We start from the raw sequence: 57,357 nt of genomic DNA on the forward strand, positions 1-57,357 counted from the left end.
GTGATCTCGCGGGGGAGGATCGCGAACTTCTTGATCTGCTCCCACCGTGCGAACCCGGCGTTCGTCCGGTCAACGGCGGCCTGGACCTCGGCGCGGACCTCGGGAGTCGCGATGAGCTCCTCGTACGTGCCGCTGAGCCCCTTGGTCTTCGCCCACCCGACGAGCTCCTCGGAGTCGACGCTGACGAGCGCCACGCAGAACGACCGTCCGGCCCCGACGACGACCGCCTGGCCGATCAGTCCGCTGTTCGACGACAGCGACACCTCGACGAGCCCTGGCGCGACGTACTTGCCGTTCGACGTCTTGAAGAGGTCCTTCTTGCGGTCGACGATCTTGAGGTACCGGTCCTCGACGATCTCGCCGATGTCTCCGGTGTGGAACCAGCCGTCCTCGATGGCCTCGGCGGTCGCCTCCGGGTTGTTGAAGTACCCGGGCGTGACGGCGGGGCCGCGGGCGAGGATCTCGCCGTCGGACGCGAGCTTGATCTCGTGGCCGGGCAGGACGGGGCCGACGGTCCCGAACCGCGACTCGCCGGGGAGGTTCACGGTGATCGCGGCGGACGTCTCGGTGAGGCCGTAGCCCTCGAGGATCGGCAGGCCGGCGGCCTCGAAGAACTCGAGGATCTCGCGCGACAGGGGCGCGGAGCCGGAGATGAAGTACTGCAGCTGGCCGCCGAAGCGCTTGCGGACCTTGGAGAACACGAGCGCGCTGCCGAGCGCGGCCTGCGTGCGGACCCACCAGGACGCCGTCTCGCCGGCCTGCTGGGCGCGGACCTTCTGCTCGCCCGTGCGCACGGCCCAGCGGAACAGGGCGAGCGTGATCCCGCCCTTGGCCTCGACCTGCGCGGTGATGCCGGCGTGGACCTTCTCGAAGATGCGGGGGGCAGCGGCCATGAACACGGGACGCGCGGTCGCGAGGTTCCCGACGAGGTTCGGGATCGACCCGTCGACGGCCGTCGGGTAGCCGATGAGGAGCTGCGCGACGACGAAGGTCTTCGCGAACACGTGCGCGAGCGGGAGCCACAGCATCTGCGTGTGCTGGTCCGAGAGGATCCCCAGGGCGTCGATGCCCGCGGCCTCGCCCGTCCAGTTGTGGTGCGTGAGGCGCACGCCCTTCGGGAGGCCCGTGGTGCCGGACGTGTAGATGAGCGTGGCGAGGTCGTCGGGGCCGAGCTCGGCGTGGGCGTCGTCGGCGGCCGTGGGGTGGGCGGCGTCGTACGCGCGACCGGAGTCCGTGAGGTCGTCGAGCGAGCGCTCGCCGTCGCCCAACGTGGCACCGGTCGCGTCCACGACGACGACGAGCTCGAGCGCGGGCGCCTTCGCGCGCACCGCGCGCACCTGCTCGAGGAGCTCCGCGTTGTCGACGACGACGATCCGCGAGCCCGAGTCCGAGAGGATCCACTCGAGCACGTCGGGCGTGGCGATGGGGTAGATCGAGGTGGTCGCCGCGCCAGCCTGCTGGATCGCCTGGTCGACGACGATCCAGTCGTAGCTCGTGGCCGCCATGAGCGCGATCCGGTCGCCACGGGCGATGCCGTGCTCGACGAACGCCGCGGCCAGCGGGCGGACCCGGCTGTCGACGTCGCGCCACGTGTGGTCGACCCAGCCTCCCTTGCCGTCGGGCGAGCGGTAGGCGAGCTCGTCGCCGTGCTCGCGGACCCGCGCGTCGTAGAGCGCTGTGACCGAGCGCGCGATCCGCAGGGAGGAGTCGCTCAGGTCGAGGTGGGTGGCGGGTCGGTCCGCGGGAGTGGTGGCCGGTGCAGTCATGCGTTGTACCTCGTCGTCCGCTGCATGGGAAGGCCCGCTCCGACGCGGGCTCGTGATACATGGTACCCCGGGTACCAACTTCCTCCGTCCGCCCCTACCTCAGGCCACGGACGGCCACCTCAGACCCGCGTCTGAGGTACCTCAGGCCGCAGGACTGGGCGACCGCCCGATCCGGGCCACCCCGCCTTACCCGGAACGTAGGGGACGTCGCACGGACCAGGGCGCGGCACCCGCCGCCACCGACCTGCGCACACCGAAGGGGACATCATGTTGGAACAGCTCGGACCCGCCGTGGACGCCCAGGTCGAGTACCTGCGGGAGCAGGCTCGCGCGTCCTACCACCAGCCGACCAGTCAGCAGGCCTCGGGGTGGCACTGGCTCGGCCGTCGGCTGCACCGTCAGCCGCGCCGCGTCGCGTGACCTCGTGACGGGTGTCGCGGAAAGGCAGCGCCCGTGACGGTGGACGCTGCCACACTGGGGACCATGCCCGCACCCGTGTCCGTGCCGTTCGTCGCGCGGTCCCACGAGCTCGACCGTCTCACCGGCGCCGTCCGGAGCGCCGCCGAGGGCGAGCCCGGTCTCGTGCTCGTCGGTGGCGACGCGGGCGTCGGCAAGACCCGGCTCCTGACCCGTGCGGCCGAGCTCGCCCAGGAGGCGGGCGCGGCCGTCGTCGTGAGCCACTGCGTGGACCTCGGTGCGGTGGGCGTGCCGTTCCTGCCGTTCGTCGAGGCCCTCACCGACCTCCGGCGCCGTTGTTCGATCGTCGACGACGTCGCCGCCCAGCGCCCGGCGTTGGCGCGCCTCCTCGACGCCGACCCGGGGGCGGCCCCCACCTCCGAGCCCGCCGGCCGGCTGCAGCTCCTCGACGGGCTGGCCGCGGTGCTCGGGGGTGCGGGGGAGCCGTCGTCGCCGTTGGTGCTCGTCATCGAGGACCTCCACTGGGCGGACGCGTCGACCCTCGACGTGCTGCGCTACCTCGTCGCCCGGCTCCGCGACGAGCACCTCCTCGTGATCGCGTCCTACCGCGCCGACGACCTCCACCGCCGTCACCCCCTCCGCCCTGTTCTGGCCGAGCTCGGCCGGCACCCGCGCGTCGAGCGGATCGAGCTCGAGCCCTTCACGCGCGACGAGCTGCGCGAGTTCACGACGGCGGTCGCCGGGCGCCCTCTCGACGCCGCGGCTCTCGACTCCGTGGGCCGACGCTCCGAGGGCAACGCCTACTTCGCGGAGGAGCTCGTCGAGTCCGGGGTCCGGCCCGGCGAGCTCCCGTGGACGCTCGCGGACGTGCTCCACGCGCGGCTCGAGCGCCTCGCGCCGGAGGTGCAGCGGCTCGTGCGGGTCGCGTCCGCGGCGGGCCGCCAGGTCTCGGAGCCGCTCCTGCGTGCGGTCGCCGCCGGGCCCGTGCTCGACGGCGGCGCGACCGGCGGCGCCGAGACCGACGCCGCGCTCCGGGAGGCCGTCGCCCAGCAGGTGCTGCACCCCGAGGGCGACCGCATCGTCTTCCGCCACGCCCTCCTCGCCGAGGCCGTGTACGGCGACCTGCTGCCGGGCGACCAGGCCGCCGTGCACCGCGCCTACCTCGACGCCCTCCTCGCCGACCCCGGCCTCGGCTCGGCGGCCGTGCGGGCCTTCCACGCGTTCCGCGCCCACGACCTGCCGACGACGCTCGTCGCAAGCAGGGACGCCGCCCGGCAGGCCGCGCGCGTGCTCGCGCCCGCGGAGAAACGGCGCCACCTCGAGCAGGTGCTCGCGCTGTGGGACGCCGTCCCCGACGCTGCCGAGCTCCTCGGCGAGACGCACGACCAGGTCGCGCTCGCGGCCGCCTCCGCCGCCTCCTGGTCGGGCGCGCCCGAGCGGGCCGTCCACCTGGCGCGCGCCGTCGTCGACGCGCACGTCGGTGACCCGCTCCGCCACGCCTCGCTGCAGCACGTCCTCGCGGGCTACCTGCTCGCCGCGGACGAGCTCGACGAGATGCTCGACCGCACCGCGTCCGCGCTCGAGGTCCTGCCCGTCGACCCGCCGTCGCGCGACCGCGCCTGGACGCTCGCGATGCATGCGCGCGCCGCCCTCAACCTCAACCTCGACGACATCGCCCGCCAGGGCGCCGTCCGCGCCGTCGCGGAGGCGCAGGCCGTCGACGCCCCCGACGTCGAGGCCGACGCGCTCGGCACGCTGGCCGTGCTCGAGGTCGACGACGCCGAACGGTCGGCGGAGCTCCTCGTCGAGGCGCGGCAGCGCGCCCACGCCGCAGGCGACCTCGAGACCGAGCTCCGGTGCATGTCGAACCTCGTCGCGAACCGGTACTACGCGGGCAACCTCGACGAGGCGGCCCGGCTCGCGGACGAGGCGTCGCGGTACGCCCAGGACACCGGCATGACGTGGAGCGTCTACGGGATGACGATCCGCATGTTCGTCCTCCTCGGGGGCTACCTCCGCGGCGAGCTCGCGGCGGCGGACCCCGGGCCCGTCCCCGAGAGCTGGGCCGCGGGGTACCAGGCGCTGCAGCTCTACCCGGCCGTCGCGCGGGGCGACGCGGACGCCGTCGAGCGGGGCCGTGCCCTGCACCCCTCCTGGGTCGTGGACGGACAGATCGCCCTCGTCGCCGGTGGCTGCACGGTCGACGCGCTCGTCTGGCGCGGCGACGACGAGGAGGCGGTCGCGCTCGCCGAGGAGGTCATCCTCTTCCTCGGTCGCGAGTGGTCCGACTCGTTCCTCGGCCGGATCTGGCTCTCCGCGCTCGCGCTCTCGGCGCTCGCCGACCAGGCCGAGCGGGACGCGCTCCTCGGACAGGACGTCGCGCCTCTCGTCGCGCACGGGGACGAGTTCCTCGACGCCGCGGTCCGCACCGCCGAGCGCGGGCGCCCGCGCGGCGGGGTCCTCGGCCCGGAGGGCCGCGGCTGGCTCGCGCGGGTCCACGCCGAGCACTCCCGCCTCCAGGCGGCGGGCGGCGTGGGTGCCAACGACCCCGAGCTCTGGGCCGCGGCGGCGCACGAGTTCGACTTCGGGTACCGGTACGAGGTCGCCCGGTCGCGGTGGCGCTGGGCCGAGGCCCTCGTGGCGGCGGGGGACCGGGACGCGGGGGGCAAGCAGCTCGCGGCGGCCCTCGCGGACGCCGACGCGATGGGTGCGCGTCCCCTGGCGGACGCGTGCCGCGCCCTCGCGCGCCGCGCCCGGCTGGACGTCGTCGGCGGCGGGGCGCGGGCGGCGTCGTCGGACACGCTGACCGAGCGGGAGTCCGAGGTCATGGCGCTCGTGGCGCAGGGCCTGTCGAACCGCCAGATCGGCGAGCGCCTGTTCATCTCCGGCAAGACGGTGAGCGTGCACGTGTCGAACGTGCTCGCGAAGCTGGGCGCCGCGACGCGCGCGGAAGCGGTGTCCGTCGCCCACCAGCGCGGGCTGCTCACGGTCCCGTCGCCGGGCCGCCCGGCCTGAGCCGCTGCCGCGCGCCGCCTCGGCGCGCGGGGCCGAGCCGTCGCGGACGGCTCGCTCCTCGGCATCTTCCCGGCCTTCTCGCACGTCACGACGTCAACGTTGACATCGCCGCGTCAACGTTGTCATACTGACGCGCAGCACGCGATGAGGCGTGGAGGCTCGACGAGGAGTGAGACGAATGAAACTGCTTCGACGCTCGGTCACAGGACTGTCCCTCGCGGCGGCGCTCGCCGTCACCGGCGCCGGCGTGGCCTCGGCGGCCGGGCCGGCACAGGCCGACGCCGGGACGCCCGCCCCCTCCGCGGGCAGCCTCGAGGTGAAGGACTACACCGTCCTCGGCCCCGTCGACCAGAACACGCACGTCTTCGGGCGCGACAACGGGCAGAGCGTCTTCTACCAGGGCCGGTCGTACTGGTTCTTCGACGACACGATGCTGCAGAACCCCGACGGGTTCCTGTCCAGCACGTCGGCGTCCACGGCGGACCTCGATGCCTCCGACGGCATCACCCTGCGCTCCACGACCATCTTCGACCGCACCGAGACGACGGCCCCGACGGAGTTCGTCCCCTACTCGGACGTGGAGAACGCGTTCCAGCAGGAGCACGCGTCGGACGACTGCACCGGCTCCACCGACGAGAACTGCGGGACGCAGTTCGCGTTCTGGCCCGGCGCGGTCGTCGCCGACCCCAGCCACCACCGGATCCTCGTCTTCTACGGGAAGCTGTGCCGCGGCGGCCTCGACACCGGCCCCTGCGCGTCGGGCTTCGTCGGCCAGGCCCTCGGCTCCGGCATCGTCTCGGTGGACATGCGGACGCACGCGATCAGCCGGCTCGACGTCGAGCACCAGGACCCGTCGCTGTCCTCCCCGGAAGGCCACGACCCGACCCTCCTGTTCGCCCCGGACGAGAACTGGGGGAACGGCGGCGCCGTCGTCGTCGGGCAGGAGCTGTACGCGTACGGGAAGTGCACGAGCGCGAACGACTGCGCGGTGGCGCGCGTCCGCCTCGGCGACGTCCAGGACCACGACGCCTGGACCTACTACACGGGCGACGACGCACAGGGTCGGCCGCAGTGGTCGCACGACCCGAGCGCCGCGGTCGCCGTCATGAAGGGCGGCGCGGCCGGCGAGACCGTCCAGTACGACCCCACGACCGGCTCGTACATGAACACGTTCATGCCCTCGCCGTTCCTCGACAAGAACGTCTACTACCAGACCGCGCCGCACCCGTGGGGGCCGTGGAGCGCGCAGCAGACGCTCTTCACCACGCAGTCCACGGACGGCGTCGACTACGCCGCGTTCGCCCACCCCGAGTACACGACCGACCACGGCCTGACCCGCTACTACACGTACTACGCGTCCTCGACCGGGCACCAGATGCTCGTCAAGGTCGACTTCAAGGAGTCCTGACCGATGCACCTCGACCCTCAGCGCGTGATCGACCGCACGCGCCGCGTCCTCACCGAGCGCGTCTGGCCCGCGGCGGAGGTGGCCACCGCGCCGCTCACCGTCACGGCCCGGTCGCTGCCCGGTGAGCCCGAGCCCTTCGACCGCGCCACCGACGGGGAGTTCGCGCCCACCCGGGTGGGTGACCCGTGGGGTCCCGCGTGGACGACGACGTGGTTCCGGGTGCGCGGCGAGGCGCCCGCGAACTGGGCGGACCGCGTGGGCGCTGAGGGCGGGGTGCTCCGCACCGTCGCCGCGCTCGACATCGGCTTCGACGCCGACGCCGGGCCCGGCTTCCAGTGCGAGGGGCTCGTCTTCGACACCGACGGCCAGATCCTCAAGGGCATCCACCCCCGCAACAAGGCGGTGGCGGTCCGCGGGCCGTCGGTGGACCTGTTCGTCGAGGCGGCCGCCAACCCCGACGTCGCGGCGGCCGCCTTCCGTCCGACGCACCTGGGCGACGGCATCGCCCCGGACGGGCCGCCCCTCTACACGCTCAAGCGGGCCGACCTCGCGCTCGTCGACCCCGGCGTCGAGGCGCTCGCCTACGACCTGGACGTGCTCCTCGGGTGGGCCGAGCGGCTGCCCGCCGACCGCCCGCGCCGGGGACGGGTGCTCACGGCGCTCGCCGGCGCGCTCGACGCCCTCGACCTCGACGACGTCGCCGGGACCGCCGCCGCGGCGCGCGCCGAGCTCGCGGACGTCCTCGCGCAAGGCGCCGAGCCGAGCGCGCACCGCGTGGCCGCCGTCGGGCACGCGCACATCGACTCGGCCTGGCTGTGGCCGACGCGCGAGACCGTCCGCAAGTGCACGCGCACGTTCTCGAACGTGATCGCGCTCATGGACGACTACCCGGAGCTGCGCTTCGCGTGCTCGCAGGCCCAGCAGTACGCCTGGATCGAGCAGAGCCAGCCCGACCTGTTCGCGTCGATCACCAAGGCCGTCGACCGCGGCGCGTGGATCCCCGCGGGCGGCATGTGGGTCGAGTCCGACACCAACATGCCGGGCGGCGAGGCGCTCGTGCGCCAGTTCGTGCACGGCAAGCGGTACTTCGCGGAGCGGTTCGGGGTCGAGCCCGAGGAGGTCTGGCTGCCGGACTCCTTCGGGTACACCGCGGCGCTGCCGCAGATCGCCAAGCTCGCCGGCTACCGGTGGTTCGTCACCCAGAAGCTCTCCTGGGGCGCGCCGAACAACAAGTTCCCGCACCACACCTTCTGGTGGCAGGGCATCGACGGGACCCGGCTGTTCAGCCACCTGCCGCCCGTCGACACGTACCTGTCGGAGCTGTCCGCGGCCGAGCTCGACCACGCGGTCACGAACTTCGCCGACCACCCGGCGGCGTCGACGTCGCTCGTCCCGTTCGGGCACGGCGACGGCGGCGGCGGTCCCACCGCGCTCATGATGGAGCGCGCGCGGCGCCAGGCGGACCTCGAGGGCTCGCCCCGGATCGAGCACGCGACGCCGGAGGAGTTCTTCCGGACCGCCGAGGCCGAGTACCCCGACGCCCCGACCTGGGTCGGCGAGCTCTACCTCGAGGCGCACCGCGGGACGTACACCTCGCAGGCGGCGACCAAGCGCGGCAACCGCCGCAGCGAGCACCTGCTGCGCGAGGCGGAGCTGTGGAGCGCGGTCGCGACCGTCCGGTACGGCGTCCCGTACCCGTACGAGGCGCTCGACCGGATCTGGAAGACCGTGCTGCTGCACCAGTTCCACGACATCCTGCCGGGGTCGTCGATCGCGTGGGTGCACCGCGAGGCCGTGGCCGCCTACGAGGAGGTCCGCCAGGAGCTCGAGGGGATCGTCGGCGCCGCGCTCGACGTCCTCGCGGGCGAGGGGAGCACGCCGCTCGCGTTCAACGCCGCGCCCACGACGGCTTCGGGCGTCCCCGCGCTCGGTGCCGCCTCCCCGGCCGCTGCCGCCGCGCAGGCGGTCGCCGTCACGCAGGACGGCGGCGCCGTCGTCCTCGACAACGGCGTCCTCCGCGTCGCGATCGACGCGCACGGCGTCGCGTCGAGCGTCGTCGACCTGCGGCACGGGCGGGAGCTCGTGCTCCCGGGCCGCCGCCTCGGCGAGCTCGTGCTCCACCAGGACCTCCCCAACGCGTTCGACGCGTGGGACCTCGACGAGCACTACCGCGGCTCCGGCCGCGTCCTCGACGACCTCGACGAGCTGCGGGTGGAGCGTGACGACGACGGCGGGGCCACCGTGGTCGTCACCCGTACCTTCGGCCGGTCGACCGCCACCCAGCGGACCACCCTGCGCGCCGGCGCCGCCACGCTCGACTACGAGACCGAGGTCGACTGGCACGAGGCCGAGCGCATCCTCAAGGTCGCGTTCCCCGTCGACGTCCGCACCGACGCCGCGGCGTCCGAGATCCAGTTCGGGCACGTCGTGCGGCCCACGCACTCCAACACCACCTGGGACGCCGCGAAGTTCGAGACGTGCGCCCACCGCTGGGTGCACGTCGGCGAGCCCGGCTTCGGCGTCGCCGTCGCGAACGACGCCACCTACGGGCACGACATCCACCGGGTCGAGCCCGACGACGGCGCGCGCCCCGGCACCGAGGTCCGCCTCTCCCTGCTCCGGGCGCCGCGCTACCCGGACCCCGAGGCCGACCAGGGCACCCACCGGTTCGCGTACCAGCTCGTCAGCGGCGCCGAGATCGGCGACGCCGTCGACGCCGGGTACCGGCTCAACCTCCCGCTCCGGGAGCGCGCAGGGGCCGCGCCCGTGGCACCGCTGGTCACCGTCTCGGGGCTCGGCCCCGCGGGCGACCGGCACGGGGTCGTCGTCGAGAGCGTCAAGCTCGCCGAGGACCGGTCGGGCGACCTCGTCGTCCGGCTCTACGAGTCGCTCGGAGCCCGCACGCGGGCACGCGTCGCCTGGGACCACGAGTCCCTGGGCGCGACCGGCGCCACGGTCGTCGACCTGCTCGAGCGCGAGCTCGAGCCGCTGGCCGACGCCCGCACTGGGACGGAGCTCGAGCTCCGCCCCTTCCAGATCGTCACGCTCCGGATCCACCGGAGCCCGGGTCTCGAGGAGGAGATCGGATGACGCAGACGTCCGTCGGGGTCGCGACCGCGCCGCTGGCGCAGGCCGCCACCTCTCGCACGCGACCACGCGGATCGAGGCGCTCAGCGAAGAGGCGCCGCGACACGCTGATCGGCTACCTGTTCATCTCGCCGGCGATCATCGGGCTGTTCCTGTTCGTGGGCTACCCCATGGTCACGTCCCTGTACCACTCGTTCACCGACTGGAACGGGCTCACCCCGGCCACCTGGGTCGGGTTCGACAACTACGTCGAGATGTTCACCAAGGACCCGACGTTCTGGCCGTCGGTCGCCGTCACGTTCCTGTGGGTCGTCCTCTCCGTGCCGATCACCATCGTCGCGGGGCTGGCGCTCGCGGTCCTCGTGAACCGGGGACTGCGCGGGGTCAAGATCTTCCGGACGATCTTCTACCTGCCGGTCGTCCTGCCGGCGGTCGCCGTCCTGACGCTGTGGAAGTACATCTACGACCCGACGTACGGGCTCGCGAACCAGGTGCTCCGCTTCCTGCACCTGCCGACGAGCGCCTGGCTGGGCGACGCGCACATCGCGCTCCCCGCGATCCTCCTCGTGGGGGTGTGGGGCGTCGGCGGGACGATGATCATCTTCCTCGCGGGGCTCCAGGCGGTGCCGGACGAGCTCCTCGAAGCCGCCAAGGTCGACGGCGCCGGGGCGTTCCGCAGCTTCGTCAAGATCACGCTGCCGATGATCGGCCCGATCCTCCTGCTCCAGCTCGTGCTGCAGCTCAACATGGCGTTCCAGACGTTCAACCAGGTCGCGATCCTCACCAAGGGCGGCCCCGGCACGTCGACGAACCTGCTCATGTACAAGATCTACAACGACGGGTTCGCGAACTTCATCACCGCGCCGCAGCTCGGCTACGCCACCGCCGAGGTCTGGGTGCTGTTCGTGATCGTCATGCTCGTCACCCTGCTCATGCTCCGGCTCACCCGAGGCCGCTTCTCCGCCGGAGGTGAGGCATGACCGCCACCCTGACCGCGCCGTCGTCCGCCACGCACGCCGGGACCACCGAGCGGAACGTCCCGCTCTCGCACCGGGTGCCCCGCACCCTGTCGAAGGTCGCCTGGTACGCGCTGTGCGGGCTGCTCGCCCTGTCGATGCTCCTCCCTCTCGTGTGGATGGTGAGCATCGCGCTGAAGTCGAACGGCGACATCAACCAGATCCCGCCGACCTTCTTCCCGAAGGAGTTCCAGCTCTCGAACTTCGTGAACGGACCCGCGGAGATCCACTTCTACCGCCTGCTCGTGAACACGCTGATCGTCACCGTGTTCTCGGTGTTCGGGGCGGTCGCGAGCTCGATGATCGTCGGCTACGGGATCTCGCGCATCGATTTCCCCGGCCGGAACTTCTGGTTCGCGCTCATCGCCGGGAGCCTGTTCGTGCCGGGGATCGTCGGGCTCATCCCGCTGCAGCACCTCTACATCAACGTCGGGCTGATCGACACCTGGGTGCCGCTGATCCTGCCCGCGTTCTTCGGGAGCCCCGTCTTCATCTTCCTGGCCCGGCAGTACTACCAGTCGATCCCGCGGTACCTCGACGAGTCCGCCCTGATCGACGGCGCCGGCCACTGGACGATCTTCACGCGGATCATGCTGCCGATCACCAAGCCGGTGTGGATCACGGTCGCGATCATGTCCTCCCAGCTCGCCTGGAACGACTACCTCAACCCGCTGGTCTACCTGCAGAGCCAGTCGAAGTTCACGCTCCCGCTGGGCATGGCCTCGTTCCTCAGCGACACCGCGGGTTCCGAATACAACTACTACATGGCGACGAACGTCCTGTTCATGCTGCCGCCGCTGCTCCTGTTCTTCCTCGCCCAGCGCTACTTCATGGAGGGCATCGGCTCTCTCGGGACCATCTCGAAGTAGCCCGCTCTGCCACGTCCCATTCCTTTTCACGCGCTCGAAGGAGAGTGTCATGTCCCGCAAGAACCTCGCCGCCGTCGGTGCGGTCGCCGTCGTCGCGGCCACCTGCCTCACGGCCTGCAGCTCGTCGTCGTCCGACGGGAGCTCCGACTCGTCGGGCGGAGGCACCGTCACCTACATGACGTGGGAGTCGAACCCCACCAACGCCGCGTTCGACAAGACGATGGCGTCGTTCACGTCGACGTCCGGCGTGAGCGTCAAGCGCGAGGCGGCGCCCAACGCCGACTACGCCCAGAAGCTCGCCAGCATGATCCTGTCGAAGAAGGCGCCCGACTTCTTCTGGTGCACCCCCGCGCAGGCACAGAACCTCGCGGCCGAGGGGCTCCTGTACGACTGGTCGAAGAAGCTCGGCGCCGGGACCGAGCTCAAGGCCGAGGACTTCTCCCCGGGCTCGCTCGACCTGTGGAAGACGCCGAAGGGCGCGCTCTCCGGCATCCCCACGCTCGCGAACACGTACGGCTTCTTCTACAACGCGGACACCTTCAAGAAGGCCGGCATCGCGGTGCCGAAGATCGGCTGGACGTGGGACGACCTGTTCTCCGACCTCAAGAAGCTCAAGGAGAAGGACCCCGCGACGATGCCGCTGGTCGCCCAGTGGCCGCTCCTCGACGCCACCGAGGGCGTGTCCGCGTACTCGGTCGCCAACGGCGGCGAGCCGCTCGTCGACTCGTTCGTCACGACGACGAAGGTCAGCGCCGACGCGACCATCCACGAGGGGGCGCAGCGCTTCGTCGACGCGATCGCCGCGAAGCAGATGACCAACCCCGACTACGACGCCACGAACGCGATGGCGGCCTTCTCCAACGGGAAGATCCCGCTCATGTTCGGCGGCCAGTGGCTCAACCAGATGATCAGCCCGAACAAGCCGAAGTTCGACTGGGGCTACGCGCCGTGGCCGACGGGCACCGCGAAGAACGTCCAGCCGATCGAGACGAACGGCGTGTGCTCGCCCGCGTCGCTCAAGGACCCCGACGCCACCTGGAAGGCGATCGCCTACCTCGAGACCACGGGGTTCAACGAGTCGATGGAGGAGGTGCCCGTCGCGCCCATCGCGTACACGCCCGGCACCGAGGGCTACTACAAGGGTCTCGAGGCGCAGGGCGGTGCGGCCGCCGCGAGCATCGAGGCCACGGCGAAGTACGAGCTCGCCGCGACCGACAAGTTCAACACGTCGTTCCTCGACCCGTGGGCCGTCAAGGAGACCGACATCGAGAAGACGTCCTGGAACCCGATGCTCCTGGGCAAGAAGTCGGTCGATCAGGGCATCGACGAGACCGTCGCCGGCATCCAGGGGCTGATCGGCAAGTGACTCGCACCCCTCCGATCGACTACCCGTTCGGGCCGTTCGTCCCCTGGGCGCAGAACCCCGTCCTGCGCCCGGGGCGGCACGACTGGGAGTCGGCCAACGTCTACAACCCCGCGGCCGTCGTCGTCGGCGACCGTGTCGCGCTCCTGTACCGCGCCCACGCGGACGACATCGTGTCGTCCCTCGGGCTCGCCTGGAGCGACGACGGCTACACGTTCGAGACCGAGCCCGAGCCCGTCCTGGTGCCCGAGCACGACTGGGAGCGGTACGGCTGCGAGGACCCGCGCGTCGTACTGATCGACGGCACGTACTACTGCACGTACACCGGCTGGGACCGGCACACCGCCCGGCTCTGCCTCGCGACGTCGTCGGACCTGCGCACGTGGGAGAAGCACGGCCCGATCGTCCCCGGCGTCAACACGTTCGCGGGCGTCCGCGAGACGCCCGGCGCCGACTGGAGCAAGGGCGGGGTCATCTTGCCCGAGCAGGTCGACGGGCGGTGGCTCATGTGGTTCGGCGAGGGCAACGTGCACCTCGCGACGTCCACGGACCTGCTGCACTGGGACGCCTCACCCGAGCCCGTGCTCCGGCCCGAGCCCGGGACCTTCATGGGCGACCTCGTCGAGACGGGCCCGCAGCCCGTCGTCACGCGGACCGGGCACGTGCTGCTCATGCACAACAGCGCGATCGAGCTCTCGCCCGAGGACGGCGGCGGCGTGCGGTACGCGTGCGGGCAGGTGCTCATCGACCCGCACCGGCCCGACCGGGTCGTCGCCAAGATGGTCGAGCCCTGGCTCGAGCCCGCGACGGCCGAAGAGCTGTCCGGTCTCGTGGACAACGTGACGTTCGTCGAGGGTCTCGTCCACTTCCACGGCACGTGGTTCGCCTACTACGGCCAGAGCGACACCACGATCGGCGTCGCGACCTTCACCCCGACCACTCCGAGCGAGGAGCACGCATGACCATCCACCTCGAGCCCGGCAGCACCGTGATGTTCACGGGCGACTCGATCACCGACTGCCAGCACCTGGAGATCGAGCAGCCGCTCGGCTGGGGCTACCCGCTCCGGGTCGCGGGCGAGTGGGGCTTCCGCCACCCCGAGCGGCCCGTCACCTGGCTCAACACCGGCATCGCCGGGAACAAGGTCATGGACCTCGAGACACGCTGGCAGCGGGACGTCCTCGACGCCCGCCCGGACGTCGTGTCGGTGCTCGTCGGGATCAACGACGTCGGCTGGCACACGTACGCCCCCGACGGGTACGTCATCCCCGTCGACGACTACACCGCCGGGTACGACCGGCTGCTCACGCCGCTCGCGGAGGCCGGGACGCAGCTCGTCCTCATCGAGCCGTTCCTGCTTCCGCTCAGCGACGACCAGCGCAAGCAGCGCGAGGACCTCGACCCGAAGATCCAGGCCGTGCGCGAGCTCGCCCGGAAGTTCGGCGCCCACCTCCTCGCCGCCGACGGGCTGTTCGCGCAGCTCGCCGCCACCACCGGCCCCGAGTACTGGGCCGCCGACGGCGTCCACCCGACGCCCGCAGGGCACGCGGCGCTCGCCGACGCCTGGTTGCGGCTCGTCGACTGACGACGTCCGGCCGGCGGCGGGCCTTCGAGCCCGAGAGCGGTCCGCGTGCCCTGGCGCACGCGGACCGCTTCGCTGTGACACCCTTCCTGCGAACCCACGATCGGAGCTCCGATGATCCGCGCCATGCCCCTGCCCGACGCCGTCTTCGTGTGGTCGGGGGGCGAGCACGAACCCCGCCGCGCGACGGCCGGGACGGACGGCTGGGAGTCGGGTGACGTCGTCGTGCGGGCGGCCGGTGGACCCGCAGGCCTCGACCTGAGCGTCGAGGCCGGTGGCATGCTCAGCCGGATCGCGCTGCGCTGGGACGAGCCGCTGCCCGAGGGCTCGCTCGTGCTGGGCGACGCGTGGGAACGCGCGTACGGGGACCTGCGCTGGGAGCCTCCGCGGCCCGAGCGCGTGCTGCCCTGGTACTGGCTCGCCACCACGCCCGGCGGCGGGGTCCGCGGGGCCGGGGTGCGGGTGCGTCCCGGGGCGTTCTGCGGCTGGACCGCCGACCTCGCGGGCGTCACGCTGTGGCTGGACGTCCGGTCGGGCGCCGATCCCGTGCGGCTCGCTGGGCGGCGCCTCGAGCTCGCGACCCTCGTCGCGCTCGACGACGACGCCGTCGCCTCGCCGTTCACCGCGCTCGGCGACCTCTGCTCCGCGCTCTGCTCGGACCCGCTCCTGCCGTCCGCTCCCGTGTTCGGGAGCAACAACTGGTACTACGCCTACGGCGAGGGGTTCGACGCCTCGGCCGTGCTGCGTGACGCCGACGTCGTCCGACGGGCGATGCGGCCCGACGACGGGTCGCCGTTCTGCGTCATCGACGCCGGGTGGAGCGAAGGTGGGACGGCGCCCGGAGGGCCGTGGGACCGCGGCTGGCGCACGTTCTCGGACATGGCGTCGGTCGCGGAGTCGATCCGCGACGCGGGGTGCCGGCCGGGCCTGTGGTTCCGTCCGCTGCTGTCCCGCCAGCGGGTTCTCGGTGCCCGGCCCGAGCCGCTCCCCGATGCCGGTCCGGACGGCGCGTGGCTGCTCGACCCGAGCACGCCGGAAGCGCTCGCGGTGGTGGCCGAGAGCATCCGCACCTTCCGTGCGTGGGGCTACGAGCTCATCAAGCACGACTTCTCGACCTTCGATGCGGTCGGAGCGTTCCTCGGCCGCTCCGACCTACCGGCCCCGGCCGCCCGCTGGGGCTTCGCCGACACCAGCCGGACGACGGCCGAGATCCTCGTCGACCTCTACCGGACCGTCCGCGAGGCCGCAGGGGACGCGACCGTCCTCGGTTGCAACACCGTCGGTCACCTGGCCGCAGGGCTCGAGCACGTGCACCGGGCCGGGGACGACACGTCGGGGGGGCGCTGGGAGCGGACGCGGCGCATGGGCGTGAACGCCCTCGCGTTCCGCCTGGCGCAGCACGGCCGGTTCTTCGCCGTGGACGCCGACTGCGTGCCTTCGACCCACGCGACGCCGTGGGAGCTGAACCGGCAGTTCCTCGAGCTGGTCGCGGCGTCGGGCACGGCGACGTTCGTGTCGGTCGACCCGGCCACCCTGACTCCCGAGGTGGAGGCCGACCTCCGCCGGGCCGCGGCGCTCGCGGCCTCGGGCGGCGTGGCCGGCGGCGTCGAGCCGCTCGACTGGCAGAGCATCCCGACGCCGCGGCGCTGGCGCGTCGGGGGCGAGGAGCGGACCTACCGCTGGGAGCTGCCGTGGGGCGTGGACCTCGAGCTCGACGGCAGCTGACCAGCCGTCGCCCGGGCGTCTCACGCCTCGACGACGCCCCAGGGGGTGTGCAGGGCGGCCGTCACTCGGCCGCCCAGGTCGGCCGGCTCGAACGGCGAGTCCGCCTCGAACCGCGCGAACGGGTCGACGCCGAGCGCCAGCATCGGCAGGAGCACGAGCGGCCCCGCGGACCACGGGTGGCACAGGCTCGACCCGGTCGACTCGACGACCTCGCGGGTCGGGGACCACCGCTCCCACCACGTCCCGGCGCCCGCGTCGAGCATGGTGCCCCAGTACAGGTCGAGCAGCTCGCGCGCGGCACGCGGGTTGCCGAGCACGAGGTGTGCGCGGCACACCCAGAACGTGAAGTAGCCCGTGTCGGGCACGAACCCGTCGAGGGCTGACGGCGCCACGAGCGCGCGGGCGCGGTTCGGGTCGAGCCCGCACAGCAGGATGGTCGCGGCATGCGGGTGACGGAGGTCGTCGCCCAGCCCCGCGAGCACGCGGTCGAGCGCGGCGCGCCAGACGGCGGCGCGTGCGTCGTCGCCGACGGCCTCCGCGAGCGCGACCCCGGACCGCAGTGCGACGGCGTGCTGCGCGTCGATGCCGGCCTGGCGCGCGTCGGGCGTGAACGCGTGCCAGTCGACGAACGACCACCAGCCGGGGCGGTCGAGGTCCAGTCGCCCGGTGGTCGCGTCGGTGTGCGTGGCCGCCCAGTCGAGGCAGCGCACGACGGCCGGGTAGACCTCGTCGAGGAGCGCCCGGTCGCCCGTGAACCGGACGTGGTCCTCGACGAACGACGGCCACTGCAGCGCGAAGTCGGGGATCCGGTGCCGCGTCCCGCTCGGGCTGAGCGCCGGGATCATGCCGTCGTCGTCCTGCGCGGCGGCGAACTGGAGGAGGGACCGGCGCGACGTCGTCGGGACGCCCGTGGTGGCGAGGTCGAAGAGAGCCTGGACGCCGGCGTCGGCGACGTAGTGGCCGCCCTCGCGCAGCGGGCAGTCCTCGTAGAGGTCCTGCCGTCCGACGCGAGCCGTCGCGACGCTCACCGCGTGCATCCGGTCGTAGCGGTCGACGCCGCTGCGGAACACCGGTTCGGGCCGGCGGGCGGTGATCGTGGCGAAGGTCGCGTCCACGGCGACGGCCCCGGTCCCGTGGGCGACCCACGCGAGCGCGCGGAAGGTCCGGCGGTGCCAGAACCGGTGCGTCGTGCGCCCCGCGGGCACGACGACGGTGTCGACGGCCGCAATGCCCTGCCGGGTCGCCGTCGGCCAGCCGTGCGCGTCGACCGCCTCGCCCGCGAGGACGTCGATCGTCGTCGGCTCGTCGGCGTCCACCGTGAGGGTCAGGAAGCCCACGAGCTGGTGCGGGACGACCCAGAGCCCGTAGCGCCCGACGGGCTGGGCGCCGCGCGGGACCGGCGCCGAGTCGGCGAGCCGTGACGCGCCCAGCGCCACGCCCGCGGTCGCGCGGTCGATCGCGGGACCCGGCGGGACGTCGTCGGGCGGGGGAGCGAGCAGCGTCCCGGTCTCGTGCAGGAACGGACCGAGGGGGACGTCCTCCTCGACGACGTCGCGGTCGAGCAGCCGCGGGCGCTGGTCGTCGTCGTACTCGACGGCCGCCGCCCAGCCGTCGCCCGCGCCGGCGGTCAGGCCGTCGGGTGCGAGCGTGCGGTCCGACCATTCCGTGAAGCCCGCCGACCACACCATCTGCGGCGTGTTCTGGCGCCACGACGCGGGGACGTGCGTCGACCAGGCCGAGCTGGTGCCGACGTCGTGGGCGGCGCCGTCGGCGGTGCGCAGCGTGCCCTCGACCCAGAGCCCGCCGAGCGCTCGCGGCTGGTGGTGCGTGCCCACGCCGAGCAGGTACACGCCGACGACGACGGTCGCGCGGCGCTCGCGGCGCGCGCCGAGGACGGCAGCGAGGTCGCAGCGCACCGCGTCGGCCCCGGGCGCGGAGCTCTGCACGTCGTGGTGGGCGACGAGGACGCCGTCCACCCACACGCGGAACGGCCCGCGGGCGGCGACGTCGAGCGCGCCGTCGACGAGCGGCGCGTCCGCCTCGACGACGCGCCGGAACAGGACGAGCTGGTTGGGGGTCTCGCGGTGGAACGCGTCCCAGATCCACGCGGTCACGGCCGACTCGCTGCCCGTGCCGTGACCTCGAGCCGGTGGTGACCGGTGGCGCTGGCAGTCAGGTGCACCGGCTGGTCGGTGACGTCCGTGCCGTCGAGGAGGACGACGTCGCGTTCCCCGGTGCCGCCGCGCACGACGACGTCCAGGGTCGCGCCCGCGTAGGGCAGGCCGGTGAGCTCGACGGTCTCGCCGGGTCCGGGGAGGAGGGGCGCGACGCGGAGGCCGTCCGCTGACGGTGCGAGGCCGACCAGCCCGTAGTGCACGAGGCGCAGCAGCGACGTCGCGGACCACGTCTGGTCCGGCTCGCTCGGCCAGACGTAGCCGCACTGCCAGCCGCCGTGCGGGAGGCCGGTCACGGCGTCGTAGACCTCGTCGAAGCGGCCGCCGCTGCTCTCGACCCGCGCACGGAAGTCGTCCAGGGTCCGCACGACGCCGTCGCGGTCGCCCGCCGCGGCCGAGGCCAGTCCGGCGAGGCCCATGACCATCGGCCAGCACATGGCGTTGTGACGGCCGGGGCGGGCGTCGTCGTACCGGTCGAAGTGGGGGGCGACGTTGACGACGCCCGCGGGGCCGCGGCCGATCGAGGCGAGCACCGCGGGCGCGCGCTCGGGCGGGACGACGCCGAGGACGACGGCGAGCGCGAGCCCCGCCGCCTCGCGGTGGTGGTCGAGCGTGCCGGCGAGCGGGCCGGCCCCGTGGAGGAGGTAGCCGTAGGTGTCGCCGTCGCGCAGGTGCTCGTCGATGGCGGCGGTGAGCGCGTCGGCGCGGGCGGTGAGGTCCGTGGCGTCGCGGCCGAGGTGCGCGGCCGCGGCCGCGAGCCGGCGGAGCGCGCCGACGTAGACGACGTTCGTCGACAGCGCCATGACCTCGCGCGCGTCCGGGTAGTCGAGGACGAACGAGGTGGGCTCGTCCGCGGTCGCCGGGGGGACGGGCAGTCCGGAGATGCCGTCCTGCATGAGCGCCGGGCCCGCGTAGAGCCCCCAGCGGGGGCGGAACCGGTCGCGGTGGAGGATCGCGAGCGAGTCGGTGCCGACCCGGAGCGCGTGGGCGAGGAACGCGTCGTCCGCGGTCGCGTGGGCCAGGTCGACGGCGGCGAACACCCAGACGATCTGGTCCCACCACTGGTCGTCCTGCGCGACGACGGTCCGGCCGTCCTCGAGCGTCTCGCACACCCGGAGCAGGGTCGCGCGGGCGTCGTCGGGACGCAGAAGGTTCGCGGCGCCCCATGCGTTGAGCGCCGCGTCGCGCGTCCACGGGTCGGGGTAGCCGCCTCCCGCGCGGATGAACGGGCCGTCGTCGTCGCCGACGACGTTGCGCGCGAGCGTCTCCTGCGCGAGCGCGTAGAGGTCAGCGAGCCAGGGCAGGGAGGAGGCACCGACGGTGGTGGTCATCGGGCGATCCTGGCATCGTTGGCCAGGCGACGTCAACGTTGTCATCGCGTCGGCCAGGTTGAGAATCCAAGGCTGCCCTGCGGTCGGGGGACCGCCGCTTGCGGCCTTGGGGGCAACCTTCGACGCGGCATCGCCTGGACGGAGCCGGGCTGGAGTGTCAGATTTCAGCAGTGGACGGATTCACGAGCGACGACGGGACGACCTTGAGCGTCGTTCGATGGGGTCAAGGGCCTCCGGTCGTCGTGGTACCGGGCGGCCCGGGCCGTGACGCGGCTTATCTCGAGGGGCTCGGAGGTCTCGCCGGCGCGGCTGAGCGGTCCGTCGTCGTCCTGGAGCCACGTGGCACCGGCGGATCCCCGGGTTCGTCCGATCCCGCGGCCTACTCGGTGGCCCGTACTGCCGCAGACGTCGAAGCGTTGCGCCGCCATCTGGGCATCGGCCAGATGGAGCTCCTCGCGCACTCGGCGGGGTGCGAGGTCGCGCTCACCTATACCGCACTCCATCCGGAGCGAGTGCGCAGGCTCCTCCTGGTCACGCCCAGTACCCGCAGTCTCGGAATCGAAGAGTCGGAGGAGTCCTTCGAGGACAGGATCCGGCGACGGCGAGCAGAGCCATGGTTCGAGACCGCGCGGGCAGCGCTCGAGGAGACGCAGACCATGGGCGCCTCGACGGAGCGGCGGCTGGCGATGTCTCCCTTCCTCTACGGGCGATGGGACGAGGCCGCCGCCGCACACGCGGCGACGGACGCCTCCCAACGCCATCCCGACGTGGGCGGCGCCTTCTGGAGCAGCCTGCCGGATCCCGCTTCGACACATGCGGCACTGTCGGCATTCACCGGCGCGGTCCGCATTCTCATCGGGGACCTCGACCTCGCGCCGGGGCCCGAGGTCGCGGCCAAGGTCGCGGCGATCTGTGCCGACGTCGCGGTCGCCACTCAGTCGGGAGCAGCCCACTTTCCCTGGGTCGACGACGCCGCGGCCTTCTCGCGCACGATGGCGACCTTCCTGACCGGCCCACCATAGGAGCTGGTCCTGGTGCTCCCTCGGGTCGCGGCGGGCCACGTTCACGGGCGCCCCGTCGTGAGCTCGAGCGGCAAGAGGTCGCGGGGCCGGCGGCGCCTCAGAACCGGACGCGCTCGCGGACGCGGAGCTGAGCCGGGACCACCACGCGCTGCGCCGGCCGCTCCCGGTCGACGAGGCGCTCGAAGAGCAGCGTCGCCCCCACGCGCCCCACCTCGTGCGGGTCGCTGTCGATGACGCTGACGCCGAAGAGCCCGGCGAGCGGGACGTCGTCGAAGCTGAGGATGTCGAGGTCGCTCTGCACGACCCGCTCGACGAGCAGCAGCCCCACGCACAGCCGGTTGTTGTCGGTGAAGACGGCGGTGGGCGGGTCGGGCTGGGCGAGCAGGTCGCGGGCGGCGAGCGTGGCGTCGTCCTCGGTCACGAGCCCGGTGCGGACGAGCGCGGGGTCCACGGCCACCCCTGCGTCGGCGAGCGCCTGCTCGTACCCGCGCCACCGTTCGAGCGCGCCGCTGCCGGATCGCGGGTGGCCGAGGTAGCCGATCCGCCGGTGCCCGCGCGCGAGCAGCATCGCGATGCCTTCGCGGGTGCTCTCGGCGTTCGTCGTGACGACGGCGTCCATCTGCCCCTCGAGCCCGGGCGGCGGGGAGTCGACGAAGACGATGGGGGTCCCGAACGACGCCTCCTGCTCGAGGTACCGCAGGTCCTGGCCGATGGGCGCGATGATCAGCCCGGCCACGCGGTGCGCGAGCAGCGAGCCGATGACGCGGCGCTCGAGGTCGGCGCTGTTCTCCGCGTCGGCGGACAGCACGAGGTGCTGGTGCGCCGCGGCGACGCCGTGGATGCCCCGGATCATGGGCGCGAAGAAGGGGTTGGTGACGTCGCCGAGGGTCACGCCGACCGTGTTCGTGGTCTGGTTCTTGCGCCGCAACCCGGCGGCGACGTCGTCGGGCTGGAACCCGAGTCGCTCCGCCTCGGCGAGCACGAGGGCCCGCGTCTCGTCACCCACGCCGCGCTCGCCGCGGACGGCGCGCGAGACGGTCTTGATGCTCAGCCCGGTGGAGGCTGCGATGTCCCGCAGGCGGGGTCGCCGGGGGGCCTCGGCCGGCTGCTCAACCGCCGCGCGATCGGTCACGGGCTCACCCTACTTTCACAGGTCGGTCCGCACGCCGGGGGCGCGCGGGATGCGGCTTGACCCGTCCGGGTCAACGTTGTCATGCTAGCGGGCGCACCGCCCGACGAGGGGAAACGTCCATGCTCGAAGTCACAGACGACGCCGGGCCCCGCCACGCGCCGTCGTCCCGCGCCGGAACGGGGCTCACCGACGCGACGTGCCGGCTCTACCGCATCGCCGGCATGGCCGCGGGCGAGCTCGCGGACACGCTCCTCGAGCCGTGCGACGTCGAGCTCGGCCCGACGACGCAGCTCACCTACGCCGTCTTCCCCGCCTGGTCCGGGGCGCCCGGCCACGGCGAGGGCTTCGAGGCCACCGCCGTCGCGGTCGACCTCCTGCTCGACGACGGCACCTGGGCCTCCGACGCCGCCGCGGCCAGTGGTGCGGCGGTCCGCGACGAGGCCGGCGACGCCACCACGCCGCAGGCCCAGTACGGCGCGAAGACCCTCGTCGTCGACCAGTGGAACCTCCGGACCGTCGACCTGGCGCCGCTCACGGGCCGCCGCGCGGTCGGGATCCACCTCCGCGCCGTCGGCGTCGACGAGCGCCGGGGACACCGCGGGCTGAGGCGCCGCGTCCCGCACGGCTGGCTCAGCGACGTCCGCCTCGGCCCGCGCGCGCCCGAGCCGAGCGGGCACGAGCGTCTCGTCGACCTCGTCGACACGCGCCGTGGCACCCACTCGTCCGGGGAGTACTCGCGCGGCAACACCATCCCGGCCGTGGCTCGGCCGCAGGGCTTCAACTTCGCGATCCCCGTCACCGACGCCTCGACCTACACCTGGCCGTACCGGTACCACGCCGACAACCGCCCGGACGGGTCGACCCCGCTCCAGGCGCTCGCCGTCTCCCACGCGCCGAGCCCGTGGATCGGCGACCGCTCCGTCGTCCAGGTCATGCCGCTCGTGGACGCGTCCGCTCCCGACGTCGACCGCGCCGCCCGCGAGCTGACCTTCCGCCACGACGACGAGCTCGCCGGACCGCACCGGTACCGCGTCGCGCTCGCGGGCGGCGTCGTCGCGGAGGCGACCGCGACGGACCACGTCGTCGTCCTGCGGTTCACCGTCCCGCCGGGCGGGGGCGTCGTCCTCGACCAGCCCGACGACCGCGGCGCCGTCGAGATCACGCCGGACGGCCCGGTCCACGCGCGCGGCTGGACCGACGGCATGCGGCCCGGGCTCGAGGCGAACGCGCCCCGCATGTACTTCGTCGTCCGCGTCGACGACGGCGTCGCCGGGCACCGCGAGGCTGCCATCCCGGACCGCCCGCACGTCTCCGCGGTCCTCGCGACGCCGCCCGGCCCGGAGGGGACCGTGACCGTCCGGGTCGCGACGTCGTTCGTGAGCCTCGAACAGGCGGAACGCTCGCTCGACCTGGAGGCGCCGTCGTCGACGACGTTCAACGAGCTCGTCGAGGAGTCCGCGGCGCGGTGGGACGCGCTCCTCGGCCGCGTGACCGTGGACGAGCCGGACCGGCGCCGGCACAGCGAGTTCGTCTCCAGCCTCTACCGGTTGTTCCTCTACCCGAACGACGCGAGCGAGAACGCCGGCACGGCCGAGCAACCCCGGTGGGTCCACGCGGACACGTCGACGCCGCCCCCACGCCCGCACGGCCCGACGACGACCGGGTGCGACGTCCGCGAGGGCAGGTCGAGCGTCAACCACGGGTTCTGGGACACCTACCGGACCTGCTGGCCCGCGTACGCGCTGCTCGCGCCCGAGCTCGCGGCCGACCTGCTCGACGGGTTCGTCGAGCACTACCGCGCGAGCGGGTGGATCGACCGGTGGTCGGCGCCCGGGCCCGTCGACTCGATGGTCGGGACGAGCAGCGACCTCGTCGTCGCGGACGCGCTCGCGGCCGGCGTGCCCGTCCGTGACGTCCTGACGGCGTACGACTCGGGACTGCGCAACGCCACGACCGTCAGCCCCGAGCACCGGGTCGGCCGGGCCGACAGCACCCGCGCGATCTTCACGGGCTACGTCTCGACGGCGACCCACGAGGGCCTGTCGTGGACCCTCGAAGGCGCGCTCACCGACTACGGGCTCGCGGTCACGTCGGCGTGGCTGCTCGAGCACCTGCCGGACGACCACCCGCGCCGCGAGGAGCTGCGCGCCAACGAGGTCTACTTCCGGGCCAAGGCGCTGCGCTACGCGACGCTGTTCTCGCCCGACGCCGGGTTCTTCGTGGGGCGCGACGACCGCGGCCGGTTCCGGCCCCTGCGGACCTTCGATCCGCGCGTCTGGGGCGGCGACTACACCGAGACGAACGCGTGGGGCATGGCGTTCTCGGTGCCGCACGACGGCCACGGGCTCGCGGCGCTCTACGGCGGCCCGGACGCGCTCGAGGCCAAGCTCGACGCGTCCTTCACGACCGAGGAGACGGGCGACGCGAGCCTCGCCGGGACCTACGGCACCGTGATCCACGAGATGACGGAGGCGCGGAACGTCCGACGCGGCATGTTCGCGCTCTCGAACCAGCCGGCCCACCACGCGCCGTTCATGTACGCGTTCACGGGCGCGCCCTGGAAGACGCAGGAGATCGTCCGGGACAGCCTGCGGCGGCTCTTCCTGGGCTCGGAGATCGGCCAGGGCTATCCGGGCGACGAGGACAACGGCGAGATGTCGGCCTGGTACGTCTTCGGCACGATCGGGCTCTACCCGCTGCTGCCGGGGAGTGGGGAGCTCGTCCTGACCGCGCCCGCGGTGGCCCGCGCGACGCTCGACCTCGGCGGCGGGCGTGAGACCACGATCGTGGCCCACGACCTCAGCGCCGAGAACGTGTACATCCGTTCCGTCACCGTGGACGGGCAGCCGTGGGAGCGGCTGACCGTCCCCGTCGCGACCGTCCGCGCCGGGGCGCGGATCGAGATCACGCTCGGGTCCGAGCCGTCGGGGTGGGGCACCGGCTCCGACGCGGCGCCGTTCTCGCTCACGCCGCGCGGGTCCGCGCCCGCCGTCCTCGTGGACCGCGCGGACCCGGCCGGCGTGCGGGAGCACGCCCGCTCGTCCGTGGGCGACCCGGCACTCGTCTTCGACGACCGCTCCGACGCCGGGCTGGTCCTGCGGCCAGGCGACTGGGTCGGCTACGAGCTCGCCGCCGACGCGTCCGTGGGCCTGTACACCGTGAGCCTGGGCGAGCCGGCGGACGGCGTGTCGTGGGTCGTGGAGCGCTCCGACGGCGACGCGTGGGTCGAGCTCGACCGGCGGGACGGCGTCCGGTTCGTCTGGCCGCGGCAGACCCGGGCGTTCCTGCTCGGGGAGCCGTGCGCGCCCGGACGGACCCGCCTGCGCGTGGCCGAGGGCACGCTCGACCTGCGGCAGCTCGAGCTCCTCGGGGGGATCGAGCCGGGCGGGACGGCGCGACCGCTCAGTCGCGGTCGTTCGGCATGATGATCCACAGGATCACGTAGACCAGCACCTGCGGCCCGGGCAGCAGCACCGACGCGACGGCGATCCACCGGACGAGGGTGGGGCTCAGGCCGAACCGTCGGGCGAGCCCGGCGCAGACGCCGGCAATCATGCGGCCGGAGCGCGGCCGCGACAGCGACGGGGTGGTGGGGGCAGCTGTCGTGCTCATGCTTCGACCGTAGGCGTGCGGGTCGGTCTCGGACCATCGGGGAGACCCCCGAACCGACCCGGGCCCCACCCCGACGCGCTCATCCGGCGAGTGCGAGGATCCCGCCGACGAGCAGCGCGACCACCTTGACGCTCTCCGTCCCGACGTACCAGAGGTGCGCGTGCGACCGCGGCCCCTCGTAACCGGCGAGGACGGCGTCGGACCGCTTGTTGAGGCGTGGCCGGACCAGCACGAGCTGCGCCACGAGCACGACGACCGCCACGGCGAGCGCGACGGTCGCGCCGGTGCCGGGCGCGTCGACGAGCAGCGCCACGACGATCCCGGCCGCGAGCACGGCCTCGACGGCGTTGAGCGCCTTGAACACGCGGCGGCCGATCCCCAGCCCGATGGGCAGCGTCACGCCGGGCGCCCCGAACTTCAGGGGTGCCTCGAGGAACGAGATCGCGAGCACCATGCCGAGCCAGACGAACGTCAGGGCGGCGGTGACGGCGACGGCGGCGCTGGTCACAGGGCGTTCCCTTCGCGGGTGAGGTGGGCGACGCAGAGGTCGGGCTGGACGAAGGGCTCGAGCGACTCGGCGCGCACCGGTGCCCCCCACGCCTCGAGCGTGCCGCGCATGAGGCCGAGGTGGACGCCGCAGACGACGGCCCGGTCGTCGGCGAGCTCGAGGAACGGACAGCTGCGCAGGCCGAGGGTGACCTCGCGGGGGTCCGTGCCGTCGTCGGGCTTCGCGCCGTCCGTGAGGGTCTCGGGGGCGAAACCGAGGTCGTCGAGGAGGCCGACGAGGCCGGCGACGGGACCGGCGTCGGGCGGGGTGGTGCGCCCGGCCTGCGCGCGTCCCCAGGCCTCGCCCGCGCCGACGGCGGCACGCCCGGGCTGCGGTCCGCGCGCGACGTGCGCGACGAGCGCCCCTGCGAGGACCTCGTAGTGCCGGGGTGCGTGGCGGTCCATGCCCGGCCGCACACGGAACGCGAGCGGCGGGCGCCCCGGGCCGACGGCGGCGACGGTGGTCCGCTCGACCGTGCCGTCCGCGGCGAGCGCCTCGAGGTGGAACCGCGCGGTGTTGGGGTGGACGCCGAGGGTGGTCGCGACGTCGGCGATGGTCAGCGGGCGCCCGGCGTCGCGCAGCACCCGCAGGACGGCGTCGCGGCGGAGCCCGGAACGGGTCGCCGGTGCGGGGGTCACGACGCGCCCTCGGCGGCGTCGCCCTGCGGTGGGACGCTCGTCACGAGCGGCGTGTCAGACGGGATGACGCCCAGCTTCGCGGCGCCCCCCGGCGAGCCGAGCGGCGCGTCGAGCCCGGGGAGCGGGAGCGCGAAGAACGCGGCGTTGTCCTGGAGGTAGTCCAGCAGGTCGGTGGGGAGGTCGTCCTCGTAGTAGATCGCCTCGACCGGGCAGACGGGCTCGCAGGCGCCGCAGTCGACGCACTCGTCGGGGTGGATGTAGAGCGAGCGGTTGCCCTCGTAGATGCAGTCCACGGGGCACTCGTCGACGCAGGCGCGGTCCTTGACGTCCACGCAGGGCTGGCCGATCACGTACGTCATGCCAGCGAGTTTCGCACAGGTTGGACTTGTAGAAAAGCCGTTGGCGGGGTCAGGATGTGGCCATGACCGACACCCCCGCCGAGACCGTCGGCTCCGAGCCCGCCGAGCTGCTCGACGTCCGCGGCATGCGCAAGCCCGACAAGCACCCCACGATCTTCGCGGCGTTCCGCGACCTGCCCGTGGGCGGCTCGTTCGTCCTGGTCAACGACCACGACCCGGTCCACCTCCACGACGAGTTCGAGGCCGAGCTCCCCGGCACCTACAGCTGGGAGTACGTGAACAAGGAGGTCCGCGACTTCCGGATCCGCATCGGCCGGGTCACGTCCATGGCCCTCCCGCGCGTCGTCACCAGCACCACCGGCCCCCTCGCGGACGACGGCGCCACCGCTCCGTCCGCGGGCGGGGCCGTGTGGTCACTCCGGCTGCGTGAGCGCGACCTCGACTCGAACGTCGTCGTGCTCCCGGCCCACGGCGAGATCGGCCGGCACGCCGGTCCCGACGTGGACGTGATGTTCCACGTGCTCGACGGCGCCGCGACCATCGAGACCGAGGCCGGCGACGTCGCGGTCGCCCCCGGGGACGTCGTGTGGCTCCCGAAGCGGTCGGAGCGGCGGATCGTCGCCGGGCCCGACGGCGTCCGCTACCTGACGGTCCACAAGCACCGCGAGGGGTTGGTGCTCACCGCGCGCACGCCTGTCTGACGGCGGACCCAGCGCCCGTGGTCCGGTGCGCAGGCGGGTGCGCCGAAGTACCCCGGATGCCGGGGTACTTCGCGAGGTATGCCGGATGCCGGGGTACTTCGCGGGGAGGGCTCACCACCCGCCGGGCTCGAGGATCTTCCGGATCCGCTTCTCGCTGACGGGCCCGTCGGTGCCGAGCTGCTGCGCGAACAGCGACACCCGCAGCTCCTCGACGAGCCACCGCACCTCGGCGAGCTCGGCCGCGCGCGCGGGGTCGGGGCGTCCGGCCGCGTACGCGGCGAGCGCCCGCTCGTACGCCTGCTGGACGTCGTGGACGCGCCACGCGAGCTCGGCGTCCCGGTTCGGGTTCCCTTGAGCCTTGTCCAACCGGTACGACGCCGCCCGCACGTACCGGACGAGATGTGGCAGGCGCCGCGGCGGGGTCTGGGACACGAACCCGTCGTGCACGAGCCCGGCCATCTGGTCGCGCAGGTCGGTGAGGGTGTTGAGCAGGGCCATCGACGTCCCGGCGCGGATCTCGCCGTCGAGGTTCCGTGCCGCGGTGAGCACGGCCACGACGTGCCCGACGACGCGGAACACCTCGTCCTCGAGCTCGTCCCGCAGGCGGTCGCGCACCTGGGCGTAGGCGGCGGCGTCCCGGACGTCCGCGGCATCCGGCACGAGCGCGTTCACCGCGGCGAGCTGCACGTCCGCGACCAGCGCGTCCGTGTTCCGGTACGGGCTCGCGGCCAGGGTCAGCGCCTGCGTCCCGGTCCACCGGCTCGTCACGCGCGGGGTCGCGAGCCCGACCTCCTGCAGCAGCAGCCGCCGCACGCCGCGGGCATGCTCGGCAGCCTGGCTCGCGGCGTTCCCGAGCACCCGCAGCGCGACGACCGGCCTTCCCTTGGCGTCCTGCTCCTCGACGAGCGCGGGATACCCGCGCACGACGGTCCCGGCCCCGACCCGCGTCTCGACGACGGCGGGCAACACCCCGCCGTCGGTCCCTCCAAGATCAGCAGCCCACCCGGACACGACAGCAACTTCGCGAACGAGCACCGAAGCACCGTCCGAAGCGCCCCCCTCCTGCTGCGCCGCACCAGCGCCGGACCCGACGCCGGCCGGAACGCCACCTGAGGACCCGACGGTACGGCCGTCGTCGGACGCGCCAAGCGGAGAAGCGGACGACCCGGAAGAGGAGGGGGAGGCTGCGCCCGAGGAAGCGAAGGCCGTGGTGGGGCTGGCGGGAGCACCCCGAGGAACGAGGGGTGCGGATGGTAGGCCGAGCGAGTCGGGCGCAGCCTCCCCCTCCGGACCTGAGCGAGCAGCCTCCGCAGCGGCAGCCTCCAGCGCGGCGCGCACAGCCGTCCGCACAGCCGCCTCCGCGCGCGACGCCAGACGGCGCTGCAGCCCCAGCAGGTCCTTCCCTTCGCCGAGCACCGTCGCCACCCCGCGCTCCGGCTCGGACACGACGCGATAGGTGACGCGCAGGTGCGCGGGCAGCCGCTCGGGGACGCCGGGCCAGGCGTCGTCGGGGATGTCGACGTCGCGCAGGTCGCGGACGGCGCGCGTGAACGCGACGCGGAAGGGTTCGGCCATGTCGCCGGCGCGCGCCATGTCGTCCCAGGAGGGCGTGTTGGCGCGCAGCCAGGCGGCGACGTCGCGGCCGACGTCGGGCGCGGGGACGAGCTGGACGCGCACGGGCTTCGGCAGGGCGCGGATGGTGGCGACGGTGAGCTCGTCGAGGAGGCCGGGGACCATCCAGTCGAACCCGTCCGGGCTGACGCGGGGCAGGATGGAGATGGGCACGTGGACGGTGACGCCGTCGGCGTCGGTGCCGGGGGAGAACTGGTAGGTGAGGGGGAGCTCGAGCTCGCCCTGCGGCCAGCGCTCGGGGAAGAGGGACGTGTCGATCTCGTCGGCGGTGGGGACGAGGAGGTCGAGGGTGAACGTGAGGAGGTCGGGGTCGCGGCGGCGGGCGCCCTTCCACCACTGGTCGAAGTGCCGCGCGGACACCACGTCGTCGGGGATGCGGGCGTCGTAGAACTCGAACAGGACGTCGTCGTCGACGACGAGCCCCCGCTGCCGCGAGCGTGCCGCGAGCTCCTCGGCCTCCTCGAGGATGCGCTGGTTCTCGGCCCAGAACCGGTGGTGGGTGGTCCACTGCCCCTCGACGAGCGCGTGCCGCACGAACATCTCCCGCGCGGCCTCCGGGTCGACGCGTGAGTAGAGGACCTGGCGGTCCGCGACGATCGGCACCCCGAACAGCAGCACCTTCTCCCGGACCGTCGCCGCACCCCGCTTCGAGGACCACGACGGCTCCGAGTACGTGCGCTTCACGAGGTGTGCGCCGACCTCCTCCGCCCAGTCCGGCTGGATGCGGGCCACGTCACGGGCCCAGAGGCGGCTCGTCTCGACGAGCTCCCCCGCCATCACGAACGCCGGCGGCTTCTTGTTCAGCGGAGAGCCCGGGAAGATCGCGAATCGGATACCCCGCGCGCCCAGGTACTCGTTGCGCGCCTGGCGGGCCATGCGCTTGAGCTGTGCCGCGTCGCGGCCCGTGCGCGCGGACGCCTTGATCTCCGCCGTCTGCTGCATCCCCACCTGCGACAGGAGGCCGGCGAGGAGCGCCTTGTGGATGGTGTCGCCGTCCCAGGCGCGCTTGTAGGGGTCGGTCGTCGAGGTCGACGGGGTGCTTCCGGCGGCGGGGCTGGGCGGGGCTGCGTCCGACGTGCTCGGCCTACCATCCGCACCCCTCGTTCCTCGGGGTGCTCCCGCCAGGCCCGCCACGGCCTTCGCATCGTCGGGCGCAGCCCCGCCCAGCCCGGCCGCCTCGGGCGTTGCGCTCGCCTTCGCCTTCGCGCCCGCGTTCGCGCCGGTGGTCGCCGACGGTGACGCTGCGTTCGCCGAGGGTGACGCTGCGTTCGCCGAGGGTGACGCGCCGTTCGCCGAGGGTGACGCTGCGTGCGCCGACGGTGACGTGCCGTGCGCGCGGGCCGGGTCGCCCCAGCGGATCCCGAGCGGCTTCGAGGTGTCGCGGAGCTGCGTGACGAGGTCCTGCCACTCGCGGATGCGCAGGAAGTTCAGGTACTCGGAGCGGACCCGGCGGCGGAACTGGCTGCCCGACAGGTCGTGCTGGAGCTCGCGCGCGTACGTCCACAGGTTGAGGAACGTGAGGAAGTCGGACGTCGGGTCCTGGAAGCGCGCGTGCAGCTGGTCGGCTTGGGGGCGCTCCTCGGTCGGGCGCTCGCGCGGGTCCTGGATGGACAGGGCCGCGGCGATGATCGTGACCTCGCGGGCGACGCCGCGGCGCGCCCCCTCGACGATCATGCGGGCCAGGCGCGGGTCCATCGGGAGCTGCGCGAGCTGGCGCCCGACGTCGGTCAGCCGGGTCGAGCCGGCGCGGTCCGCGGTCTCGTCGGCCGCCGTCGTCTCGAGCGCGCCCAGCTCGGTGAGGAGCTGCACGCCGTCGCGGATGGCGCGCGTGTCCGGCTGGTCGACGAACGGGAACCGGGCGACGTCGTCGGGCGTGGAGACCACACCCACCGAGATCATTTGGAGGATCACGGACGCGAGCGACGTGCGCAGGATCTCCGGCTCGGTGAACGGCGGGCGCGCGTCGAAGTCGTCCTCGGAGTAGAGGCGGATCGCGACGCCGTCGGACACGCGCCCGCAGCGCCCGGAGCGCTGGTTGGCGCTCGCCTGGCTGATCGGCTCGATCGGCAGGCGCTGCACCTTGGAGGCTCGCGAGTACCGGGAGATGCGGGCCGTGCCCGGGTCGACGACGTACCGGATGCCGGGGACGGTCAGCGAGGTCTCGGCGACGTTCGTCGCGAGGACGATGCGCCGCCCGGGGTGCGACGCGAACACGCGGTGCTGCTCGGCCGCGGACAGCCGCGCGAACAGCGGCAGGATCTCGACGTAGCCGGGCTGGCGGGCGTCGTGCGTGCGGTCGCCGAAGTGGCCGGTGAGGGCGTCGGCGGCGTCGCGGATCTCCCGCTCGCCCGACAGGAACACCAGGATGTCGCCCGGCCCCGGGTCGTGGCGCGTGCGGTCGTGGGCGATGAGCTCGTCGACCGCGTCGACGATGCCCGTGACGAGGTCGCGGTCCTCCCGCTTCTTGCCGTCGGCGGTCGCGTCGCCCGTGAGCGGCCGGTACCGCAGCTCGACGGGGTACGTGCGACCCGAGACCTCGATCACGGGCGCGGGCGCGTCGTCGGACCCGAAGTGCTTCGCGAACCGCTCGGAGTCGATCGTCGCGGACGTGATGACGAGCTTGAGGTCGGGCCGCTGCGGCAGCAGCCGCGACAGGTACCCGAGCAGGAAGTCGATGTTGAGCGACCGCTCGTGCGCCTCGTCGACGACGATCGTGTCGTACGCGAGGAGCTGCGGGTCCCGCTGGATCGCGGCGAGGAGGATGCCGTCCGTCATGACCTTGACGAGCGTCCCGTCCGACGACTCGTCCGTGAACCGCACCTGGTAGCCGACGGTCTCGCCGAGGGGCGTCCCGATCTCCTCGGCGATGCGCTCCGCGACGCTCCGGGCCGCCAGGCGACGCGGCTGCGTGTGCGCGATCTGCCCGGCCCGCCCGCGGCCCAGGTCGAGCAGGATCTTGGGGAGCTGCGTCGTCTTCCCGGAGCCCGTCTCGCCCGCGACGATCACGACCTGATGGTCCCGGATCGCCTCCGCGATCTCGTCGCGGTGCGCGCTCACCGGCAGCTGCTCGGGGTAGGTGATAGGCGGCACGACGACGGCCTCACGCCGCGCGCGCATGCGCTCCAGGTGGGCGGTGCTCACCCGGGGCGTCGAGGGTCGGTCACCACGCGGACCGTTCCCGCGGCGGCGGTTTCCGCGCCTCGAGCGCCCACCCGAGCGTCGGCCCCCGTCGGGGCGCGCGTCGCCCGGGTGCGCGTCGCCGCCGGCGTCAGGGCGCGCGGGACGGCGCTGCCCTGAGTCGGGCGTCGGGGTGCGGGGTTCGGTGCTCACGGGCTTCCATTCTCGCAAGTCGTGGCAACTTCATTCGTCGACGACGAGGCTGCTAGCATTGCTGTCAATGCCGACACGGAGGAAGGTGCAGACATGTCGACCATCACCGTCCGAGGGCTCGGCGACGACGTGAAGCAGAAGATCCGGGTCCGCGCGGCCGCCCACGGGCGCTCGATGGAGGCCGAGGTACGGGAGATCCTCACCGAGGCGGTCTCCGTTCCCAGTCCGATGGAACGCAAGCTCGGGACGTGGCTCGTCGAACAGCTCGGCGGCTTGGGCGGCGACGACTTCGACGCTCTCGTTCTCCGGCGCGATGACAAGCCGCGGTACGCCGAGTTCGGGGACGGCGAGTGATCGCTCTCGACACCCACGTGGTGTCCGAGCTGATGAGGCCGCGGCCGGAGCTGCGCGTCGTCGCCTGGGCGGACGGACTCGACCCCACCCAGGTGGGGCTGCCGTCCGTCGTGATCGGAGAGCTCCGCTACGGCGTCGAACGGCTGCCACCCGGGCGGCGGCGTGATGAGTTGCGGCGTCGGCTGAGCGGGCTGCTGACCGGCCCGCTCGCAGTTCCGGTGCTGGCGTACGACGCGCCCGCGGCCGAGCGGTACGCCCTGCTCGTCGTGGCGCGCGAGCTGTCCGGCCATCCGATCTCATTCTCGGACGGCCAGATTGCCGCGATCTGCCTCGCGAACGACGCCGTGCTCGCCACACGGAACACCAAGGACTTCACGGACACCGGTGTCCGTGTGGTGAATCCCTGGGTGTCAGCACCGTCGCGGCCCGGTTGAGGAGTCGGGACCGCAGCGGTGGCCCCACGGTCCGGGAGATCCTTGACGTCGTCGAAGGTGGGCGCAGGTCGTCGGCGACGCCTCGGCCATGGTCGAGGCCCTCGTCGGGCGCAGCATCTGGCCGCTGCGACACCAGTTCGGCGCGTTCGATGCTCGACACGGCCACCGAGCAGAGCCAGGAGCTCGTCGTCGGGCAGACGCAGCGTCCCGTAGGAGAACGGCAGCTCGGTCACGGCCCGACCCTAGGGTGGCGTCCCGGCGTCCGCGCGGCCGCCTTGTGGCAGGCTCGGCCCATGGGACTGTTCCGCCGCAAGCGTGAGCCCTTCCTCACAGCTTCCCCCGACGCCCCGGTGCCTGGCATGTCCGACCTGCACGAGACCGCGGTGGCGGCCGTGCCCGCGCCGTCCGACGTGACGGTCACGTCCACGGTGCCGCCCGAGCCGGGCGCCGCCCCCGCACCGACCGTGCCCTTCTCGTTCACGATCGCCGACGCGTTCTCCATCACCGGCCGAGGGACCGTCGTCACCGGGACAGTCGACGCCGGCACCGTCCACCGGGACGACTGCGTCGACCTCGTCCGCGACGGCCGCCCCTACCGGACGGGCGTCGGCGTCGCCGGGATCGAGACGAAGCGCAAGCGGGTCGACGAGGCGAGCGGCGGCACGGTCGGCCTGCTCCTCAAGGACGTGCCCCGCGACGCCGTCGAGCGCGGCGACGTCATCCGCGCGGCCGCCTGAGCGCGCGATGAACAAGTCACGCCTCGAGGCGTTCAGCGACGGCGTCCTCGCGATCATCATCACGATCATGGTCCTCGAGCTGCGCGTGCCCGAGGAGTCGACGTGGGCGGCGCTGCGGCACGTCGCGCCCACGTTCCTCACGTACCTGCTGTCGTTCGTGTACGTGGGGATCTACTGGAACAACCACCACCACATGCTCCAGCTCGCGTCGAAGGTCAACGGGACGGTGCTCTGGGCGAACCTGCACCTGCTCTTCTGGCTCTCCCTCTTCCCGTTCACGACGTCGTGGATGGACGAGACGGGTTTCGACCCGGTCCCGACGGCGGTCTACGGCTTCGACCTGCTCTTCGCGGCTGTGGCGTACTTCCTGCTGCAGCGCACCCTCATCAGGGGTCAGGGCGTCGACGGGCCGCTCGCCCGTGCGATCGGGCGCGACTGGAAGGGCAAGCTCTCGCCGGTGCTCTACCTCGTGGGCATCGCGGCGTCCTTCTGGCAGCCGTTGGTCGGCGTGGGGATGTTCGTGGTGGCGGCCCTCATCTGGCTCGTTCCGGACCGCCGCGTCGAGCGGTTCGTCGCCGAGCACGGCACCGCGGGCCGCTGAGCCACCGCCGGCGCGCGCTGGGTCCTACTCCGCGGCGAGGAGCTCGCGGACGCGCGGTGCGACCTCGTTCCCGTAGAGCTCGATGGACCGCAGGAGCGTCTCGTGCGGGAGCGTCCCGGTCGAGTACTTGAGGTCGAAGCGGGTGGCGCCCAGCCGGTCGACGGTGTCCGCGATCTTCTGCGCGACGGTCTCGGGCGACCCGACGTACAGGGACCCGTCGGGGCCGGCGTCGTGCTCGAAGCGGGCCCGCGAGTACGGCGGCCAGCCGCGCTCGGCGCCGATGCGGTTGTTCATGGCCTCGAAGTGCTCGTAGATCTCGTCGCGCGCCTGCTCGTCGGTCTCGGCGACGTGCCCGGGGGAGTGGATGCCGATCCGGCCCGGCCCGCCGCCGGGTGCGGACGACCACCCGAACTCCCCGAGCGCGCGCCAGTACAGGTCGACGTAGGGGCGGAACCGGGCGGGCTCGCCGCCGATGATCGCGAGCATCATGGGCAGGCCGTAGCGGGCCGTCCGCACGACGGACTCGGGTGACCCCCCGACGCCGATCCACGTCGTCAGCGACCCGCGCTCGGTCTTCGGGTAGACGTGCTGGTTCTTGAGCGAGCTGCGCTTGCTCCCCGCCCACGACACGGCCTTCTCGGTGCGGAGCGCGTCGAACAGCTCGAGCTTCTCCTCGAAGAGGTCCTCGTACTCCGTGAGGTCGTAGCCGAAAAGCGGGAACGACTCGACGAACGACCCCCGCCCGAGGATGACCTCGGCCCGCCCGCCGGACACGCCGTCGAGGGTCGCGAACCGCTCGTAGACGCGCACCGGGTCGTCGGACGACAGCACGGTCACCGCGGAGCCGAGCCGGATCCGCTCGGTGCGCCCGGCGATCGCCGCCAGCACGACCTCCGGCGCCGAGACCGCGAAGTCCGCCCGGTGGTGCTCGCCGACCCCGAAGAAGTCGAGCCCGACCCGCTCGGCGAGGACGGCCTCCTCGACGACGTCGCGGATCACCTGGCCCGCGGGCTTCGGTGTGCCGTCCGGCAGGGCGGTGACGTCTCCGAACGTGTCGAGACCGAGCTCCAGCGTCATGCCTGCCTCAACTCCACGGGTGTTCGGGCTGTTCCGGTGCCGACGGACCCCTGGGGGTCGTGCCGCGCGGGCGCGTACACGCGCAGGGCGGCGGGCTCGAGGGCGAGCCGCAGCCGCACCGACGACGCCCCGTCCCGTCCCACGACGAGCGTCTCCCCGTCGTGCGCGACGGTCGTCCCGCCCGGCACGACGAGCTCGACCTCCTCGAGCTCGTCCGCCGCCGTCGCGAGCCAGCCCCGGGTCCGCGGGACCCGTGCGGCGAGCCGCGACCCGACGCCGTCGAGCGCCGTGCGGACGAGGACGCGGGTCCGGCTGGGCCGACGCTCGGCGAGCGCCGACCGGACGTCGAGGATGCCGTCGTCGAGGCGGGTGCGCTCGACGGGCGCGGGGCCGCGCGGCGCGTACCGGTCGATCCCGGCGAACAGCGACCAGACGTCGCGCTCGCCGGACGGCCCCCGGACGGGCAGCGGTTCCGCTCCCGGCAGCGTCTGCGCGGCCGCGACGACGGCCGCCGCCCACTTGCCGAGCCGCGGCTCGAGCCGCTCGCGCCGTTCGACGAGCGTCGGGTAGGCCCCGAGGGCGAACGTGTTGAGGACGGTGCGGGTGACCGGCTCCTCGCCGGGCGCGTGCACCTCGAGCTCCCCGACGTCGACGAGGACGCCCGTGCCCGAGCGGACCGCGTCCGCGACCAGGGCGACGGGGTCGTCGACGTCGCGGCCGTCGAGGTGCAGCGCCTTGGCGAAGTGGTTGAGGGTGCCGCCGGGGAACACGACCAGCGGGGCGTCGTGCGCCCGCGCGCCCGCCGCGACGGACCCGACGGTGCCGTCGCCCCCGGACACGCCGACGGCGCGCGCGCCCCCGGCCACGGCGTCCGCGACGAGCGCGGCGACGTCGTCGTCCTCCGCCAGGACGTGGACCCGTGCCGCCGGGAGGGCGGCCCGGATCGCGTCGGTGGGGTCGGCGCCGTCCGGCCCGGACGCGGGGTTCACGACGACGAACAGCCCGGACCCGTCCGCCAGCGGGGGCAGGTCGGCCGCGGGCGCGGGCGGTGGTGGCGGGCGCCGCCGCACGGGCCGGGGGACCACGAGCCTGCCGACGGCGGCCGCGGCGGCGCCGATCGCGACCCCGCCCACGACGTCCGAGAACCAGTGCGCCCCCACGTGCATCCGCGAGTACGCGACGCCGGCCGCGACCGGCGCGAGCACGGCGCCCGCGGCCGGCCACTCGGTCGCGACGCCGAGCGTGAACGCCGCCGCGGACGCGCTGTGCCCCGACGGGAACGACCCGGACGCGGGCGAGTCGGCCAGCCGGCGCAGGACGTCGAGGCCCGACGCCGCGGGGCGCTCGCCACCCAGCAGCGGCTTGGCCACGAGGTTCGCCACGGCGCTCGCGGCGAGCAGGGTGGCCGCGCCGCGGACGGCGGCCCGGCGGCCGCGCGAACCGCAGCACGCGAGGCCGCCCGCCGCGCCCGCCCAGAGCACGGAGTGGTCGGCGAGCCGGCTCACCGCGCGCAGCGAGGCGTCGGCGGCGCGCCCGAGCCGCAGCGTGTCGGTGCGCACGGCGACGGCGCGGTCGAGGCGAGCCAGGGCGGGCCAGCGGTCGTGCGGGGCGAAGGGGCCGTGGCGCCCGCGCGCGCCGATCGCGAGCCGGGCACGGACCCAGGCGCGGCGGACCAGAGCGCCGCCGGGCTCGAGAGGGGTCGCGGTCGAGGTCACGGGTCCGACGCTACGCACGACGCCGGGTCCCCGCGCGCCCTCGGTGCCCGTGGCCTCTCGGAGGTGGCGGCTCAGGACTTGCCGAGGCGCAGGGCGTCGAGGTGGGCGAGGAGCGCGGTGAGGGAGTCGCCGACCGTCCCGCTCCCGACCTTGCCCCGCACGTGCCGCACCTGGGCGGCGGCCGCCTCGAGGGCGATCTGCGCGTCGGAGAGGGCGACGGCGGCGCGCGCCTCGTCGGTGGCGTCCGCGACATCCTCCGCTGCCCCGGCGAGCGCCTCCTCCGCGGAGATCGTCGCGGCCCTCGCGGACTCGACCGCGTCGGCGACCTCGTTGGCGAGCGCGCCCGAGAGGGCGTCGATCTCGCCGTCGACGCGCGCGAGGTCGACGTCGAGGGCGGCGGTCTGGGTGCGGGCGTCGTGCAGAGCCGAGGCGAGGGCTTCGTGGCCGCCGCCGAGGAAGAGGAGGGCCGCCACCGCGAGGAGGCCGGCGGCCGCATAGCGCGCCGCGAGGGACGTCGTGGCCGCGTCCTCGCGCCACGACGCCGGGCCCGAGGTCAGCGGCGACGTCACGGAACCAGTCTGCCGTGCTTTCCTGCGAGAAGACAGAGAGAAAACAGAGTATGGGTTACAAACTCGTGGAGGTTCGGTGGAGGGCAGTGCGAGAGTGGTTCTGTGAGCGCTCCTGACCCCACCCGCTTCCTCGTCCGTGGTCGCCTCGAGCGGCTGCCGCGGCGCGCCGCCGACCGCGACCTGCTGTTCGCGTACGTGGCCACGCGGGTCCTCGTGCTCGACGACCCGATCACCGAGCGTGAGCTCACCGACCGGCTCGCGACGTTCGTCGACGACCCGGTCGGCGTCCGGCGCGACCTCGTCGACCGCGGCCTCGTGACCCGCACCCGCGACGGCGCGACCTACTGGCGGACCGTGGTCACTGTCTTCGACGAGCTCGGCGGCGGCACGGGGACCGGCGAGGTCAGCCCACCGTCTTCGTGATCGACGTGGCGAGGCTGTCGAGCTGCTTCTCGACGTCGTCGATCGTCGCGCGCGCCTGGCTCGCCGTGGGGAGCGCGTCCTTGAGCGTCTCGAGCTTCCCGCGGGCGTCCTCGAGGCCCTGGTAGGCGTCCTCGAGGCGCTGGCGCGCCGACGCCGACAGCGTCGAAGAGGACCGCTGGGCGTCGTCGAGCGCGGTGCGGGCCTCGTCCGCGGCGCCCTGCGCCTGCCGCAGCGCCGCGTTGCCCTGGCTCTTCATCGAGCCGAGCTGGTCCGAGAGGCGGTGCACGTCCGACGCGATCTGCTCCGTCTGCTCGCTCGCGTCCTGCACGAGCTGGCGGACGGCGTCCGTGTCGACCGTGCCGTTCGAGCTGCACGCCGCCAGCGGTGCCAGGAGCCCGAGCGCGACGACGACGCCCCCGACCGCCCGCACGCGCCCCGCGGTCCGGCGCCCGCGGCGGACCGCGGGGCGCGTCGTCGCGGGGGCGGGGGCGGGGGCGTACGGAAGGGCGTCGAGATCGGAGGGCATGGAACCATGCTCCCGCACCCACCTGAGAACGCTGTGACCTTTTTGTGCGGGGCGACTTTGTGCGGCGACGCCCGCGGAAGCGGCGACGCCCAGCCCCGCCGGCTGCGGAGGCTCGCGGAGCGCACGGCACGCGAGCGTCGCTGAAGCGCACACTGGAGACGTGACCACCACCGCCGTCTGCCCCGCCGTCACCGGCCTCAGCATCGCCGACGCCGCCGCCGCGACCGGGCTCACCGTCCACACGCTGCGCTACTACGAGCGCGACGGGCTCATGCTCGACCCGGTCGACCGGGCGCCGTCGGGCCACCGCCGATACTCCGCGGCGGACCTGTCCTGGATCGTCATGCTCACGCGGCTCCGGGCCACGGGCATGGGCATCGCGGAGGTGCGCGAGTACGCCGAGCTGTGCCGCGCGGGCGAGGGCAACGAGGACGCGCGCCTGATGCTGCTGCGCGCTCACCGGGACCGCGTCCTCGCCGACCTCGAGGCGACGCGCGAGCACCTGCGCGCGATCGACACGAAGATCGGGCTCTACGAGGAGCGGCTCGTGTGCCTCGACCTGGAGGGCCGGGGTTGACCTCGAGCGCGCTCGAAGGACCAGGCTCGGTCTCATGACCCACGAGACCACCACCTCCGCCCTCCCGTCCCGCGTCCTCGGCACCGGCGACGCCGCCCTCCGCGTCTCGGCCCTCGGCCTCGGCTGCATGGGCATGTCCGCGTTCTACGGCGCGTCGTCGGGCGCGGGCTCGACGACGGACGCCGAGTCCGTCCGCACGATCCACCGCGCGCTCGAGCTCGGCGTCCGGTTCTTCGACACCGCCGACATGTACGGCCCGCACACCAACGAGGAGCTGCTCGGCCGCGCGCTGCGCAGCTCCGGCGTGGACCGGGACGACGTCGTCGTCGCGACGAAGTTCGGCATCAAGGTGACCGGGTCGCGGCCCGTCGACCGCGGTGTCGACGGGAGCCCCGACTACGTGCGGCGATCCATCGACGGGAGCCTCCAGCGGCTCGGGCTCGACCACGTCGACCTCTACTACCAGCACCGCGTCGACCCGGCCGTGCCCGTCGAGGACACCTTCGGCGCGCTCGCGGAGCTGGTGCAGGCGGGCAAGGTCCGGCACCTCGGGATCTCCGAGGCCGCCCCGGCGACGATCCGCCGGGCGCACGCGGTCCATCCGCTCACCGCGCTCCAGACCGAGTACTCGCTGTGGAGCCGCGACCTCGAGGACGAGATCCTGCCGACGCTGCGCGAGCTCGGCGTCGGGCTCGTGCCGTACTCGCCGCTCGGTCGCGGGTTCCTCACGGGAGCCGTGACGCGCGACAGCCTCGGCGCCGGTGACTTCCGCGCCAGCAACCCGCGGTTCGCCGGCGACGCCTTCGACGCGAACCTCGCGCTCGTGGACGTCGTCCGCGGGGTCGCCGAACGGCACGGTGCCACGCCCGCGCAGGTCGCCCTCGCCTGGGTGCTCGCGCAGGGCGACGACGTCGTGCCGATCCCGGGCACGCGCCACGAGCGCTACCTCGAGGACAACGTGGGCAGCACCACCGTCGCGCTCACGGGCGAGGACCTCGCTGCCCTGGAGACGACGTTCCGTCCCGAGAACGTCACGGGCGCCCGCTACGAGGACATGTCGGGCGTGGGGCGCTGACCCTCCGGGTCGCGGCGCGGCGACGGTGCGATGACGCGCGGGTGAACTCTTCGCGATGGCAGCGTTGTCACGCAGTCATCTCGAGGACGTAGGCTGCGTCGGGTGGGACGCGACGTGGCGGGCAGCGCGAAGATGGCGCAATCTGGGAAGGGCGCCACTCGTGTGACCGCAGCCACCCGGCGCGACGCCGTACGTCTCAGGGGAGTCATGCTGACCGATCGCACCACCCGCAAGCCTCCGATCGGCGCTGCGCGCCGCGCGAGCGCGGTCGTCGCGCTCGCGGCCGCGGCGTCGCTCGGCGCCCTCGGCGCGGCCAGCGCGCACCCCGGCTCGCTGCCCGCGGTCATGGAGCCCTCCGTCCCCGCGACCCCGGTCGCTGCGACGCCGGTCGTGACGACGACGCCCGAGGCCACGGCGGCGCCGGTCACGACGATGGACCGCGCGGACGTGCTCGCCCTGCTCTCGCGCGCGGACGACTACCTCGCGCAGCAGCCCGACGCCGTCGGCGGACCGGTCGCCCAGGCCGCGAGCGAGACCGGGATGCTCCTGGTCACGTACGACGCGCAGAGGGCCGCGACCGCCGCCCTGACGCCGCCCGTCGACCTCCCGGTCAGCCCGCTCGAGCCGCCCGACCCGATGACCACGTCGCCCTGGGACAAGGTCGTCGGCTCGGAGGGCTCGTCACAGGACGCACTCACGCCGGGCGACGGCCTCCAGGCCGGCCCCACGGGCACGCCGACGACGGAGCCAACCACGGCCCCGACCGGTACCGCGACCTCCGCACCCGGGAGCACGACGTCGCCGACGGGCAGCCCGACCAGCACGACCGGCCCGACCACCGGGGTGCTCGCCGCCGACGGCACGTCCTCGGACGGCTCCCTGCCCACCACGGGAACGTCCGGCCTCGCCGGCGCCGGGACCGGTCTAGCAGCCGGCAGCGCGGACCCGAGCGGCACCGGCCTGAGCGAGCTGGGCGGCGCCGACCCGACCGGCGCCGACGGATCCGGGGCGGACACCGCCGGGTCCGACGCCGCACCGTCCGACGCGTCGTCGTCCGACGTGCCGTCGGCGAACCCGACGAGCCCTGCGGGTCTCCTCGACGGCACCGACGCGGACGGCGCGCTCCCCGACCCCACCGGCACCGCCGCGCCGACCGGCACGCCGTCCCCGACCCCGTCGGCCGGGACGGTCCCGTCGGCAGTCCCCAGCCCTGCGCCGTCGTCCGCGGCGACGCCCTCGGCTCCGACGACGGCGCCCACCACGGGGTCGACCGCCGGCCTCGACGGCGGACCGTCCGGCGTCCCGACGAGCCCCGCGGGTAGCGCAGCCACGGTGCCCACGCCGTCCGCGGGCAGCGGGATCCCCTCGACCGACCCGACCGGCGCGGCGACCCCGAGCGTCCCGAACGCCGGGGCCACGATGCCGGGCTCGACCCCGACGACCGGCGCGACGCCGTCGGCGACCGCGACGCCGGGCGCGACCGGAACCGGGACGAGCGACGGCACGGCCGCGAGCGGTGACGACGGCGTGCTCGCCGACCCCGACTCCCAGGACGGCACCGCGCCGGTGACCTGGGCGGAGGTCGTCGCCGCGGCCGAGCGCCTCGCGACGGCGCTCGACGCGGTCGACGCAGCCGGGACGGCGACCGACCCGACCGGACCGGGCGCCCTCGGCGCGCCGGGCACGACGACGGCGGTCACCGGCACCCTCGCCCACCAGCTCCAGGTGCTCGCCCAGCGGTACGGGACGAGCGTGGACGGGTATCGCAACGGCGAGATCCCGGCGTCGGCGCTCTGCCCGCTGAGCTTCGCGCCCGGGCAGATGCTCCGCTGCGACGCCGCCAACCGCCTCGAGGCGCTCGACAAGCTCTACGAGAAGGAGTTCGGGCACCCCATCCCGATGACCGACTCGTACCGTCCCATCGCCGTCCAGATCGAGCTTCGCAAGACCAAGCCCGGCCTCGCCGCCGTCCCCGGCACGTCGAACCACGGCTGGGGCCTCGCGGTCGACCTCGGCTACCCGATCTCCACCGGCCACTCCGCGGAGTACGTGTGGATGCGCCAGCACGCTCCGGCGTACGGGTGGGACAACCCGTCGTGGGCGCACCCCGACGGCAGCAAGCCCGAGCCCTGGCACTTCGAGTTCTACTCCGGCGGTGTACTGCCGACCGGGACCCCGATCGCCGGGTACACCGGCCCGACGGCGCCCGTCGACGTCGAGGACGCGCCGCCCGCGCCGTCGGACCACAGCACCACGAAGTCGCCGACCTCCAAGCCGACCTCGAAGCCGAAGCCCACGCCGACGGCGAAGCCCACGCCCACCCCCACCCCCACGGCGAAGCCGACCCCGACCCCGACACCGACCCCCACCCCCACCCCCACGGCGGTGAAGGTCCCGTCCGGGCTGGTCGGCGCGGAGCTCGCCGCGGCGCAGTCGAAGCTCAAGGCGATCGGCCTCGTGGCCGGCGCCCCGACCAAGGCCTACTCGGCGGACGTCCCCGCCGGCGACGTGATCAGCGTCGACCCGAAGGAGGGCACGTCGGTCAAGGCCGGATCCACGGTCGCGATCGTGGTGTCGCGCGGGCCCGAGCCCGTCAAGCAGGTGACGGTCCCGGCCGGCATCGTCGGGCAGGACCTCGCGACCGCGAAGGCGAAGCTCACGCAGGCCGGTCTCGCGGTCGTGGTGGCGGCCACGGAGCAGCCGTCCGAGACCATCCCCGAGGGCGGCGTCGTGAGCGTGACCCCGGGCGAGGGCACCACGGTGGACGTCGGGACGACGGTGACGCTGGTCGTCTCGTCCGGTTCCGGTTCGACGCCGACGCCGGACCCCACGCCGACCCCCGACCCGACGCCCACCTCCGACCCGACGCCCAGCTCCGACCCCACGCCCACCTCCGACCCGACGGAGCCCGCGGCCGCGCCGACCCCGACTGACGCGGCCACTCCCACGGCCACCGCGACCGAGGCGGCCCGGGAGCCGGAGACGGAGTGACGGCGTCGGCGGTGTGCTCCGGCTGACGCGTCCGCACCGACCACCTACGCTCGCAGTCATGAGCACCGAGACCGTCGTCGCCGCCCTCCAGGCCACCGGCATCCCGTACGAGGTCACGCAGCATGCCAGGGCCCGCTCGCTCGTGGAGGCGGCCGAGCTGCAGGGCGTCGAGCCGAGCCGGATCGTGAAGACGCTCGTGGTGCGCCGCGGCGAGGACGACTACCTCTTCGTCCTCGTGCCCGGCGACCGGACGATCTCCTGGCCCAAGCTGCGGACGCTGCTCGGTGTCTCTCGGCTCTCGATGCACGACGCCGCGGTCGCGAAGGACGTGACGGGCTACGAGCGCGGCACCATCACGCCGTTCGGGTCATCGCGCGCGTGGCCCGTGATCGCCGACGAGCGCGTCTCGGGCACCATCTCCCTCGGGGGCGGCGCGCACGGCGTGGGGATCCGGCTCACCGCCGACGACGCGGTCCGGGCGCTGGGCGCGACCGTCGCCGACGTGACGGAGGAGGCGCCGGTCCGGGGCTGAGCCCCCTGGTCGAGCGGCGCCGGCACCGGGCCGGGCGTGACGTCCGTCTCGTGGCCCAGGGGTGCAGGCCGTGCGCGCGCGTGAAAGGCTCGGGCCGTGCCCCTGAACGCGATCGAAGGGACCGGTACCTCGCCCGGGGTCCCTGTCGACGTGCCCGAGCCGCAGGCCGTGCTCGGCACGCTCACGACGTCCGCCGCCTTCCTCGTCGTGAGCGTCCGTGACGCCGCGGGAGCGGACGGGCGGGTGCTCGACGTGGCCGCCGACATCGGCTCGCTGGTGCGCGCCGTCGGCTTCCGTCAGTCGGAGGCCGGTCTGACGTGCGTCGTCGGCTTCGGCTCGCGCTACTGGGACCGGGTCGGGCCGGCCAGGCCCCGCCCGGCGCACCTGCACCCGTTCCGGGCGATCCAGGGTGCGCGGCACGACGCCGTCGCGACGCCGGGCGACGTGTTCTTCCACGTGCGGGCGAACCGGCAGGACCTGGTGTTCGAGCTGACCCGCCTGCTGATGGACGCGCTGGGCGAGGACGTGCAGGTCGAGGACCACACCGTCGGCTTCCGGTACTTCGACTCGCGCGACCTCCTGGGCTTCGTCGACGGCACGGAGAACCCGACGGGCCGGGACGCCGCCGCCGCGTCGATCGTGGGGCTCGACGCCGAGCCCGACTTCGCGGGCGGGAGCTACGTCGTCGTGCAGAAGTACGTGCACGACCTCGCCGCCTGGCACGCGCTGCCCGTCGAGGAGCAGGAGCGTGTGATCGGCCGGACGAAGCTCGACGACGTCGAGCTCGACGACGACGTCCAGCCGTCCAGCTCGCACGTCTCGCTCAACACGATCGTCGACGAGAACGGCGAGGAGCACGACATCCTCCGCGACAACATGGCGTTCGGCGACCCGTCCACCGGGGAGTACGGCACGTTCTTCATCGCCTACGCGGACGACCCTTCCATCACCGAGCTCATGCTCGAGCGCATGTTCGTGGGCGCGCCCGCAGGCAACTACGACCGGATCCTCGACGTCTCCACGGCCGTCACCGGCTCGCTCTTCTTCGTCCCGTCCCTCCCGCTCCTCGAGTCCCTGGCGGAGGGCGACGACCCGACCGTCACCACCGCGGACCTGGCACGAATCGCGTCTCAAGGCCCGACCCACGCCGTCACTGACGTCACACGAACGGCGCGGGAGCCGAAGCGCAACCCGAGCCTGGGACCCGGAGCGGACGTCTCACGCGGCGAAAACGGAACCCGGACACCTGAGGGGGCGGGCAGGGCGGAGGACGCGAAGGCCGTGGCGGGGCTGGCGGGAGGCGCCCGAGGGACGAGGGCGCCGGATGGTAGGCCGAGCTCCTCCGCCCCGTCCGCCCCCGGCAGCACCCACGGTGACGCGACCGGCCCACAAGAAGACCTCCGCATCGGCAGCCTGAGAGAGGAACCCCAATGAGCAGCATCGACCCGAACGTGACGGTCCAGCCGGTGGCGCAGGTCGTGGGGGCGTCGAACCTCCACCGCTGGTTGGCGCCGGTGAGCGACGCGGCGTGGGCGGAGATCGCGGAGGAGGCGTCGCGGACGTTCCGGCGGAACGTGGCGGGCCGCCGCGTGGTGGACGTGACGGGCCCGCTGGGCGTGGAGGCGGCGGCGGCGAACACGGGCCACGTGTCGGCGATCGACCCGCCGCACGAGGGCACGCGGTCGCGGCTGCGCGAGGTGGTCCCGCTGGTGGAGCTGCGGGTGCCGTTCACGGTGGACCGGCAGGCGGTCGACGACGTGCTGCGGGGCTCGAAGGACTCGGACTGGCAGCCGGTGAAGGATGCCGCGACGGTGCTGGCTCGGGTGGAGGACAAGGCGATCTTCGAGGGCTACGAGGCGGCGCGGATCGGCGGCCTCGGTCCGGGCTCGGACAACGCGCCGGTGGCGGTCCCGGAGGACCCGCGCGAGCTCCCGGACGCGGTGGCGCACGCGGTCACGGAGCTGCGGCTGGCGGGCGTCGAGGGCCCGTACGCCCTGGTGCTGGACGCGGACCTGTACACGGCGGTCTCGGAGACGCGCGACTACGGGTACCCGATCCGTTCGCAGCTCGAGCGCATGGTCGACAGCGACATCGTGTGGGCGCCGGCGCTGCGGGGCGGGTACCTGCTGTCGACGCGGGGCGGCGACTACGAGCTGGTGATCGGCCAGGACGTGTCGATCGGGTACACGGCGCACACCGCGGACACGGTCGAGCTGTACCTGCAGGAGTCGTTCACCTTCCTGTCGTACACGGCGGAGGCGTCGGTCCCGCTGACGCGCTGAGCTCACGGGACGACCGCGCAGGTCCGGAGCGTGCGGGCCATGGCGTCGTGCTCGGCGCGGGTGACCCACAGGCCGTAGGCGGCTTTCACGCGGAGCTGCCGGACGACGTACGCGCACCGGTAGCCGGCGTTCGGCGGCAGCCACTCGGACGCGTCGCCGGCGCTCTTGTCCTGGTTGGCAGGGCCGTCGACGGCGAGCAGGTTGGCGGGGTCGTTGGCGAGGGCGAGCCGGGTGGCGGGCGGCAGGTCCTGGGCGCCGGTCTGCCAGGCGTCGGCGAGCGCGACGACGTGGTCGATCTGGACGGCGGCGGAGTCCGGGCCGCGTCGGAAGCGGATCGTGCGGCCGGTGTACGGGTCGTGGAGGGTCCCCGACTCGACCGTACAGATGTCTCCACCGGTCTTGTACGTCGGGGTCGCGAGGTCGCGTCGGAGCACGTCGTCGCGGGTGTCGCAGCCGTTGTGGTCGACGTCGGCCCAGGCCTGGCCGAACTGCTCGCGCGCGTACCCGTCGGACGACGCGCGGTCCCGCACGGGTAGGTCGGCGAGCTCCTGGCGGGCCCGCGCGAGCTCGGCCTCGGCGACGGGGTAGCGCGCCGCGCGGGCGTGCGCGACGACGTAGGGCGCCCCCACGGCCACCGCGACCACGGCGGCGAGGAGCGCGAGCGCGGTGGCGAGGCGCGTCCGGCGTCGGGCGGGGGAGCGTGCGGGGGTGGGTCGTGGCACCCGGCGAGCGTGGCGCACGGCCCCCGTCCCGGGCGGCCGTGCGCACGGGCGCTGTGCATGGGTCCCGCCGTCCCCAGCCGCGCCGTCGGGCGCCGTGCCCGCGATCCAGACAAACGCGCCGAATTCGCGATTGCCGTCTCGTCAGGCACGATGGACGCGATGATCGAAGAGCACCTGCCTGGCGGCAACACGACGCCCGTCCTGCGGATCGGCGACACCGTGCGCCGCGCTGCGGGCCCGTGGACGACGACGATCCAGTCCTACCTGCGCCACCTCCGGGCCGCCGGGATGACGGGGATCCCCGAGCCGTTCGGCGTCGACGACCGGGGCCGTGAGATCGTCTCGTACCTCGAGGGAGACGTCCCGCACGACAGCCCGGCCTGGCTCTGGACCCCCGAGGTGCTCGACGAGGCCGTGCTGTTCCTGCGCCGCCTCCACGACGCGTCGGTGGGCTTCGTCGCGTCGTCGCCCGCCTGGCGCCTGCCGGTGCACGAGCCCGCCGAGGTGGTGTGCCACAACGACGCCGCGCCCTACAACATGGTGTTCCGCGGCGGCCGCATGGTCGGGCTCATCGACTTCGACACCGCCTCGCCGGGGCCGCGCGTCTGGGACCTGGCCTACCTCGCGTACCGGCTCGCGCCGTACGTCGACGACGCCGGGTGGACCGGCGGGGACGCCGAGCGGACCGCACGGCTCAACCGCATCGTCCAGGTCTACGGGTGGGACCCCATCACGCCCTCCGACGTGCTCCGGACGATGGTCGCCCGGCTCGAGGAGCTCGCCGCGTTCACCGAGGACCGCGCCGCCCAGACGGGCCGGCACGACCTCACCGCGCACGCCGCGATGTACCGCCGCGACGTGGAGCGGATCGCCGTCCTCGCCGAGGGCTGACGGGACCACCCACCGCTCCGCGGTGCCGGACCGCCCCGTGCGGCCTACCGTGGGAGCGTCGAGAGGAGACGCCATGGCACAGCCGAGCGGAGCGACCGGAACCCCGGGGATCGACCCGACGGCGCCCCCGAGCGGCCCGGGCTGCGTCGAGTGCGGCGCCGCGGGCGGCTGGTGGGTCCACCTGCGCCGCTGCGCGGAGTGCGGGCACGTCGGCTGCTGCGACAGCTCGCCCGAGCAGCACGCGAGCCGCCACTTCGCCGAGACGGGTCACCCCGTCATGCGCTCGTACGAGCCCGGCGAGGACTGGTGGTGGGACTACCGGACCAACGACTACACGGACGGCCCCGACCTCGCGCCGCCGCTCGCGCACCCGACCGATCAGGGCGCGCCGTGGCCCACGGACCGCGTCCCCGAGAACTGGCGCGACCTGATCCACTGATTCACCCCCGTCTCACCTGGTCATGGCCGTCACGAAGCGACGTGCCGGCGCTCCCTCATCTCGACGGCGCCCGCGGAAGGCGCCGTCCACATGAACGGGACAGGTGCCGCAGCGCGGCGCCGGCAGGACGGGAACGACGGATGGCAGTCATGACGACGCACCGGGGGCGAGTCGCCCTCCCCGAACCGTGGGAGCGCGAGCTGCGCCGCATGGAGGTGCTGGCGCGGCTCGAGACGGCGCGCGCCGCGCGTCGCGGCACCGTCGCCCGCGCGGTGCGGATGCCCACCCGCAGGCTCACGCCGCGCTGACGTACTCCTTGACGGCCGCGACCAGCTGGGCCAGGCCGTCCTTCGCGTCGGCGAACAGCATCCCCGTGCGCGGGTCGGTGTAGAGCTCGTTGTCGATGCCCGCGTACCCGTGGCCCATCGACCGTTTCACCACGACGACGGAGCGCGCGTGGTCCACGTCGAGGATCGGCATCCCCGAGATCGCCGTCCCCGGGCGGCGGGCCGCCGGGTTCGTCACGTCGTTCGCGCCGACCACCAGCGCCACGTCGCACTGGTCGAGCTCCGCGTTCGCCTCTTCCAGCTCCTTCATCTGCTCGTACGGCACGTTCGCCTCCGCGAGCAGGACGTTCATGTGCCCGGGCATGCGGCCCGCGACCGGGTGGATCGCGTACGACACCGCCACCCCGTGCGACGACAGCAGGTTCGCCAGGTCCGCGAGCTCGTGCTGCGCCTGCGCCGCCGCGAGCCCGTAACCCGGGACCAGGACGACCCGGTGCGCGTACGCGAGCTGGATCGCGACGTCGTCGGCGTCGACCGTGCGCACCGCGGCGCCCGCGCCGACGCTGGCACTGCCCGCCGCGGACGGCGCGTCGCCCGTGCCGAAACCGCCCAGCAGGATCGACCCCACCGACCGGTTCATCGCGTCCGCCATGAGCTTCGTCAGGATCGATCCCGACGCCCCCACCAGCGCACCCGCCACGATCATGACCTCGTTGTCGACGACGAACCCCGCCATCGCCACCGCCAGGCCAGTGAACGCGTTGAGCAGCGAGATCACGACCGGCATGTCCGCGCCGCCGATCGGCAGCACCATGAGGACCCCGAACCCGAGCGCCGCGACCACGGCCACCACGAGCGCGACCGTCGTCGTCGTGCGCGCACCGTCGCTCGACCCGCCGCCCGCGACCGCCACCCCGACCCCGGCGCCGACCGCCACGACCGCCGACACCAGCGCGAGCGCACGCGAACCCCGGAACGTGATCGGGGCCCCGGGCACCCAGCCCTGCAGCTTGCCCGCCGCCACCAGCGAGCCCGAGAACGTCACCGCGCCGATCAGCACGTCCAGCGCCACCGGCACCGAGAACGACGCCGGCAACCCGTCCCACGACCCTGCCGCCAGCTCGCGCGACGCGTCCGCCAGGGCCACCGTCGCTGCCGCGCCGCCCCCGACCGCGTTGAACAACGACACCAGCTGCGGCATCGCCGTCATCCTGACCCGACGCGCCGCGTACAGGCCGTACCCGCCCCCGACGACGATTCCGCCCGCCAGCGCGACCCCCGCCCACACCCCGCCGTGCCACCCGACGCCGCCCCCGTCCTCGTCCAGCAGCAGCAGCGCCGTCACCAGCACCGCCGCCGTCATGCCCGACGCCGACACCACGTTGCCGCGGCGCGCGGTGCGGGGGGAACGCATGAGGTGGAGGCCGAGCACGAAGCACACCGCCGCGCCGAGGTAGACGAGCCACGTGAAGGTGAGCGTCGCGCTCATCGGTCGTTCCTGTCGCCGGTGCCGGTGCCGGTGCCGGTGCCGGGGTCGGGTCCGGCGGCGGGGCCGGCCGGGGCTGCGCCCGACGTGCTCGGGCTACCATCCGCCTCGCTCGTTCCTCGCTCGGCTCCCGCCAGCCCCGCCACGCCCTTCGCATCCTCGGGCGCAGCCCCGGCCCGCCCCGCCGCCTCGGGCGTCCGGCTCGCCTCCGCCGAGGGTGACGTTGCGTGCGCCGAGGGTGACGTTGCGTTCGCCGAGGGTGACGCTGCGTTCGCCGAGGGTGACGTTGCGTTCGCCGAGGGTGATTGTCTTCCTCGGAACATGCCCAGCATGCGGTCGGTGACGACGTAGCCGCCCACGACGTTCATCGCCGCGAACGCCGAGGCCAGGAACGCGAGGACGTAGCCCAGCGGGTTGTCGGCGAGACCCGAGACGAGGATCGCGCCCACCAGGACGACGCCGTGGATCGAGTTCGCGCCCGACATCATCGGCGTGTGCAGGGTCGTCGGGATCTTGCTGATCACCTCGAAGCCGACGAGCAGCGCGAGCACGAAGATGCTGATCGACGACGCCAGCTCCGGGGTCATGCGGTCGCCCCTTCGATCGGGGCAGGGTCGGCGATCGCAGTGTCCGGGGCTGGGGGGACCCGGATCGCGCGCACGACCTCGTCGTCCGCGTCCACGTCGAGGCGACCCTCCCGGACGACGGCGCGGAGCACCGCGGCGACGTTGCGTGCGTAGGCGGACGAAGCGGCCGTCGGAAGCTCCGACGCGAGGTTGCCCGCGCCCACGAGGGTCACGCCGCCCGGCGTGACGACGCGCTCGTCGGGCACGGACCCCTCGACGTTGCCGCCGAGGTCGCTCGCCCCCAGGTCGACGACGACGCTGCCGGGCCGCATCGCGGCCACGGTCTCCACGGTGACCAGGACGGGCGGTCGGCGCCCGGGCACCTGCGCCGTCGTGATCACGACGTCGAACCGCGCGACGTGCCCCGCGAGCTCGGCCTGCTGGGCGGCGCGCTCGTCGTCGGTGAGCTCGCGCGCGTAGCCGCCCTCGCCCGCGCCCGCGGGGGTGCTCGTGAGCTGGAGGAACGTCGCGCCGAGCGAGCGGACCTCGTCCGCCGACGACGGCCGGATGTCGTACCCCGTGACCTGCGCGCCCAGGCGCCGGGCCGTCCCGATCGCCTGGAGGCCGGCCACGCCGGTGCCGAGCACGAGGACCTGCGCGGGCTTCGCGGTCCCGGCGGCCGTGATCATCATCGGGAAGAACCGCCCGAACGCCTCGGCCGCGACGATCGCCGCCCGGTACCCCGCGACCGAGGCCTGCGAGGTGAGCGCGTCCATCGTCTGGGCGCGCGAGAGCGTGCGGGGGAGGAGTGCCAGGTCGAGTGCGACGACCCCGGCGTCGGCGAGGGCGTGCGCCTCCTCGGCGTGGCCACCGAGCGCGAGGAGACCCACGACCACCTGGCCGCGGTGCAGGGAAGCCGTGAGACCGGCGTCGGGCACGCGGACGCACGCCAGGACGTCCGCCGCCAGGACGGCGGACCCGTCGCCGAGCGTCGCCCCGGCGGCCTCGTAGGCCGCGTCCGGGAAGAAGGCCGCCTCGCCCGCCCCGTGCTCGACGACGACCGAGAGCCCGTCGCGGACGAGCCGCCCGACGACCTCCGGCACCAGGGCCACGCGTCGTTCGCCGGCGCCGTGCTCGCGCAGGACCCCCACGCTCACGGGTGGTGCGTCCGGCGTCAGGGCCACACGACGAACCTATGCCGCGGCGAGCGCTCGCGCGCGGGCGAGCAGCGCGTCCATCGCGTCGGGCGTGAGCTTGCCCGTGAACGTGTTGTGCGGGCTCGGGTGGTAGCAGCCCAGAAGTGTGACCTGACCTGCGTCGACGCCACCCTCCGACGTTTCACGTGAAACCACCGTCTCTGCGCCGTGACCGAAGCGTGGGCGCGGCCGGGGGACGGCCCAGCCCGCCGCCGCCAGCACGTCGAGCGTCGCGTTCCACCCGAACGCGCCGAGCGTCACGACGACCCGCGGTCCGACGAGCTCGAGCTCGCGCGCGAGGTAGGGGGAGCACGTCCGACGCTCCTCGGGCGTGGGCTTGTTCTCGGGCGGCACGCAGTGCACCGGGGCTGCGAGGCGGGCGCCGGTGAGCTCGAGCCCGTCGCCCCGCGCGACGGACGTGCCCTGGGACGCGAGGCCCGCACGGTGCAGCGCCGCGATCAGGAAGTCGCCGGACCGGTCGCCCGTGAACATCCGGCCCGTCCGGTTCCCGCCGTGCGCCGCGGGAGCCAGCCCGACCACGAGGATCCCGGCGGCCGGGTCGCCGAAGCTCGGCACGGGACGCGCCCAGTACTCCTCGGCCGCGAACGCGGCGCGCCGCTCGCGCCCCACCTGCTCGCGCCACGCGACCAGCCGGGGGCACGCCGTGCACCCGACGACCAGCGTGTCGAGCGTGGCGAGATCGCGCGCCGCGGGGGCGTGGGACGGATTGCGGGCGGTGTCGTCCGTGGTCGCGGCGCCGGGCGCCCCGACGGGGGAGTCCGGTGAAGGCTCGAGGGAGGACGGCACCCGTCGATCGTCCCACCCGGGATCGCCCCGTACCGTACCGGGGTGCGCTTCCTCCGTAGGCTCCTCATCACCGTCATCGTCCTCGCCCTCCTCGCCGTCGCGGCCGACCGCGTCGCGTGCTGGGCGTTCGAGCGGACCTTCGCCCACGAGGCGACCGCCCAGACCGACGCGCGCGACGTCTCCGCCTCGATCCACGGCTTCCCGTTCCTGACCCAGCTCTGGAACGGCTCGCTCGACGACGTCACCGTCAGTGCCGGATCGGCGACCTTCGGCGGGACGACCGTGACCGACGTCGACGTCGACGGCACGGGCGTGAGCCTCACCTCGCCGTACGTCGTGACGGACGGGACGGTCGAGGCGACCGTCCCGTCGGCGGAGCTCGAGAAGCAGGTCGCCGCTCGCACGCGTTCCGACGTCGCCATCGAGGCGACCGACGACGGGCTCGTCGCGACCACGAAGGTCTTCGGGCTGGACGTCGGCCTCGTGCTCGAGCCGAAGGTGTCGGGCGGCTCGCTCGCCGTCGACGTCAAGGCCGCGAAGATCGCGGGCGCCACCGTCTCGGCGAACGCGCTCCCGGGCGGCCTGGCGAGCACGCTCGACGGGCTCAAGGTCCCGCTCGACCTGCCGAAGGGCGTCACGCTGACCGGTGCGAGCGTGGTGCCGGCGCGCGACGGCTCCGACGGCGGGGTACGGGTCAGCGCCACGGCCTCGGACGTGGCGCTCGAGCATCTCGCGTCCTCCTGATCGCGGCGCCCACGGTGCGAACCGTGGTTACGAGGCAGTAACACAACGCGCATACTGTGTGCCGCGGCGTCGCGAGGTGCGACGCCTGGGCTGCAACGCTTGCGGCGCAACCTCAGGAGGAACGATGCGACGACTTCGCACCATCAGCACCGCCCTCGTGGCCACGGCCACCCTGGCCGCCGTGCTCGCCGGCTGCTCCGACTCGGGCGACTCCGGTTCCGGAGACAAGGCCTCGGCCGGCGCCGCGACGTTCGACCCGAGCTCGGTCGCCAAGGACGCCACGCTCGCCGCCGCCGTCCCCGACGCCGTGAAGAGCGCGGGCACCCTCCGTGTGGGCACGGACACCACGTACGCGCCCGCCGAGTACATCGGCGACGACGGCAAGACGCCCGTCGGCTACGACGTGGACCTCGTCAAGGCGATCGCCGCGACCCTCGGCCTCAAGCCGGACATCCAGACGTCGAAGTTCGACAACATCATCCCGTCGATCGGCTCGCGCTACGACATCGGGGTCTCGTCCTTCACGATCAACCCGGACCGCGCCAAGCAGGTCAACATGATCGAGTACTTCCAGGCCGGCGAGGCCTTCGCCGTCCAGAAGGGCAACCCGAAGAGCGTCGACCAGAGCGACCTCTGCGGCAAGACGGTCGGCGTCCAGACGGGCACGGTCGAGGCCGACGAGCTCGCCGACCTGTCGAAGAAGTGCACCGACGGCGGCAAGGACAAGATCGACCAGCTGAGCTACGACTCGCAGGCCGACGTCACCACGAACCTCGTCGGCGGCAAGCTCGACGCCATGTACGCGGACTCGCCGATCATCGCCTACGCGCTGTCGCAGACGAACGGCCAGCTCGAGCAGCTCGGTGACGTGTTCGCGACCGCCCCGCAGGGCATCGTCGTCTCCAAGACCGACCAGCCGCTCACCGACGTCATCCAGAAGACCGTCCAGAAGCTCATCGACGACGGCACCTACGGCAAGATCCTCAAGGCCTGGGGCAACGAGGAAGGCGCCGTGACGACCGCCGAGCTCAACCCGTCGGTCGGCTGACCGCCCGAGCGGGAGCAGACTGAGCGTCATGAGCGATCTCGCAGGGCAGGGCCGGGCAGCGTCGCCCGGCCCTGCCGCACCGTCCACCGACCCCGTCCCCGACCGGATCCACGCGGTCCCCGTCCGCCACCCCGGCCGCTGGCTGTCCGCGGTCGTCGTGCTCGTGCTCGCGGCGATGGTCGTGCACGCGCTCGTCACCAACGACAAGTTCGACTGGCCGACCGTCGGGAAGTACCTCTTCAACGAGCAGGTCGTCCGCGGTGTCGGCTGGACGCTGTGGCTCACCGTCGCGGCGATGATCCTCGGCATCGTGCTCGCGGTGCTGCTCGCGATCATGCGACGGTCCGACAACCCCGTGATGCGGTACACGAGCTGGGTCTACATCTGGTTCTTCCGCGGCACCCCGATCTACACCCAGCTCGTGTTCTGGGGCCTCATCTCGGTCCTGTACCCCAAGATCTCCCTGGGGATCCCGTTCGGGCCGGAGTGGTTCCACTTCACGACGACGGAGCTCGTCACCGCGTCGCGCGCCGCGATCCTCGGGCTGGGCCTGAACGAGGCCGCCTACCTCGCAGAGATCGTCCGGGCCGGGCTGCAGTCCGTCGACCGCGGGCAGGAGGAGGCCGCCCGCGCGCTCGGCATGAAGGACTCCACGATCCTGCGGCGCATCGTCCTCCCGCAGGCGATGCGGGTCATCGTCCCGCCCACGGGCAACGAGACGATCTCCATGCTCAAGACGACGTCGCTCGTCCTCGCGGTGCCGTTCACGCTCGACCTGCAGTTCGCGACGAACGCCATCGCCAGCCGGACGTTCCAGCCGATCCCGCTGCTCGTGGTCGCCGCCCTCTGGTACCTCGCCATCACGAGCGTGCTCATGATCGGCCAGCACTACCTCGAGCGGTACTACGGGCGCGGTTTCGACGAGCACCACCGCGGCGGACGCCGCGGCGGGCCGGGCGGGCGGACCACCCGCCAGGAGGCGATCGCCGAGGCGGGGACGACGCCCGACATCGCGGTCTTCGACGACATGGGCCGGCCGCACGCCGGCGGCGCGGGAGGTGCCCGATGAACGAGTCCACCACCAGCGGCACGGCACCGATGGTCGAGATCGACGGCCTGCACAAGGAGTTCGGGCACCTGCACGTGCTCCGGGGCATCGACCTCGTCGTGCCGCGCGGGAGCGTCTGCGTCGTCCTGGGGCCGTCCGGGTCCGGCAAGTCCACCGTCCTGCGCTGCGTCAACGAGCTCGAGGACATCACCGCGGGCCGCATCCGCGTCGACGGCGAGCTCATGGGTTACCGCGAAGGCACCCGGGGCGGGAAGCCCGCCCTGTTCCGGCTCAGCAGCCGCGACATCGCCCGGCAGCGCGCGCGCATCGGCATGGTGTTCCAGCGCTTCAACCTGTTCCCGCACATGACGGCCCGGCAGAACGTCATGGAGGCGCAGGTCCAGGTGCTCCGGCGCTCCAAGGCCGAGGCCGGCGCTCGCGCCGACGAGCTGCTCCGCCGCGTCGGCCTCTCCGACCGCGCCGAGCACTACCCCGCCCAGCTCTCCGGCGGGCAGCAGCAGCGCGTCGCCATCGCACGCGCGCTCGCCATGGACCCCGAGCTCATGCTCTTCGACGAGCCCACCTCCGCCCTCGACCCCGAGCTCGTCGGGGAGGTCCTCGCCGTCATGCGCGACCTCGCTGCCAGCGGCATGACGATGATCGTCGTCACGCACGAGCTCGGGTTCGCCAAGGAGGTCGCCGACCAGGTGGTCTTCATGGCCGACGGCGTCGTCGTCGAGCGGGGCACGCCGTCGGAGGTGCTCGAGAACCCGCAGGAGGCCCGGACGCGGGAGTTCCTGGCGAGCGTGCTCTAGGGGACCCGGGCAGGTCCCGAGACGCGAACGAGCCCGGCACCCCTCGCGGGGAGCCGGGCTCGTCGTCAGCGGCCCAGGGGCCGCCGAGGCTCAGATCAGAGCGGGCGGATGTTCTCCGCCTGCGGGCCCTTCGGGCCCTGCGTCACGTCGAACTCGACGCGCTGGTTCTCGTCCAGCGAACGGAAGCCCGTCGACTGGATGGCCGAGTAGTGCGCGAAGACGTCGGCGGAGCCGTCGTCGGGGGCGATGAAGCCGTAGCCCTTCTCGCCGTTGAACCACTTCACGATGCCAGTAGCCATGGATATCTCCTTCAGGAGTCGGTACACGCCCCCGACCGTCGAGGGCGCATGCACGGTGTTCGTCGTCGACTCCGGTGAAGAAGACAAGCAAGCACTCGGCGAACACTGTACTAGAGCCGTTCTCGGACCGACAGGCCTAGGGCGCGAGCGCCGCCCGCGCTCGGCACGGAAGCCCTGCTCTCGTCCACCAGGTGAGACGCCGCGCGTGACGCAGCGCCGAGGGGATCACGCGGCGGGCGACACCGAGCGCGGTGAGCGGAGGAGGGGTCACCGTCGGCGGCGGACCCCGACGGAACGCCGGTGTGACACGCATCACTGCTGGTGGCTGCCCATTTCGTGACCGTGCCTCGATGCGAGTCAGGGAGTTTCTGCCTTGTTTCCGGTCAGTCA

The 57,357-nt window shown here is 73.6% G+C and carries 50 protein-coding genes (1 of these 50 cut by a window edge); 31 read left to right on the forward strand and 19 right to left on the reverse strand.

The window, feature by feature from the left end:
• Window positions 1–1,766: the 5' portion of an AMP-dependent synthetase/ligase gene (locus tag ACFT5B_RS01205; protein WP_386796142.1), read on the reverse strand. It extends 94 nt beyond the left edge of the window; 1,766 of the gene's 1,860 nt are visible here — the first part of the coding sequence; the start codon lies at window positions 1,764–1,766; its stop codon lies off the left edge, out of view.
• A 267-nt stretch (window positions 1,767–2,033) separates the two neighbouring features.
• On the opposite strand from ACFT5B_RS01205, the gene ACFT5B_RS01210 reads away from it, so the two are divergent.
• The 10 genes from ACFT5B_RS01210 (at window position 2,034) to ACFT5B_RS01255 (ending at window position 16,248) form a co-directional block, all read left to right on the forward strand.
• The gene (locus tag ACFT5B_RS01210; protein ID WP_386796143.1) at window positions 2,034–2,186 is read left to right on the forward strand and encodes a hypothetical protein; all 153 of its coding nucleotides are present in this window, start codon (window positions 2,034–2,036) and stop codon (window positions 2,184–2,186) included.
• 63 nt (window positions 2,187–2,249) lie between these two features.
• Window positions 2,250–5,198: an AAA family ATPase gene (locus ACFT5B_RS01215; protein ID WP_386796144.1), complete on the forward strand. Its 2,949-nt coding sequence runs from the start codon at window positions 2,250–2,252 to the stop codon at window positions 5,196–5,198.
• A gap of 178 nt (window positions 5,199–5,376) precedes the next feature.
• Window positions 5,377–6,606 (forward strand): DUF4185 domain-containing protein, encoded by a 1,230-nt coding sequence (locus ACFT5B_RS01220; RefSeq protein WP_386796145.1) that lies wholly within the window; start codon window positions 5,377–5,379, stop codon window positions 6,604–6,606.
• A 24-nt stretch (window positions 6,607–6,630) separates the two neighbouring features.
• Complete coding sequence (locus tag ACFT5B_RS01225) at window positions 6,631–9,696, forward strand: alpha-mannosidase (protein WP_386796146.1); 3,066 nt, start codon at window positions 6,631–6,633, stop codon at window positions 9,694–9,696.
• Entirely contained in the window at window positions 9,693–10,673 is a 981-nt protein-coding gene (locus ACFT5B_RS01230; protein WP_386796147.1) for a carbohydrate ABC transporter permease, read from the forward strand. The genes ACFT5B_RS01225 and ACFT5B_RS01230 overlap by 4 nt, the downstream gene beginning before the upstream one ends.
• A complete protein-coding gene (locus ACFT5B_RS01235; RefSeq protein WP_386796148.1) occupies window positions 10,670–11,578 on the forward strand; it encodes a carbohydrate ABC transporter permease in 909 nt (302 codons plus the stop codon). The genes ACFT5B_RS01230 and ACFT5B_RS01235 overlap by 4 nt, the downstream gene beginning before the upstream one ends.
• Window positions 11,579–11,627: 49 nt before the next feature.
• Window positions 11,628–12,944: an extracellular solute-binding protein gene (locus ACFT5B_RS01240; protein ID WP_386796149.1), complete on the forward strand. Its 1,317-nt coding sequence runs from the start codon at window positions 11,628–11,630 to the stop codon at window positions 12,942–12,944.
• Window positions 12,941–13,903: a glycoside hydrolase family 130 protein gene (locus tag ACFT5B_RS01245; RefSeq protein WP_386796150.1), complete on the forward strand. Its 963-nt coding sequence runs from the start codon at window positions 12,941–12,943 to the stop codon at window positions 13,901–13,903. Before ACFT5B_RS01240 ends, ACFT5B_RS01245 begins: the two co-directional genes overlap by 4 nt.
• Window positions 13,900–14,526, forward strand: a complete 627-nt coding sequence (locus ACFT5B_RS01250) for an SGNH/GDSL hydrolase family protein (RefSeq protein ID WP_386796151.1) — start codon at window positions 13,900–13,902, stop codon at window positions 14,524–14,526. The genes ACFT5B_RS01245 and ACFT5B_RS01250 overlap by 4 nt, the downstream gene beginning before the upstream one ends.
• A 123-nt stretch (window positions 14,527–14,649) precedes the next feature.
• The gene (locus ACFT5B_RS01255) at window positions 14,650–16,248 is read left to right on the forward strand and encodes a hypothetical protein (protein ID WP_386796152.1); all 1,599 of its coding nucleotides are present in this window, start codon (window positions 14,650–14,652) and stop codon (window positions 16,246–16,248) included.
• Between the two features lie 20 nt (window positions 16,249–16,268).
• Here the strand turns inward: ACFT5B_RS01255 and ACFT5B_RS01260 are convergent, their stop codons facing one another.
• On the reverse strand, window positions 16,269–18,362 hold the full coding sequence (locus tag ACFT5B_RS01260; RefSeq protein ID WP_386796153.1) for a hypothetical protein: 2,094 nt from the start codon (window positions 18,360–18,362) through the stop codon (window positions 16,269–16,271).
• The gene (locus ACFT5B_RS01265; protein ID WP_386796154.1) at window positions 18,359–19,753 is read right to left on the reverse strand and encodes a hypothetical protein; all 1,395 of its coding nucleotides are present in this window, start codon (window positions 19,751–19,753) and stop codon (window positions 18,359–18,361) included. Before ACFT5B_RS01265 ends, ACFT5B_RS01260 begins: the two co-directional genes overlap by 4 nt.
• Before the next feature lie 170 nt (window positions 19,754–19,923).
• Between ACFT5B_RS01265 and ACFT5B_RS01270 the strand changes: the two genes are divergently transcribed.
• Window positions 19,924–20,775, forward strand: coding sequence for an alpha/beta fold hydrolase (locus ACFT5B_RS01270; RefSeq protein ID WP_386796155.1), 852 nt, complete (start codon window positions 19,924–19,926; stop codon window positions 20,773–20,775).
• A 97-nt stretch (window positions 20,776–20,872) separates the two neighbouring features.
• Here the strand turns inward: ACFT5B_RS01270 and ACFT5B_RS01275 are convergent, their stop codons facing one another.
• Window positions 20,873–21,907, reverse strand: coding sequence for a LacI family DNA-binding transcriptional regulator (locus ACFT5B_RS01275; protein ID WP_386796156.1), 1,035 nt, complete (start codon window positions 21,905–21,907; stop codon window positions 20,873–20,875).
• 119 nt (window positions 21,908–22,026) lie between these two features.
• On the opposite strand from ACFT5B_RS01275, the gene ACFT5B_RS01280 reads away from it, so the two are divergent.
• The gene (locus tag ACFT5B_RS01280) at window positions 22,027–25,332 is read left to right on the forward strand and encodes a GH92 family glycosyl hydrolase (protein WP_386796157.1); all 3,306 of its coding nucleotides are present in this window, start codon (window positions 22,027–22,029) and stop codon (window positions 25,330–25,332) included.
• On the opposite strand, the gene ACFT5B_RS01285 is transcribed toward ACFT5B_RS01280, so the two are convergent.
• The 4 genes from ACFT5B_RS01285 to fdxA form a co-directional block, all read right to left on the reverse strand.
• Entirely contained in the window at window positions 25,310–25,519 is a 210-nt protein-coding gene (locus ACFT5B_RS01285) for a PspC domain-containing protein (RefSeq protein ID WP_386796158.1), read from the reverse strand. The genes ACFT5B_RS01280 and ACFT5B_RS01285 overlap by 23 nt on opposite strands.
• Before the next feature lie 79 nt (window positions 25,520–25,598).
• Window positions 25,599–26,027 (reverse strand): hypothetical protein, encoded by a 429-nt coding sequence (locus ACFT5B_RS01290; protein ID WP_386796159.1) that lies wholly within the window; start codon window positions 26,025–26,027, stop codon window positions 25,599–25,601.
• Window positions 26,024–26,704 carry a helix-turn-helix transcriptional regulator gene (locus tag ACFT5B_RS01295; RefSeq protein ID WP_386796160.1) on the reverse strand — a complete coding sequence of 227 codons (681 nt, stop codon included), beginning with the start codon at window positions 26,702–26,704 and terminating at the stop codon, window positions 26,024–26,026. The genes ACFT5B_RS01290 and ACFT5B_RS01295 overlap by 4 nt, the downstream gene beginning before the upstream one ends.
• Window positions 26,701–27,063 (reverse strand): ferredoxin, encoded by a 363-nt coding sequence (gene fdxA / locus ACFT5B_RS01300; RefSeq protein ID WP_386796161.1) that lies wholly within the window; start codon window positions 27,061–27,063, stop codon window positions 26,701–26,703. The genes ACFT5B_RS01295 and fdxA overlap by 4 nt, the downstream gene beginning before the upstream one ends.
• Window positions 27,064–27,125: 62 nt before the next feature.
• On the opposite strand from fdxA, the gene ACFT5B_RS01305 reads away from it, so the two are divergent.
• Complete coding sequence (locus ACFT5B_RS01305; protein ID WP_386796162.1) at window positions 27,126–27,764, forward strand: DUF2249 domain-containing protein; 639 nt, start codon at window positions 27,126–27,128, stop codon at window positions 27,762–27,764.
• Window positions 27,765–27,875: 111 nt separating this feature from the next.
• Here the strand turns inward: ACFT5B_RS01305 and hrpA are convergent, their stop codons facing one another.
• Entirely contained in the window at window positions 27,876–32,537 is a 4,662-nt protein-coding gene (gene hrpA / locus ACFT5B_RS01310; protein ID WP_386796163.1) for an ATP-dependent RNA helicase HrpA, read from the reverse strand.
• Window positions 32,538–32,747: 210 nt separating this feature from the next.
• Between hrpA and ACFT5B_RS01315 the strand changes: the two genes are divergently transcribed.
• The 4 genes from ACFT5B_RS01315 to ACFT5B_RS01330 all read left to right on the forward strand — a co-directional run bounded on the left by ACFT5B_RS01315 (window position 32,748) and on the right by ACFT5B_RS01330 (window position 34,852).
• The gene (locus ACFT5B_RS01315) at window positions 32,748–33,080 is read left to right on the forward strand and encodes an Arc family DNA-binding protein (RefSeq protein ID WP_386796164.1); all 333 of its coding nucleotides are present in this window, start codon (window positions 32,748–32,750) and stop codon (window positions 33,078–33,080) included.
• Window positions 33,077–33,514, forward strand: coding sequence for a type II toxin-antitoxin system VapC family toxin (locus tag ACFT5B_RS01320; protein ID WP_386796165.1), 438 nt, complete (start codon window positions 33,077–33,079; stop codon window positions 33,512–33,514). Before ACFT5B_RS01315 ends, ACFT5B_RS01320 begins: the two co-directional genes overlap by 4 nt.
• A 293-nt stretch (window positions 33,515–33,807) precedes the next feature.
• Window positions 33,808–34,251 carry a hypothetical protein gene (locus ACFT5B_RS01325; RefSeq protein ID WP_386796166.1) on the forward strand — a complete coding sequence of 148 codons (444 nt, stop codon included), beginning with the start codon at window positions 33,808–33,810 and terminating at the stop codon, window positions 34,249–34,251.
• A 7-nt stretch (window positions 34,252–34,258) separates the two neighbouring features.
• Entirely contained in the window at window positions 34,259–34,852 is a 594-nt protein-coding gene (locus ACFT5B_RS01330) for a TMEM175 family protein (RefSeq protein WP_386796167.1), read from the forward strand.
• A gap of 24 nt (window positions 34,853–34,876) precedes the next feature.
• Here ACFT5B_RS01330 and ACFT5B_RS01335 read toward each other — a convergent pair whose 3' ends face one another.
• The 3 genes from ACFT5B_RS01335 to ACFT5B_RS01345 form a co-directional block, all read right to left on the reverse strand.
• Window positions 34,877–35,929, reverse strand: coding sequence for an LLM class flavin-dependent oxidoreductase (locus ACFT5B_RS01335; RefSeq protein ID WP_386796168.1), 1,053 nt, complete (start codon window positions 35,927–35,929; stop codon window positions 34,877–34,879).
• On the reverse strand, window positions 35,926–37,644 hold the full coding sequence (locus tag ACFT5B_RS01340) for a bifunctional phosphatase PAP2/diacylglycerol kinase family protein (protein ID WP_386796169.1): 1,719 nt from the start codon (window positions 37,642–37,644) through the stop codon (window positions 35,926–35,928). The genes ACFT5B_RS01335 and ACFT5B_RS01340 overlap by 4 nt, the downstream gene beginning before the upstream one ends.
• 71 nt (window positions 37,645–37,715) lie before the next feature.
• A complete protein-coding gene (locus tag ACFT5B_RS01345; protein WP_386796170.1) occupies window positions 37,716–38,213 on the reverse strand; it encodes a hypothetical protein in 498 nt (165 codons plus the stop codon).
• A gap of 102 nt (window positions 38,214–38,315) precedes the next feature.
• On the opposite strand from ACFT5B_RS01345, the gene ACFT5B_RS01350 reads away from it, so the two are divergent.
• The gene (locus ACFT5B_RS01350) at window positions 38,316–38,636 is read left to right on the forward strand and encodes a DUF2087 domain-containing protein (RefSeq protein ID WP_386796171.1); all 321 of its coding nucleotides are present in this window, start codon (window positions 38,316–38,318) and stop codon (window positions 38,634–38,636) included.
• Here the strand turns inward: ACFT5B_RS01350 and ACFT5B_RS01355 are convergent.
• Window positions 38,617–39,162: a hypothetical protein gene (locus ACFT5B_RS01355; RefSeq protein ID WP_386796172.1), complete on the reverse strand. Its 546-nt coding sequence runs from the start codon at window positions 39,160–39,162 to the stop codon at window positions 38,617–38,619. The two genes, ACFT5B_RS01350 and ACFT5B_RS01355, sit on opposite strands and share 20 nt — an antisense overlap.
• 160 nt (window positions 39,163–39,322) lie before the next feature.
• Here ACFT5B_RS01355 and ACFT5B_RS01360 point away from each other — a divergent pair, with 160 nt between their 5' ends.
• From ACFT5B_RS01360 to ACFT5B_RS01385, 6 genes are all read left to right on the forward strand, one after another.
• Window positions 39,323–39,739, forward strand: a complete 417-nt coding sequence (locus ACFT5B_RS01360; RefSeq protein ID WP_386796173.1) for a MerR family transcriptional regulator — start codon at window positions 39,323–39,325, stop codon at window positions 39,737–39,739.
• Between the two features lie 34 nt (window positions 39,740–39,773).
• Window positions 39,774–40,814: an aldo/keto reductase gene (locus ACFT5B_RS01365; RefSeq protein ID WP_386796174.1), complete on the forward strand. Its 1,041-nt coding sequence runs from the start codon at window positions 39,774–39,776 to the stop codon at window positions 40,812–40,814.
• Window positions 40,815–41,021: 207 nt separating this feature from the next.
• Entirely contained in the window at window positions 41,022–43,805 is a 2,784-nt protein-coding gene (locus ACFT5B_RS01370) for a PASTA domain-containing protein (RefSeq protein WP_386796175.1), read from the forward strand.
• A 58-nt stretch (window positions 43,806–43,863) separates the two neighbouring features.
• Entirely contained in the window at window positions 43,864–44,337 is a 474-nt protein-coding gene (locus tag ACFT5B_RS01375; protein ID WP_386796176.1) for an aminoacyl-tRNA deacylase, read from the forward strand.
• Window positions 44,338–44,433: 96 nt separating this feature from the next.
• A complete protein-coding gene (locus ACFT5B_RS01380; RefSeq protein WP_386796177.1) occupies window positions 44,434–45,771 on the forward strand; it encodes a Dyp-type peroxidase in 1,338 nt (445 codons plus the stop codon).
• On the forward strand, window positions 45,768–46,619 hold the full coding sequence (locus ACFT5B_RS01385) for a family 1 encapsulin nanocompartment shell protein (RefSeq protein WP_386796178.1): 852 nt from the start codon (window positions 45,768–45,770) through the stop codon (window positions 46,617–46,619). Before ACFT5B_RS01380 ends, ACFT5B_RS01385 begins: the two co-directional genes overlap by 4 nt.
• 2 nt (window positions 46,620–46,621) lie before the next feature.
• On the opposite strand, the gene ACFT5B_RS01390 is transcribed toward ACFT5B_RS01385, so the two are convergent.
• Window positions 46,622–47,341 carry an HNH endonuclease family protein gene (locus tag ACFT5B_RS01390; protein WP_386796179.1) on the reverse strand — a complete coding sequence of 240 codons (720 nt, stop codon included), beginning with the start codon at window positions 47,339–47,341 and terminating at the stop codon, window positions 46,622–46,624.
• 159 nt (window positions 47,342–47,500) lie between these two features.
• Here ACFT5B_RS01390 and ACFT5B_RS01395 point away from each other — a divergent pair, with 159 nt between their 5' ends.
• The 3 genes from ACFT5B_RS01395 (at window position 47,501) to ACFT5B_RS01405 (ending at window position 48,979) form a co-directional block, all read left to right on the forward strand.
• Window positions 47,501–48,232, forward strand: coding sequence for a phosphotransferase (locus tag ACFT5B_RS01395; RefSeq protein ID WP_386796180.1), 732 nt, complete (start codon window positions 47,501–47,503; stop codon window positions 48,230–48,232).
• A gap of 73 nt (window positions 48,233–48,305) precedes the next feature.
• Window positions 48,306–48,671 carry a UBP-type zinc finger domain-containing protein gene (locus ACFT5B_RS01400; RefSeq protein WP_386796181.1) on the forward strand — a complete coding sequence of 122 codons (366 nt, stop codon included), beginning with the start codon at window positions 48,306–48,308 and terminating at the stop codon, window positions 48,669–48,671.
• Window positions 48,672–48,820: 149 nt separating this feature from the next.
• Window positions 48,821–48,979 carry a hypothetical protein gene (locus ACFT5B_RS01405; RefSeq protein WP_386796182.1) on the forward strand — a complete coding sequence of 53 codons (159 nt, stop codon included), beginning with the start codon at window positions 48,821–48,823 and terminating at the stop codon, window positions 48,977–48,979.
• Here ACFT5B_RS01405 and ACFT5B_RS01410 read toward each other — a convergent pair.
• From ACFT5B_RS01410 to ACFT5B_RS01425, 4 genes are read right to left on the reverse strand one after another with little or no spacing between them, the layout of a single operon-like run.
• Window positions 48,966–50,447, reverse strand: coding sequence for an NAD(P)(+) transhydrogenase (Re/Si-specific) subunit beta (locus ACFT5B_RS01410; RefSeq protein ID WP_386796183.1), 1,482 nt, complete (start codon window positions 50,445–50,447; stop codon window positions 48,966–48,968). The genes ACFT5B_RS01405 and ACFT5B_RS01410 overlap by 14 nt on opposite strands.
• Entirely contained in the window at window positions 50,444–51,031 is a 588-nt protein-coding gene (locus ACFT5B_RS01415; protein WP_386796184.1) for an NAD(P) transhydrogenase subunit alpha, read from the reverse strand. Before ACFT5B_RS01415 ends, ACFT5B_RS01410 begins: the two co-directional genes overlap by 4 nt.
• Entirely contained in the window at window positions 51,028–52,194 is a 1,167-nt protein-coding gene (locus ACFT5B_RS01420) for an NAD(P) transhydrogenase subunit alpha (protein WP_386796185.1), read from the reverse strand. The genes ACFT5B_RS01415 and ACFT5B_RS01420 overlap by 4 nt, the downstream gene beginning before the upstream one ends.
• Before the next feature lie 9 nt (window positions 52,195–52,203).
• Complete coding sequence (locus ACFT5B_RS01425; protein ID WP_386796186.1) at window positions 52,204–53,013, reverse strand: uracil-DNA glycosylase; 810 nt, start codon at window positions 53,011–53,013, stop codon at window positions 52,204–52,206.
• A gap of 42 nt (window positions 53,014–53,055) precedes the next feature.
• On the opposite strand from ACFT5B_RS01425, the gene ACFT5B_RS01430 reads away from it, so the two are divergent.
• The 4 genes from ACFT5B_RS01430 (at window position 53,056) to ACFT5B_RS01445 (ending at window position 56,668) form a co-directional block, all read left to right on the forward strand.
• Entirely contained in the window at window positions 53,056–53,757 is a 702-nt protein-coding gene (locus tag ACFT5B_RS01430; protein ID WP_386796187.1) for a DUF2993 domain-containing protein, read from the forward strand.
• 124 nt (window positions 53,758–53,881) lie between these two features.
• On the forward strand, window positions 53,882–54,805 hold the full coding sequence (locus ACFT5B_RS01435) for an ABC transporter substrate-binding protein (protein ID WP_386796188.1): 924 nt from the start codon (window positions 53,882–53,884) through the stop codon (window positions 54,803–54,805).
• Window positions 54,806–54,833: 28 nt separating this feature from the next.
• Window positions 54,834–55,874: an amino acid ABC transporter permease gene (locus tag ACFT5B_RS01440; RefSeq protein ID WP_386796189.1), complete on the forward strand. Its 1,041-nt coding sequence runs from the start codon at window positions 54,834–54,836 to the stop codon at window positions 55,872–55,874.
• The gene (locus ACFT5B_RS01445; protein ID WP_386796190.1) at window positions 55,871–56,668 is read left to right on the forward strand and encodes an amino acid ABC transporter ATP-binding protein; all 798 of its coding nucleotides are present in this window, start codon (window positions 55,871–55,873) and stop codon (window positions 56,666–56,668) included. The genes ACFT5B_RS01440 and ACFT5B_RS01445 overlap by 4 nt, the downstream gene beginning before the upstream one ends.
• Window positions 56,669–56,763: 95 nt before the next feature.
• Here the strand turns inward: ACFT5B_RS01445 and ACFT5B_RS01450 are convergent, their stop codons facing one another.
• Window positions 56,764–56,967, reverse strand: coding sequence for a cold-shock protein (locus ACFT5B_RS01450; RefSeq protein ID WP_284292806.1), 204 nt, complete (start codon window positions 56,965–56,967; stop codon window positions 56,764–56,766).
• Between the last annotated feature and the right edge of the window lie 390 nt (window positions 56,968–57,357).

It is taken from the genome of Luteimicrobium sp. NPDC057192 (assembly GCF_042670205.1).
GTDB lineage: Bacteria > Actinomycetota > Actinomycetes > Actinomycetales > Cellulomonadaceae > Luteimicrobium.

Coding starts and splice junctions, on each gene's coding strand:
- ACFT5B_RS01210 (WP_386796143.1), top strand. CDS start 2,034: ATGTTGGAACAGCTCGGACCCGCCGTGGACGCCCAGGTCGAGTACCTG.
- ACFT5B_RS01215 (WP_386796144.1), top strand. CDS start 2,250: ATGCCCGCACCCGTGTCCGTGCCGTTCGTCGCGCGGTCCCACGAGCTC.
- ACFT5B_RS01220 (WP_386796145.1), top strand. CDS start 5,377: ATGAAACTGCTTCGACGCTCGGTCACAGGACTGTCCCTCGCGGCGGCG.
- ACFT5B_RS01230 (WP_386796147.1), top strand. CDS start 9,693: ATGACGCAGACGTCCGTCGGGGTCGCGACCGCGCCGCTGGCGCAGGCC.
- ACFT5B_RS01235 (WP_386796148.1), top strand. CDS start 10,670: ATGACCGCCACCCTGACCGCGCCGTCGTCCGCCACGCACGCCGGGACC.
- ACFT5B_RS01240 (WP_386796149.1), top strand. CDS start 11,628: ATGTCCCGCAAGAACCTCGCCGCCGTCGGTGCGGTCGCCGTCGTCGCG.
- ACFT5B_RS01250 (WP_386796151.1), top strand. CDS start 13,900: ATGACCATCCACCTCGAGCCCGGCAGCACCGTGATGTTCACGGGCGAC.
- ACFT5B_RS01255 (WP_386796152.1), top strand. CDS start 14,650: ATGCCCCTGCCCGACGCCGTCTTCGTGTGGTCGGGGGGCGAGCACGAA.
- ACFT5B_RS01265 (WP_386796154.1), bottom strand. CDS start 19,753: ATGACCACCACCGTCGGTGCCTCCTCCCTGCCCTGGCTCGCTGACCTC.
- ACFT5B_RS01280 (WP_386796157.1), top strand. CDS start 22,027: ATGCTCGAAGTCACAGACGACGCCGGGCCCCGCCACGCGCCGTCGTCC.
- ACFT5B_RS01285 (WP_386796158.1), bottom strand. CDS start 25,519: ATGAGCACGACAGCTGCCCCCACCACCCCGTCGCTGTCGCGGCCGCGC.
- fdxA (WP_386796161.1), bottom strand. CDS start 27,063: ATGACGTACGTGATCGGCCAGCCCTGCGTGGACGTCAAGGACCGCGCC.
- ACFT5B_RS01305 (WP_386796162.1), top strand. CDS start 27,126: ATGACCGACACCCCCGCCGAGACCGTCGGCTCCGAGCCCGCCGAGCTG.
- ACFT5B_RS01325 (WP_386796166.1), top strand. CDS start 33,808: ATGGGACTGTTCCGCCGCAAGCGTGAGCCCTTCCTCACAGCTTCCCCC.
- ACFT5B_RS01330 (WP_386796167.1), top strand. CDS start 34,259: ATGAACAAGTCACGCCTCGAGGCGTTCAGCGACGGCGTCCTCGCGATC.
- ACFT5B_RS01335 (WP_386796168.1), bottom strand. CDS start 35,929: ATGACGCTGGAGCTCGGTCTCGACACGTTCGGAGACGTCACCGCCCTG.
- ACFT5B_RS01355 (WP_386796172.1), bottom strand. CDS start 39,162: ATGCCCTCCGATCTCGACGCCCTTCCGTACGCCCCCGCCCCCGCCCCC.
- ACFT5B_RS01365 (WP_386796174.1), top strand. CDS start 39,774: ATGACCCACGAGACCACCACCTCCGCCCTCCCGTCCCGCGTCCTCGGC.
- ACFT5B_RS01370 (WP_386796175.1), top strand. CDS start 41,022: ATGCTGACCGATCGCACCACCCGCAAGCCTCCGATCGGCGCTGCGCGC.
- ACFT5B_RS01375 (WP_386796176.1), top strand. CDS start 43,864: ATGAGCACCGAGACCGTCGTCGCCGCCCTCCAGGCCACCGGCATCCCG.
- ACFT5B_RS01385 (WP_386796178.1), top strand. CDS start 45,768: ATGAGCAGCATCGACCCGAACGTGACGGTCCAGCCGGTGGCGCAGGTC.
- ACFT5B_RS01395 (WP_386796180.1), top strand. CDS start 47,501: ATGATCGAAGAGCACCTGCCTGGCGGCAACACGACGCCCGTCCTGCGG.
- ACFT5B_RS01400 (WP_386796181.1), top strand. CDS start 48,306: ATGGCACAGCCGAGCGGAGCGACCGGAACCCCGGGGATCGACCCGACG.
- ACFT5B_RS01405 (WP_386796182.1), top strand. CDS start 48,821: ATGACGACGCACCGGGGGCGAGTCGCCCTCCCCGAACCGTGGGAGCGC.
- ACFT5B_RS01410 (WP_386796183.1), bottom strand. CDS start 50,447: ATGAGCGCGACGCTCACCTTCACGTGGCTCGTCTACCTCGGCGCGGCG.
- ACFT5B_RS01415 (WP_386796184.1), bottom strand. CDS start 51,031: ATGACCCCGGAGCTGGCGTCGTCGATCAGCATCTTCGTGCTCGCGCTG.
- ACFT5B_RS01435 (WP_386796188.1), top strand. CDS start 53,882: ATGCGACGACTTCGCACCATCAGCACCGCCCTCGTGGCCACGGCCACC.
- ACFT5B_RS01440 (WP_386796189.1), top strand. CDS start 54,834: ATGAGCGATCTCGCAGGGCAGGGCCGGGCAGCGTCGCCCGGCCCTGCC.
- ACFT5B_RS01445 (WP_386796190.1), top strand. CDS start 55,871: ATGAACGAGTCCACCACCAGCGGCACGGCACCGATGGTCGAGATCGAC.
- ACFT5B_RS01450 (WP_284292806.1), bottom strand. CDS start 56,967: ATGGCTACTGGCATCGTGAAGTGGTTCAACGGCGAGAAGGGCTACGGC.